The organism is Dyadobacter sp. CY261, from assembly GCF_021440085.1.
In the GTDB taxonomy this organism is placed as follows: Bacteria; Bacteroidota; Bacteroidia; order Cytophagales; family Spirosomataceae; genus Dyadobacter.
Genome location: NZ_JAKCPW010000018.1, coordinates 57,672 through 101,835 on the forward strand (window position 1 = coordinate 57,672; position 44,164 = coordinate 101,835).

The 44,164-nt window shown below is 49.0% G+C and carries 35 protein-coding genes and 1 pseudogene (1 of these 36 running past the window's edge); 16 read left to right on the forward strand and 20 right to left on the reverse strand.

Features of this window, described 5'->3' with window-relative positions; all coding sequences use genetic code 11:
• Positions 1-373, forward strand: partial view of an SGNH/GDSL hydrolase family protein gene (locus LZD49_RS31145; protein WP_234672020.1) — the 3' portion only. 335 nt of this gene lie to the left of the window's left edge; 373 of the gene's 708 nt are visible here — the last part of the coding sequence; its start codon lies off the left edge, out of view; the stop codon is at positions 371-373.
• Between the two features lie 42 nt (positions 374-415).
• On the opposite strand, the gene LZD49_RS31150 is transcribed toward LZD49_RS31145, so the two are convergent.
• The gene (locus tag LZD49_RS31150; protein WP_234672022.1) at positions 416-1,165 is read right to left on the reverse strand and encodes a GntR family transcriptional regulator; all 750 of its coding nucleotides are present in this window, start codon (positions 1,163-1,165) and stop codon (positions 416-418) included.
• 178 nt (positions 1,166-1,343) lie between these two features.
• On the opposite strand from LZD49_RS31150, the gene LZD49_RS31155 reads away from it, so the two are divergent.
• Positions 1,344-2,936, forward strand: coding sequence for a tannase/feruloyl esterase family alpha/beta hydrolase (locus tag LZD49_RS31155; RefSeq protein ID WP_234672024.1), 1,593 nt, complete (start codon positions 1,344-1,346; stop codon positions 2,934-2,936).
• A 56-nt stretch (positions 2,937-2,992) separates the two neighbouring features.
• On the opposite strand, the gene LZD49_RS31160 is transcribed toward LZD49_RS31155, so the two are convergent.
• Positions 2,993-3,661, reverse strand: coding sequence for a LytTR family DNA-binding domain-containing protein (locus LZD49_RS31160; protein WP_234672026.1), 669 nt, complete (start codon positions 3,659-3,661; stop codon positions 2,993-2,995).
• A complete protein-coding gene (locus tag LZD49_RS31165) occupies positions 3,658-4,740 on the reverse strand; it encodes a sensor histidine kinase (RefSeq protein ID WP_234672029.1) in 1,083 nt (360 codons plus the stop codon). Before LZD49_RS31165 ends, LZD49_RS31160 begins: the two co-directional genes overlap by 4 nt.
• A 195-nt stretch (positions 4,741-4,935) precedes the next feature.
• Here LZD49_RS31165 and LZD49_RS31170 point away from each other — a divergent pair, with 195 nt between their 5' ends.
• Both LZD49_RS31170 and LZD49_RS31175 read left to right on the forward strand, forming a co-directional pair.
• The gene (locus LZD49_RS31170; protein WP_234672031.1) at positions 4,936-6,060 is read left to right on the forward strand and encodes a TlpA disulfide reductase family protein; all 1,125 of its coding nucleotides are present in this window, start codon (positions 4,936-4,938) and stop codon (positions 6,058-6,060) included.
• A gap of 255 nt (positions 6,061-6,315) precedes the next feature.
• Positions 6,316-7,542: an exo-beta-N-acetylmuramidase NamZ domain-containing protein gene (locus tag LZD49_RS31175; RefSeq protein WP_234672033.1), complete on the forward strand. Its 1,227-nt coding sequence runs from the start codon at positions 6,316-6,318 to the stop codon at positions 7,540-7,542.
• 225 nt (positions 7,543-7,767) lie between these two features.
• Here the strand turns inward: LZD49_RS31175 and LZD49_RS31180 are convergent, their stop codons facing one another.
• The 4 genes from LZD49_RS31180 to LZD49_RS31195 all read right to left on the reverse strand — a co-directional run bounded on the left by LZD49_RS31180 (position 7,768) and on the right by LZD49_RS31195 (position 13,119).
• Positions 7,768-8,349, reverse strand: coding sequence for a hypothetical protein (locus tag LZD49_RS31180; RefSeq protein WP_234672034.1), 582 nt, complete (start codon positions 8,347-8,349; stop codon positions 7,768-7,770).
• Positions 8,350-8,454: 105 nt separating this feature from the next.
• Positions 8,455-10,749 carry a VWD domain-containing protein gene (locus tag LZD49_RS31185; protein WP_234672036.1) on the reverse strand — a complete coding sequence of 765 codons (2,295 nt, stop codon included), beginning with the start codon at positions 10,747-10,749 and terminating at the stop codon, positions 8,455-8,457.
• Positions 10,750-10,760: 11 nt separating this feature from the next.
• On the reverse strand, positions 10,761-12,152 hold the full coding sequence (locus LZD49_RS31190; protein WP_234672038.1) for an OmpA family protein: 1,392 nt from the start codon (positions 12,150-12,152) through the stop codon (positions 10,761-10,763).
• Positions 12,153-12,183: 31 nt separating this feature from the next.
• On the reverse strand, positions 12,184-13,119 hold the full coding sequence (locus tag LZD49_RS31195; RefSeq protein ID WP_234672040.1) for a DUF5050 domain-containing protein: 936 nt from the start codon (positions 13,117-13,119) through the stop codon (positions 12,184-12,186).
• 261 nt (positions 13,120-13,380) lie between these two features.
• Between LZD49_RS31195 and LZD49_RS31200 the strand changes: the two genes are divergently transcribed.
• On the forward strand, positions 13,381-15,234 hold the full coding sequence (locus tag LZD49_RS31200) for a 7TM diverse intracellular signaling domain-containing protein (protein ID WP_234672042.1): 1,854 nt from the start codon (positions 13,381-13,383) through the stop codon (positions 15,232-15,234).
• Here LZD49_RS31200 and LZD49_RS31205 read toward each other — a convergent pair.
• The 6 genes from LZD49_RS31205 to LZD49_RS31230 all read right to left on the reverse strand — a co-directional run bounded on the left by LZD49_RS31205 (position 15,211) and on the right by LZD49_RS31230 (position 21,297).
• Positions 15,211-15,873 (reverse strand): response regulator transcription factor, encoded by a 663-nt coding sequence (locus LZD49_RS31205; protein ID WP_234672044.1) that lies wholly within the window; start codon positions 15,871-15,873, stop codon positions 15,211-15,213. The genes LZD49_RS31200 and LZD49_RS31205 overlap by 24 nt on opposite strands.
• Before the next feature lie 83 nt (positions 15,874-15,956).
• Positions 15,957-16,643, reverse strand: a complete 687-nt coding sequence (locus tag LZD49_RS31210) for a hypothetical protein (protein WP_234672047.1) — start codon at positions 16,641-16,643, stop codon at positions 15,957-15,959.
• A gap of 65 nt (positions 16,644-16,708) precedes the next feature.
• Positions 16,709-18,151 carry a hypothetical protein gene (locus LZD49_RS31215; protein ID WP_234672049.1) on the reverse strand — a complete coding sequence of 481 codons (1,443 nt, stop codon included), beginning with the start codon at positions 18,149-18,151 and terminating at the stop codon, positions 16,709-16,711.
• 2 nt (positions 18,152-18,153) lie between these two features.
• Positions 18,154-19,803: a hypothetical protein gene (locus LZD49_RS31220; RefSeq protein WP_234672050.1), complete on the reverse strand. Its 1,650-nt coding sequence runs from the start codon at positions 19,801-19,803 to the stop codon at positions 18,154-18,156.
• Entirely contained in the window at positions 19,689-20,360 is a 672-nt protein-coding gene (locus tag LZD49_RS31225) for a hypothetical protein (RefSeq protein WP_234672052.1), read from the reverse strand. The genes LZD49_RS31220 and LZD49_RS31225 overlap by 115 nt, the downstream gene beginning before the upstream one ends.
• A complete protein-coding gene (locus LZD49_RS31230) occupies positions 20,353-21,297 on the reverse strand; it encodes an RNA polymerase sigma factor (protein WP_234672054.1) in 945 nt (314 codons plus the stop codon). The genes LZD49_RS31225 and LZD49_RS31230 overlap by 8 nt, the downstream gene beginning before the upstream one ends.
• Before the next feature lie 400 nt (positions 21,298-21,697).
• On the opposite strand from LZD49_RS31230, the gene LZD49_RS31235 reads away from it, so the two are divergent.
• The 4 genes from LZD49_RS31235 to LZD49_RS31250 all read left to right on the forward strand — a co-directional run bounded on the left by LZD49_RS31235 (position 21,698) and on the right by LZD49_RS31250 (position 26,085).
• On the forward strand, positions 21,698-22,726 hold the full coding sequence (locus LZD49_RS31235) for an AraC family transcriptional regulator (protein WP_234672056.1): 1,029 nt from the start codon (positions 21,698-21,700) through the stop codon (positions 22,724-22,726).
• 122 nt (positions 22,727-22,848) lie between these two features.
• Positions 22,849-23,316, forward strand: a complete 468-nt coding sequence (locus LZD49_RS31240) for a (2Fe-2S)-binding protein (protein ID WP_234672058.1) — start codon at positions 22,849-22,851, stop codon at positions 23,314-23,316.
• A gap of 7 nt (positions 23,317-23,323) precedes the next feature.
• Positions 23,324-25,522 (forward strand): molybdopterin cofactor-binding domain-containing protein, encoded by a 2,199-nt coding sequence (locus LZD49_RS31245; RefSeq protein WP_234672060.1) that lies wholly within the window; start codon positions 23,324-23,326, stop codon positions 25,520-25,522.
• Positions 25,523-25,587: 65 nt separating this feature from the next.
• Positions 25,588-26,085, forward strand: a complete 498-nt coding sequence (locus LZD49_RS31250; protein WP_234672062.1) for a carboxymuconolactone decarboxylase family protein — start codon at positions 25,588-25,590, stop codon at positions 26,083-26,085.
• A gap of 55 nt (positions 26,086-26,140) precedes the next feature.
• Here the strand turns inward: LZD49_RS31250 and LZD49_RS31255 are convergent, their stop codons facing one another.
• The 6 genes and pseudogenes from LZD49_RS31255 to LZD49_RS31280 form a co-directional block, all read right to left on the reverse strand.
• On the reverse strand, positions 26,141-27,577 hold the full coding sequence (locus LZD49_RS31255) for a TlpA disulfide reductase family protein (protein WP_234672064.1): 1,437 nt from the start codon (positions 27,575-27,577) through the stop codon (positions 26,141-26,143).
• Positions 27,578-27,804: 227 nt separating this feature from the next.
• Complete coding sequence (locus LZD49_RS31260; protein ID WP_234672066.1) at positions 27,805-30,228, reverse strand: ABC transporter permease; 2,424 nt, start codon at positions 30,226-30,228, stop codon at positions 27,805-27,807.
• A 275-nt stretch (positions 30,229-30,503) separates the two neighbouring features.
• On the reverse strand, positions 30,504-31,088 hold the full coding sequence (locus LZD49_RS31265; protein WP_234672068.1) for a hypothetical protein: 585 nt from the start codon (positions 31,086-31,088) through the stop codon (positions 30,504-30,506).
• A 67-nt stretch (positions 31,089-31,155) separates the two neighbouring features.
• Positions 31,156-32,385: an amidohydrolase family protein gene (locus tag LZD49_RS31270; protein WP_234672069.1), complete on the reverse strand. Its 1,230-nt coding sequence runs from the start codon at positions 32,383-32,385 to the stop codon at positions 31,156-31,158.
• 196 nt (positions 32,386-32,581) lie between these two features.
• A complete protein-coding gene (locus tag LZD49_RS31275) occupies positions 32,582-36,700 on the reverse strand; it encodes a two-component regulator propeller domain-containing protein (RefSeq protein ID WP_234672070.1) in 4,119 nt (1,372 codons plus the stop codon).
• A 215-nt stretch (positions 36,701-36,915) separates the two neighbouring features.
• Positions 36,916-37,083: pseudogene (locus LZD49_RS31280) on the reverse strand (DJ-1/PfpI family protein); the annotation flags it as partial.
• 564 nt (positions 37,084-37,647) lie between these two features.
• On the opposite strand from LZD49_RS31280, the gene LZD49_RS31285 reads away from it, so the two are divergent.
• Genes LZD49_RS31285 through LZD49_RS31315 form a run of 7 tightly spaced genes read left to right on the forward strand, consistent with a single transcriptional unit; the run spans position 37,648 to position 43,856 of the window.
• Positions 37,648-38,490, forward strand: coding sequence for a DKNYY domain-containing protein (locus tag LZD49_RS31285; RefSeq protein WP_234672072.1), 843 nt, complete (start codon positions 37,648-37,650; stop codon positions 38,488-38,490).
• Positions 38,491-38,496: 6 nt separating this feature from the next.
• A complete protein-coding gene (locus LZD49_RS31290; protein WP_234672073.1) occupies positions 38,497-40,023 on the forward strand; it encodes a YgcG family protein in 1,527 nt (508 codons plus the stop codon).
• 44 nt (positions 40,024-40,067) lie between these two features.
• Positions 40,068-41,255, forward strand: coding sequence for a hypothetical protein (locus tag LZD49_RS31295; RefSeq protein ID WP_234672074.1), 1,188 nt, complete (start codon positions 40,068-40,070; stop codon positions 41,253-41,255).
• An 11-nt stretch (positions 41,256-41,266) separates the two neighbouring features.
• A complete protein-coding gene (locus LZD49_RS31300; RefSeq protein WP_234672075.1) occupies positions 41,267-41,914 on the forward strand; it encodes a hypothetical protein in 648 nt (215 codons plus the stop codon).
• A 45-nt stretch (positions 41,915-41,959) separates the two neighbouring features.
• Positions 41,960-42,457, forward strand: a complete 498-nt coding sequence (locus tag LZD49_RS31305) for a YbjN domain-containing protein (RefSeq protein WP_234672077.1) — start codon at positions 41,960-41,962, stop codon at positions 42,455-42,457.
• A 17-nt stretch (positions 42,458-42,474) separates the two neighbouring features.
• Positions 42,475-43,239, forward strand: a complete 765-nt coding sequence (locus tag LZD49_RS31310) for a hypothetical protein (RefSeq protein WP_234672079.1) — start codon at positions 42,475-42,477, stop codon at positions 43,237-43,239.
• Positions 43,236-43,856, forward strand: a complete 621-nt coding sequence (locus tag LZD49_RS31315) for a hypothetical protein (protein WP_234672081.1) — start codon at positions 43,236-43,238, stop codon at positions 43,854-43,856. The genes LZD49_RS31310 and LZD49_RS31315 overlap by 4 nt, the downstream gene beginning before the upstream one ends.
• Here LZD49_RS31315 and LZD49_RS36200 read toward each other — a convergent pair.
• Entirely contained in the window at positions 43,795-44,028 is a 234-nt protein-coding gene (locus tag LZD49_RS36200; protein ID WP_409021367.1) for a hypothetical protein, read from the reverse strand. The genes LZD49_RS31315 and LZD49_RS36200 overlap by 62 nt on opposite strands.
• Positions 44,029-44,164: the final 136 nt, after the last annotated feature.

Consider the following 44,164-nt stretch of genomic DNA (forward strand, 5'->3'; position numbering starts at 1 on the left):
TGTGTTGCCGCACAAGCCCGACCTGCTTTTCATCGATTACGCATTGAACGACCGCTTTTCGCCTTTGGATAAAGTGAAAGATTCATGGGCCAAAATGATCGAAACCGCCCAGGCCAAAGACATTCCCGTGATCCTGCTCACCCCCTCCCCCGACCAGCGCATCAACATCGCCGACCCGGCCAACCCGCTCGACCCCTACGTGGTACAGATCCGCGAGCTGGCAAGACAGTATAAAACCGGCCTGGCCGATCCCTATGTGGTGTTTCAGCAATTGGTCAAAGACGGGAAATTGAAAGAAGTGATGGCCTCCGTGAACCATCCGAACGAAATGGGTCATAGGGTGATTGTGAATCGCATTCTACCCTATTTCTGAAAGTTTGAATGCAAACGCCGATGATATGAGGAAAGCGAACTTTCAGTCGTCCTGGTAATCGGGGTTGGCGCTGATGGCGAACTTGTATTTATCACCCCGGTAAAACGACCGTTCGATCTCCACCACCTGGCCGTCCTTACAGATCACGGCGCTGTCGAGGATAAACATCGCGGTGGCGCTGTCGAGCTCGAAATTGTCCATTTCCGATCCGGGCTGGACGATTTCGGTGCTTAATGTCTGCTTCACTTCGTCGATGCGCAGGTGATAGGTGGTTTCGTAAATTTTGAAATAGGAAATTTCCGTGGGCATACGGTTAATCTTCGGGCAAAGCGGGAGAGAAATGTACTTGATCTCGTCCTTGATGATCTCGTTGTCGGCGTAGCGCAGCTGGTGCACTTTCAGCACGGGGCCGCCGATGATAAAATGCTTACCGCCTATTTCTGACGAAACGCCGTCATCGAGCACCGTTTTTTCCAGCACCACATTATGCGGCTCGAAACCTTCGGCAAGAAGGCTTTCGTGGAACCCCCGGCGGGTGGCATTGATGGAACCCAGCGTGCGGATGAGGTGGTGGCCTACCGTGCGGTTCAACACAAATGTGCCCTTGCCTTTGATGCGCCTGGCCCAGCCCTGGTTTTCGATTTCCAGCAGACTTTTGCGGGCCGTCGTGTTGCTGATCCGGTAGGTTTTGATCAAGTCGTTTTCCGACGGGACCTTGTCGCCGGGCTGTAATTCCCCGGTTTTGATCCTTTCGATAATCTCTTCACTGATACTGACAAACTTCGGTTTCATCGGCGCACGGACAATAGGTAAAGAGCAAATTTACCGGAAGTAAATTCCTGTGCAATAGGAAAGCGCCACATTCCGGTCGTTGCCCACACTGAGAGCCCAATTTCGATGAGTATGGTTAGTGCGTTAAGAGACTTTTTATACTGTCGGCTGCCGCGTCGGGCCGTTTATTTTTTCAAAAATGACCAAAATCGCTGCATTATCTCTCGCGGCTGCATTGAGCCTGCTGTCTGTTGTGGCCGTAGCCCAGTCCGAAACGAAGGACACATGCCCGTGCGCACAGCTCGCAAAGGCGCGCATTCCGCAGGCGACCATTACTGCCGCCGAATGCATCCCCGCAGGCACTTTTACCCCGTCCGGCAGCGCACAGCCGATTGCAGACCTGCCGGCATTCTGCCGCGTCACTGCCGTACTGCAACCTTCACCCGATTCGCATATCCGCATTGAATTGTGGCTGCCCGAAACGGGCTGGAACGAGCGGTTCCTCGGCACAGGAACCGGCGGCGGGGCTGGGTACATCAATTACGCCTCGCTGGCTACGGGACTGCGGAAAGGATTCGCCACAGCGAACACCGACATGGGCACATCCCCCGGCGCAAACGAGCTCACGGGGCACCCTGAAAAATGGACCGATTTCGGGCACCGCGCAACGCACGAAATGACCGTTGCCGGCAAGGCCCTCACCAAAATTTACTATCAGAAAGCCGCACGAATGGCCTATTTCTCGGGGTGCTCCACGGGCGGCCAGCAGGCGCTGATGGAGTCGCAGCGCTACCCCAACGATTACGACGGCATCCTCGCAGGAGCCCCTGCCAACAACCGCACGCATTTGCATACCGGCTTCGTATGGATACTCCGCGCCACCAACGACCTCCCCAGCAGCACATTGCCCAAACAAAAGCTCGACCTGATCACCCGCGCCGTGCTCAGCGCCTGTGCCGGCAAGGATGGCGGTGCCCCCGGCGACCATTTCCTGACTAACCCTGCGGCCTGCCATTTCAATCCCGAAACATTACCGCTGTGCCCTGACGGCACCGACGACAGCACTTGCCTGACCAAATCGCAGATAACTGCATTGAAAAAGATTTGGGCAGGCCCCGTGAACCCGCGCACCGGAGAAAGGATTTACACACCCATCCCATTGGGGAGCGAAAATGTAGCTGCGGGCATCGACATGCAGCAAAACCCCACCCAGGCACCCAATGCACTGTTTTACCAGTACAAATGGGCCTTCGGCAAAGATTTCGACTTCAAAACATTTGATTTCGACCACGATCAGGACCGGCTCGACTCGCTGCTCGGCCCTGTCCTGAACGCCAACAGCACCGATCTTTCCGCGTTCAGAAACCACGGTTCCAAACTCCTCATGTACAGCGGTACAGCAGACCCGCTCGTGCCTTACCAGGACGCATTGAGCTACTACGAGCGCGTGGTAGGCATACAAGGCGGCCTGCAGCATACCCTGGATTTCTTCCGCTTCTACCTGATACCCGGCATGGGCCATTGCAGCGGCGGGCCCGGCCTGAACGACGGCGGCGATATGCTCGGGGCATTGATCAAATGGAAAGAAGAGGGCATTGTGCCCCAGCAACTGACTGGTACTGCCTATGAAAGCGGTGATGTCAAAAAAGGCGTGCGGTTCCGGAGGCCGGTGTACCCTTATCCATTGCTGCCTGCTTACAAGGCAGGCAACGAAAGTATCCCTGAAAGTTACGAGGGTGTCGCGCGCCCGACACCCAGGGTAAAGGAGCCGGCCGTGCGGTATCTGAAATAGCTATTCATCATTTTGCTCACCATCGCTTTGAGAAATTTGATTGTTTTAGTCGGTGTCTATACTATGCCTAAAAGACCCTGTTTGTAACTTTCCCCGACAGGAATGCATTCTTTTCCTACGTATACTTCATTTTTACTAATCATTGTTAAATGCGAAATCCCCACTACATACGAACGATGAATACGGCGAAACAACGTATTGGGCAACAGTTCTGATACCGACTTCATCGTCATGTGCGTAATGTAGTTGCCGTGAGTGGTTTTAAGGATGACATAATCCTTTATGGACTGAACCAATAGAATATTCTGATGCTCCAATTTGAGCAATTTTCCATTCACCTTGAAGTATGAATAAGTGATTTCAGGGGCGCTTGGCTGCAACTTTCGGAATCGGGAAATGCTTTTGACAAACCTTTCATAAGTGATTGGTTTAAGCAAGTAATCCACTGTATCCAATTCGTAACTGGACGCAGCATATTCCGGAAATGCCGTTGTAAAGATTACAGCCGGGGGATTTTTGAGGCTTCCAATAAAATCGATACCACTCAAAACAGGCATGTTGATATCCAAAAAAATGATGTCGATAGCAGTCTTCACGACAATCTCGAACGCATCAACCGCATTCGCATATTGACCTAAAAGTTGCAGTTCATCTATTTTGGAAATGTGATTTTCCAGCACCTGTCTGGCCAAAGGTTCATCGTCGACCACAATACATCTAATCATTCCGACTTCAATTTTAGGTTCAGCCGGACCTCATAGCAATCACGGGCTTCCGTCACTTCGATCCGATGGGTGCCAGGGTATAGCAAGGCCAACCGCTTCATCACATTGGCAAGTCCAACGCCCTGTTCGGTCGAGGTCCTCGTAGCTATTGATCGGCTGTTTTTTACTTCCATAATCAAGTCATTATCAAAACAACAGATCAGAATACATACATATCCACCCGCGATTTCATCTCTGACACCATGCTTGAACGCATTTTCAACAAAAGGTAGCAGCAACAGCGGCTCAATGACCAGCGCGTCCGTTATACCCTGGGTTTCAAATTTAACGGAAATGTGTTGTGAAAGTCGAATGCACTCTACTTCTGTGACGCTTCGGAGAAATGCAACCTCTTTGGAAAGCGCTACTGTGGCCAACGCGGAGTCGTAAAGAATATAACGCATGATTTCAGCATGACCGGCTACCAGCGGAGCTGTCTTCACCGAACCCTGTAATGCAAGGGAGTAAATGTTATTGAGTGTATTAAAGAAAAAATGCGGTTGAAGCTGGAATTTCAACGAATTGAGCTCCACCTCCAACTGCTGGCTTCGCAGCGCGTCCACCTGGCGGGTCAGACGGCCGGCCCTCAGGTAATAGGCAAGAGCCGTAATCACCAGCAAATCGCGAAAGATATAGACGACGCTGAAATGCAGCACTACATCCGCCTTAGACCAGGTTGCCGCGTCCTTGACCATGTCCGCCGGCAGAAAACTCATACGGGCAACCAACCAGTAATTGAGCACATAACTGAAGTTCAGCGCAATCAGGAAAACAACCAGTGATGCCGCGAAAGCCATCAGGCGCTCACGGAACAACAGCCTCTTAATCAATAACTCATAATAGAGCCCATACGAAATAATACTGAAGCTGCCATAAACGACGCGTTCCGGTATATCCTGAATAAACAACGTTGCCGAACCTCGCTCATTGAAATTGTATTCAAAACTCGAAATAACTGGAAACAAAATGAAGTAAATCAAAAAGAACACGATCTCAGCCCTTTTCTCTTCATGCCGCGGGTTACTTCTATTCAGAATCATGACAGTAAATTATCCAAAATTTCCCGGGTCAACGATTCAGATCACTTTCGGTCTTCCCCTTTTCGACGAAAGGCCCGGAACTTTCGACGGAGGGTTTTAATGAATGGAGCCGACGAAATATCTGGCAGTCCAGTCTAAATTAAATAAACGGCCTCCTTACCTGTACTAACTTGGTGGGAAAAAACTGCATTTGGTATGAAGTTAGTCACTGTTTTCTCCCTTGGTCTGCTGTTTCTGGCCTGCCAGACCGTCTGCGCGCAAGATGCCCACAGCATCATCGCCGCAGTAAAACACAGGCAGCAATCATTAACATCAGTGTCATACACGCTGCAAAGAACCGATACACTGGTGACGGGCGACACGAGGTCAATGACGGGAAAAGCCATTATTGAGTTTGAACAAGGTGAAGGTGTCTTAGGCTTTCGCTTCTGGGCCCAAAGGGACGGTTTTAACCAGCAAACGATTGTCGATGATCGGATGGGTTACGTGGTCGACACGCTACTTAAGACCTACAAAACAGTGTTGAATCCTACGGACAATATTTTTTACAGCACCACAGGTGGGCAGATGATCGTCCACGACCTATTTAAACTTGACACAACCGCCGCAACAAACATTGTTGTAAGCCAGGATCAACAACATTATTACCTTACGTTAAGCTACGCGGACCTGACGGAACACGATGTTACCAAACGCTACAAACTGCTTGCCATCGATAAGAAGCGGATGTTGCCCGTATATGTGAGAAAGCACCAGGAGACGCTGGACAAAGTCCAGGACCTGCAATTTCAAATATCAGATCTTGATACGACGCCAAAGTCCCACTATGATTTTTTGAACCTGAGCTTTCTTCGCTTTTATAAACAGGAAATAGTTCCAATCATTTCGGATAGTCCACTAGCTGCGCTACTAGGCAAACAGGTGCCAAACATGACGCTTCCATCATTTGAAGGCATTCAAAGCCCAATTTCGCCTTCCAATGATACGGTAATCTTACTGGACTTCTGGGAAGTCTGGTGCGGGCCATGTATCGCATCGATGCCCAAAATTCAACAACTATATGAGAAGTTCAAAGAGCGTGGGTTAAAGGTTTATGGCATTATTCACGAAGCAGACCAGCTGAACGTGTCCAAAAAGAGAGTAGAAAAATCAGGATTGACATTCCCTATGCTGGTCGGCAATGGAGAAACGAAAAAATGCTTTCATGTTTCAGCCATCCCGCTCTATGTGCTAATCGGCAGAGATGGTAGAATTTGCTATCTCAGCGAGGGCTTTTCCGATCAACTGGAGGATGAAATTCAACGCGCATTGGCTCGTTAATGTGACTATGCCGATAATTATCAATATAATTGGCACCCGTACCATGCGTTTTGGTCAGTTAGACGCCATAGTACCGCACATTTCAAGGAAAGTACTAAATGGGGTAAGTAATGCCGGATCCTGTGTAAGTCTTTGGGTCCTCAAAGTCTATTATTTCAGGATTCCAATACGCGGCCTCCCAAATTGTCTCTAGTTGGGCCTGCACTTCCTGCCTTCTCAATCAAAAATGATGAAATAATTAACCTGTAAAAAATCATGAGATTTATTTCTACACTTATTTTAACGTTTCTGGCAATCAGTAACATTGAATGTACTGCACAAATTGCACTGTCAAACCAGCGTATTTCCGATAGCTCGAGAATAGTCACCGGCGCCGACCAGACTGAAAAATATTTGCCTTATCTAAAAGGAAAACGAATTGGCCTGGTTGCAAATCAAAGTTCTTTGATCGGCAAGAAAAGCATCGTAGATAGTTTAGTGAGCCTTGGAATTAACATTGTAAAAGTGTTTGGCCCCGAGCATGGTTTTAGAGGCAATGCCAGCAACGGAGCTGTGGTAGGCAATGAGGTAGATGCTAAAACTGGCATACCGATCATCTCTCTGTATGGTAAAAACCAGAAACCAAGTAAAGAACAGCTGGCGGATATCGACCTAATGGTCTTTGATATTCAGGATGTGGGTTGTCGCTACTATACGAATATTAATACGCTTGAATATGTGATGGAAGCCTGTGCAGAAAACAACAAAGAACTGCTGATTCTCGACAGACCTAATCCTAACGCCTATGTTGTAGACGGGCCGGTAATGACCGATGACAAATTTAAATCTGCCATAGGGGTCCATTATATTCCCATGACGCATGGCATGACGATTGGTGAATTTGCACAATACCTTAATGGAGAAGGATATCTAAAAGAACAATGCAAAATAAAAATTATCAAGGTTGCCGACTATGACCATGATATGACTTATGTGCTGCCGATCAACCCCTCTCCCAATTTAAATACAAAGCAAGCTGTAATGCTTTTTCCGAGCTTATGTATGTTTGAAGGAACAGCCATTAATGAAGGCCGGGGGACGCGTATGCCTTTTACAATTTTAGGAGCACCCGCATTGAAAGGCAAATATACATTTTCATACAAACCGGTCAGTATTCCAGGAATGAGTGAACGGCCGAATCACAAAGATTCTGTTTGTTACGGCCTCGACCTTCGCAAGTATGATATTAATAAGCTCCGCGAGAGCCGCCAAATTAATTTATCGTGGCTGATTGAATTATATAATGCCTATCCGGACAAAGCAAATTTTTTTACCCCCGGAAGGGTTAACCAGGATATATCAGCATTTGATCTGCGCATAGGTACTGATCAATTAAGAAAACAGATCATAGCGGGAGTGCCAGAAGCGGACATCAGAAAAAGCTGGGAACCTGAACTGCAAAAGTTTAAGGCTATAAGGATGAAGTATCTCTTATATCCATAATGAATACGGTTGTTATCTTCTACACAGCGCAGATCCGAACTGGTCTCGTGGTATAAAAGCGTCATCATCTGCGATGGTAACCAATGGCACGCCCGTTATACTTTAAGCCGCCTCCAGGACGCTGCGACGACTGGCGCACCAACCAGGTATATCAATCGTATACTGTATACCATGACTGCCCAAGTGATGGTGTGGTAGCTACTTTGCCAGTAATATTATTTAAAATCATTTATTTATCACATACTTAACTCTGAATGTGCCATTTTCAATCAGCGTCTTCTTACCATTAGTGTCGTAGTCGGCAAACACCTCTCCGCTAAATGTTCCTTCGGCATACTCATCTGACAAAGCTGTGATCGTAGCTTTTGAATTGGTGACAATATTCGGATCGTCCGGCGAGCCCCCATATCCAACAGCCAAAAAAGTGACTTCAATAGGATTACTGCTGTTGGATTGATAAGAAGCGGTCGTGATTTTCGGTATGCTTTCAATCATAAGATAGAAACCATCTAACCTTGACCCGGACACTTTGGTTGCTTCGATCAAAAATACATTGGGATTATTAGCCGTACCTACCTCTTTATAATTGATTTGAGCCTTGATCTCATTGTCAAAATCAATAACCTGACCATCAATTGTTGCCCTAAAAAATTCACCATCGGGATTTACAGCTACCATTCCAGATTTTGAACATGACATATTCAACATTAAAAGTGCAGCTAGGGAAGCTGTTCCCACTTGCTTCGCAGATTTGTACAATAAGGAGAAAAGTCCGTTGTACAGGCGGTTAATCAGAAAATAGATCATTGTTTTGAAAAAGGAAAGTTTAGCACAATATGAATTATTGGTAGTATTGGTTACGAAGAAAAACAATCCATTGCTGGCCGACCAAAGTTGAGTACTGAAGCTACATCAATAACTTTTGAAAGACCAGCGGTAAAGCCTGACATTGTTTTTAAACGTTAGCGAAACATCCGGATGAAGCGCCACGAGTTCCTTTTGCGGGCGGTATCTACGTATCGCAAAATTGCCGTTCTCCGACACCAGCACATCGTCAAAAAAGATTTTGTAAGTGCCCGTGTTTTTTGTCAGATCAATGCTGGATTGAATCACCAGTTTATGGACCTTACCATCGAAAATCAAAATCTTGGAATTGAATTCTTTGATAAGGTATAGCAGCGGATCATAAAAACTATAATCCCCGGGAGTGTTCGCGGACGACACGGACCAATTCCATTCATAGGGTCCGAGATTGAAATAGACTCCGGCCGGATTGGGATTCGGGCTCTCCGAGGCAAAGTAAACGACCGTCTCAAAGCCATTGACCACAGAAATGGAACCGTTGATCTCCGGATAGTCGTTGGCATTACAAACCACATAGTCGCTGCCGTACTGGCCAGCGGCAAATGTCCTCTTCAACAGCCGCTTATCGTCATCGGGCCCGAACTTGATATCAAAACTCCGGAGCGTGTTCTCGTCCTGTAAATCTTTGGCCCTGGCCGCCAGGGAGGCATCACCGGTGGCGACAACGTCGTTGATGCAACCCTCGAGAAACGGGGCCAGCACACCGGCGTTTCTGCATGCCTCCCCGGCGCTGGCCCGCTGGCTCTCGGTGATGACGAATGGAGCGCGTGGAAAATTCGGGTCGGTGTATGATTGGGTATTTTTCCCCGCATCGTAGACAAACAGGGACTGCGCCTGACTGATTCGCCAGCTATCGGTAAAAGCCGGGTAAAGGGTGTTGTTGGTGCCATCAATAACGGCACCGTTCCTGATCCGAAGATCATTGCCTTCGCTGCCGTTGAAATCCCCGAAAATACCGATCATCTTCCCCTGCCGTTTGCTGCCCGGCAACACCGAGTAGTCGATCGCATCGCTTCGGATAAAAATTTTCACCACATCGCCATTGACGGCCACAGACAGCGAGGCGAGGTCACCGGTAATGCTGCCGCCGTTTTGCAGCATGTTGTAAATGGAGGGATTGTAAGCGTATTCCTGGCCATTGATATAGTATTTGTCAGGGTAAAAGCAAAGTCGATCGCTCCCTGTGTTGATCGCCAGACCGGTGTTCCAGGAGACATTCCCCGAAGCGCTGCGGTTCCTCAGTTCCTCCTGCCTCACCTGTATCTCGAAATTGTCCACCGTCGATTTTACGGCAACGAATTCGCCCACCCCATTGAAACCATACGACTTGCCGTCGAATGTGACAATATTCGGATCCCCGTAGCTCCTGCCGCCATTCATGTAGCTAGTTGTAGTAGCCGGATCTCCTGGTAGTATTGGCCCGACAGATCCATTGTACCACTGCACGAGGTTCTCGAGGAGCTCTTTACCGCATTTTTTCGCGTCCTTCACCGCTTCGCGTAGCCTCAAAGCACCGGATACGCTGGTCAGGCGGCGGACAAACTTGAACAAGTCGGCTGCACAGGTGCCCCCTTCTAATATATCGTCGACCCAGTTATCTTCCTGAAGGCATTCGCCTTTGAAAATCGACGTGAGCCCCTGGACAGCGTTGCTGCACGTATTGGCGGCCAAAAGCATGTCCGCGGCCAGGAACACCAACCCGACGCCCGTCAGGGAGCCGGCTGCCGCAAACGGCAATGCCACCAGGCTGGCAAAGCAGCCAATACCATCGGCAGCCGTGATCATGGAATTTAAAAACGGGCTGCACTCTCCATCAAGATCCGCCGTAGCCGATGTTCGCAAACCCTTTTTTTGATCAAATTGCTTTTTCGCATCCCCGAACTTCAAAAGGGCTTCTCCGCACCAGATTTTCGCCCGGCTTTGAATCAGTTGGCTTTGGGCGTCAAAAATGTCGACATCGACGGTGTTGGCTTTCAAATCGTAGTTCTTGAAAACCATCGTCGTGGTAGTGTCACCCAGTGAGGCCGTGAGCTTCTTGGGCAGGAGGCTATCGTCGAACTCAAAGCTGAGGATAAAATCGCTTTCAGGCAGGTATGTCACAACCTCGCGAAGATTGATCAGACTCCCCTCGGAGTTCTTATCGCCATAAAACAAATTCAGCTCGCGTGTGTTGGTATCCGTCACCATTACGCCCAGGTTGTCGTCCAGGTTTTTGTTGATGAAAAAAAGGTGATAGGGATCCTTTTCACTGACTGGCCGGGAAACGTCGACCTCGTAAACCTGCTTACAGCCGTGCCCGACAAAAAATAGGATCAAAAAAGAAAGGATTGCTCTCAGTTTCATGATAGAGGTGTTTACTTGTCAGTAGCGCCGTGCGTCACTAATCCAAATGCCAGCCGACCGCCGATCAGATGCAAGGACTTGTTGGGCGGATAGGCATAGTCGAGCCAGCGAAACGGCTTCGCCGAATAGTGATAGCTGATGCTCGCATCAACCAAAAACCTGTCCGCGATTGGAAATTCATAGCCAATGGCGGCCGAGGCGCCCCAATAAATGACACGTTGCAACCGGTCCGGCACATCGGGAGTGCCATTCCAATCCTGGTTCCGGCGGAGCAGCAGGGCGCTCAACTCTCCCTGTGGCGACGCATAGACCGACTTGCCGAGATAGAATTTGGGCCCGACGCCGGCGGAAATCCTAGACAAATGCACCGAATACCGGTAAAGCTGTTCGGTGTCGGTATTCACGCGGTATTCCGACTTCCATTTATCAAATCCAATATGCGCTACAATCCCGCTCGCGCCGTTGAACCGAACGGAATAGTTTGCCGAAATCCCGAGCGTCCGTTTCAGCCCGACACCCTTCCGTTCGTCGGCCCATTCCCTTCCTCCGATCGAAAGCATTTGAAACGCATCAAAGCCTACCGTCACTATCGAATGCGGCCGATTGCGACTGCGAGTACGCGAATCACTTTTCGAACTGGCCGGCTTCTTCGAAACTGCCTCCTGCACCACCGGTGGCGGTGTGGTGACCGGCGCAGCAACCGGCTCGATTTTCTCCGCGTAGAGCACCTTCACTCCCGCTACCGATATAACGCGCATCTCTACACGTCGGTTGTAATCCTGCGTGGCCTTGCTGAAATGAATCGGCTCGACTTCCCCTCTGCCTTCGGCGAGGATGTTCGAAGACTTCATTCCCTGCGTGATGAGAAACTGGCGCAAGTTCGCGGCGCGCCGGTTTGAAATCGTTTGATTGGCAGCGGCCTTTCCGCTGGTGTCTGTATGTACAAAGAAACCGTATCTGACCGATTCGTCCGCCTTCAACAGCTTCACCAGTGCGATCAGCCTCGTTCTTGAAGCCGGTGCAATCGTAACTTTGCCTTTTTCAAAAACAGCTTCCTGCACAATCACTCTGGAATGCAGCAGCTTTGCATAGTCCTTGGTCCGCAAGGCTTCCTTGAAATCCTCCATGCGCGTCATCCGGGCGTCCTTGCCGAGACGGGCGGGGTAAACCACAAACGTGGTATCCCCTACCCTTACCGACCTCAACTCCCCGGTTTCGACAGACAACATTGTGGAATCCACGCCCGCGCGATACCTGATCAGCTTGCTCCCTATTTCGGTGTCCCGGCATTCGAGCCGTGAACTGTCTTTCCTGATGATCAGGTCTTGCGCGATGCATGCGGCACACCTTGACAGGCAAGCCAGGATAAGCAGCACAGCCAGCCTGATTGTGCAATGGCTCATAAGGTTCAGGATCAAATTTAATTCGCCGGTACTATTTCAATTTTACATTAGTCCGCCAGATATTGTAATTTTTCTCCGCATTGGAACTGAAAAATAGCTGGTTGCCGATGCCCCATGTCGGGTCGCTTTCGTCGGTTTCCCCCTGCGTGATCTGGACAAGGTCCGTACCGTCGGCTTTCATTACGTAAATATGTTTATTGGGTTTTTTGGGGTTCTCTCTGTTACTGGCAAATGCGATGTATTTCCCATCCCGTGAAAACGCCCCGTCCCTATTATTGTAGTCCCCTGTAGTCAATTGGGTTCGTTCTCCTGTTTTAAGATCCATTGTAAAAACCTGGATGAAGTTTCCGGTTTTCATATTAAAAATAATTTTGTTGGGATCGGCATTACTGAGACTTAAATGACTGCCTTCGCCGATTACCGAATAGTTTCCTCCTTTTACATCCATCGAACAAATCATCCGCTTTTTGGTCATCAGCGTTGTAAACAGGATTTTGTTATCCCGCATTACAATCGGTTCCGCATCATCCTCTCCCATGGCGCCCGGCGACACATAGTTTAAGCCGATACCATTGATGGACGATCGGACTATTACAGGCCTTTCCGGCTGAATGTAGCTGAAAATGATACCCGAATTATCAGGCATCCACGTGGGATAAGCCGCGTTGTTGACCAATGGATTAGTGATTGGCTTTCCGATTTCTTTTTTTACAATCCGGTAATTCTTGTTTGTTTTCACCGCAAGCGCGCCGTTTGTCAAATCAATCGAATATTTGGTTTCAAGGGCATTGTAAAGCAGGTATTTTCCATCCGGACTAACTCTTGCAAAAAATTCCTGGGTAGGATCCGAGGTCTCCCGTGCGAGATTCTCCGCATTTCCGGTTACCCCGGGAACGGCAGGAATCTGCGCCATGGCAGAGAAGCAAACAACGGACATCATGGAAGCGATGAATAAAAACTTTTTCATTTGAATGACGGATAAAAGGTATTTGAATTGAAGCAGTGCATTTTTGAATTCCTCTCAAAAGTACACGTTCAGGCAGTCAGGCGAAATGTTAATAATTCTCTTTCGGGGGTTAATAATTACACCATCATTTTACAAAAATTCCCCTGGTTCCGTATTGCATTTAAGTTCTATCTTGCACACGCTTTTTTGACTATGATGGGCACTTTATATCTACTGTTTTCAGGTAATTTCGGTCAGTATCGCAGGGCATACCCGGCCATTTTGTCCATCCTGTTTTTATGCCTCTCAGCGCAGGCAGGCGCCCAGGTTGTATTGACGGACAGCAGCGAACATATTTACATTGGCGAGCAGGCTGCCTTCTTTCAGGATTCTTCCCGTGTGCGCAGCTTTGAGGATATCCGGATGCTCGACCGGCGAGGTGCATTTGTAAAATCCCGGCAACGCGTTCCCAACTTCGGTTTTACCACTTCGAAGCCGGTGTACTGGATCCGATTTGATATAGAGCGAAAGTCGGATAAGGACTTCATCCTGGATTTGGCCTTTGGCAACATGGCATTCGTGGACTTCTACTTCTTCGGCCCGCAAGGCCTGGTGGAGCGGTACAAGCTCGGCGACTTCCGCGGCAAGGCGGGGCGGGCGGTGGGGCACCACGGCTATGCGGTCAAACTTCCGCCCTGGGCCAGGCAAACGGTATACCTGTGCATACAGCCCTATTCGGGCCAGGCGCTTTTCCCGCTCGCGGTTTGGGAGAGCCAGCTTTTTTTCAACGCCAACCAGGAACTTGCGCTGGTGTGGGGATTATACCTCGGTGTTTTGCTGGCCGTGCTGATCTACCATCTGGTCATCTACTGGCGCACCGGCGAAGCAGGTTTCGGGCGACTATCCCTCTACCTATTGTTCTATCTCGGTTTTGAATGCTCCCGTGGCCTGGGATTGGGCCCGCGGTATCTTTGGTATTACAGCATTCCTGTTATCAACTATGCGGCCTACTTTTTCAGTACCGCTTCCTTGCTGGCGTTCCTGGAGTTCTACACCTACGTGACGAGTACGAAGCATTCGCGGCCGCTACTGCTCACTGTGCGCGCTACCCAGGTCGTTTGCGTAGGCCTTGGGCTAGTGGCCTACTTTTCAGGATCGATCGGACAAAATCAGCTGATGCATTACGCTGCCATTCTGGGCGGGATTTGCGTGATGATCATTTCGGCCAGTGCGATCCGGAGAGGCGACCGGGTAGGCTGGTACTATCTGCTGGCGGCCGCCTCCATTTACCTTGGCACCGCTGTCCAGAGCGCACAGCGGGCAGGAGTCTTCGAAGGTGCCGACGGTCTGTTGCTGCGATACGCGATCAATATCGGATCCTTGATAGAAATCGTCCTGCTCTCGTTGGGGGTCGCGGAAACAGTGCGGCAGGAAAAACGGAAGCGGAGAGAGGCCGAGGCCCAGACGGAGCTGGAAGTAAGAGCGCGCACCAAAATCGTGAAGGAAGCCGAAGCCGAAGCCAAACAGCAGGAAGTGAAAAGAATGGCGATCGAGCTTCACAACACCGTCGGAAATTTGCTGCTACTCCTGCGCGACGGCATTGCGAAAGTGGCTCGTTCGGTCACAGACAACCAGCAATCGCAGCAGGTGAAAGACATTTCCGAACTATCCAAACAAATCTACGAACGCATCCGCACCCTGTCACACGCATACACACTCAACACCTACAACATCCTCCAAGCCAGAGGCCTGGACGTGGCGCTGCGGGAACTGGTAACCAATCAGAACCGCTTCGGCAAAGCCCCACATTTCCTGTACCGCATGCAGGGATCCGACCTGGTGCTTTCGGAGACATTGCAATTCGAGCTTTACAATACCTGCACGGAGCTCATCAACAATATCCTGAAACACTCACAGGCCACCACGGCAAGCATCATGATCCAGATCAAAAACCATGAACTGATCCTGGTGGTCACCGACAATGGTGTCGGAATGCCAGCCGATATCGTGGAGGGCTATGGCATGAAACAGCTCAGGCAGCGCGCCCAGGAGCTCAATGGCACCCTGCATATCCATTCCCGGGCCGGTGAGAGGTGCGAGATCTCGATGATCCTACCGATTTGGATGACGTTCTAGATCGAACAGGCCCAAAGCAAAGGCGCGGTGTTCGAGTTCAAGCGCATTTTTAGCCTGCAATTTTTCACGTAAGCTCTGGTTGTACTTGGCCACCGTGTTATATGCAACCTTCATAATCACCGCTATTTCCTTCATCTCTTTCCGTTCATTCACTAGCATATGCAGTACCTTCGTTTCCTGCACGGTGAGCAGAGGCTTGTTTTCATGCTTTTTCCCCCCCATGCTCTTGACAAGCATCAGCACCAGCTCGCTGCTGAAAAACGGGATTCCGTTCACCAGGGCTGCCGCCGCATCCACCACCACATCCGCCTTGTAGTCTTTGACCACGTAACCCATCGCTCCCGCCTCCACTACATCGCATACCGTAACGGCATCGGCATGTTGGCTGTACACCAGCACTTTCTGATCCGGGTTTTGTTCTAAAAACAGCCTGATGAGTTCGATACCGTCGTCGTTCCCGATGCGAAGATCCGTGACAAGCACGTCGGGGATCGATACCTTCATCCGTTGAACGGCCGTGCGTACATTGGGCTCCGCATAAAGCACCCGCCAGTTACGGCGTTCGAATGCTGATGCCAGGGCGTCGGTAATGGCGGGATGGTCGTCTACGAAAGCTACTGAATAAGAAAAAGAATCCATAAAGAGGAGAACAAAGGGGTTAACTGTGGCAAGCTAACCCTTTTGATTCATTTCGACAACAAGTGAATTATTAACAAAATAGCCTAAACAAGCGGCTTGACAGACCCCTTCATGGCCCCCACCGTCGATCTGCTCTTCCGCGGTACGTATTTTCTTGGCGTTCCGACGTACTCGTCGAACAGCCAGGAGACCGCATTGATCACCACCTTCCATCGGCTCTGGAAGCACAAAAATGACGAAAAGGAATGCCCAGAAAGATCAGTGACCTGCCCCGCGAAAAGATCGATGGTCATCACCTCGCGATATAGGCTCACAATGGATTCTGTTTTAGCCCCTCCCAGCAGGAATTGCTTGCCTGAAAGAATTGCAAACCATATCGATGCGCAGTAAACCTGGATCCTTGTCGCATGCGTCTTCGATCGGGCATCGAGCCAGATGCCGGTGATTTCGGCGGTCTGGTCAAATTGAATGCCGAACTGCTCCGTAAACGCAGCCAGTTGCGACTGGTTGAACGGCTCAAGATACCTTAGCTGCCCGGTAGTATTGATGATAAATCCTCCGAGTACGTTCCCGCGATGAAAGGCTATATACACACGGGCGCTTCTAAGATAATCCAGGCTGACGACACTGCCACCGACGGTCTGGTAGCGTTGCTGATACCATAGCAGATCATCTTCACTGCGCAGGCGGACAAACTGAACAAGTTTTTGGTGAAACGGGCGACGGGCCGGTTTGGCCGTCAGGGCGGGGATTGGATGTTGTGCTTGCATGGAACAAATCGGGTTTGATTTGTTCGTCTATGCAGCGGCTCAAAAACGTTACACGCCGGGGAGAATCAGGGGTTGTATTTGTAAAGCGTTTCGGTATTCCAGCACATGTATACACGACGCGCGATGGCAAACGAGAAGTAAGGCGAGCCGAGGTTCTCGGTAAAGGGTTTGCACAATGTCCACTCGCGTCCATTTGAGAAACGCCATAGTTGCGCGGAGAATGGCCTGTAAATAAACCCGCTTCCCCTCGAAGAAAATGTATGGAGGATGCCATTGATCCCGAGTGGCGGCACCTTTTCCCACGGACCGGCAGACGTACCGGGCATGAAACGCCAGTAATAGTTGTTGGTCAGCAAATAGGCTGAGGGCTCCACCGAAAACGTGGGGATGTTGGATAGTTTTGTGAAAGTCCCGGATCCGGGCAAATCAAACGCGGGATCGTGGATCCATTTATCCAGTGCGGGATCGTAGGCTATCACCTGCCAATTTCCGTTCCTAGACGCGCTCGATACCATATATCCTTTTCCCTCAAGCCCAAAACTCTGGGCATCAGAAACCATTAGGGGACAATCGGCGACAGCCCGCCAGCTATCCTGCATGGTTCCCGCGGCAGCTACGTATTCCCAGAACTTCCCTGGTTTTGTCGTGTACAGGTTGCCCGCATACATGCGCTCGCCTATGCTGAATGTGATAATGGTCTGCACGTTGTTTTTCACCACTTCGCCCGGAAAAGACTTTCGCACAATCCAGTTGGCAGTGGTCGACGAAGGGTCAAACTCCATCACTTTATTGGTCCCGCTCAGCATATCGATGATCAGAAAACCCTTGTTCTGGTTACTAAAAGTAGCCCTCAGCCTCGGCAAGTCAGAGTTTGTCAGCAGCACCTGCGTATTCACCCTCGCCCACTCGTCGCAAGGCTGGTCGTACACCGCGCTGATCGCATTGCTGTCGGACCTGGTCAATGCCAATATCCCGTAGGCATAGTCGGGATTCATTGCCGCTTCACCATCGCTGCTGTCCCGGAGCCCAAGGGCCACTCCCATATGGTACAGTAAAACCCGTTGCAGTATGGGGAGTGTCCAGCTGTACGATTGACGAAGCAGGATTGCGCAAGTGCCGTCGTTGTTCCGTCTCAAGGCACCGAGCGCCAGGAGCGACTGACTGAACAGCCCCTCGTCCGTGGGCCGTTTTTTAAAAGCCGCCGAATCGGTAAAGGTCACGGTGATCGCGGGTACCCGCCCGTCGGCGTCCGACACGTCCAGGTACCCGTGTGCGCCGCCCCAAATATTGGCCACATTTTGCAGCGCCGCTTGTTGCGATGCCTGATCTATTCCCGCGACATAGTTGGTCAGCCTGAATAAAATGGTACACGATCCGAACCGACGTTCGGACGTGACGTTGTCATTGGCGCCCAGCAACAGCTCGGGGCTCATTTCAGGGTATCGGGATTGGCAGCCCAATGCCGCGGCCAGCATGGTCAAGAGCAGGTAATGCAGGGTACTTCGCATGGTTACCACAGGCGGTATGCCAGATCGAGGGTGAATGTATGTTGAAATGCCCGGACTTGCTGGGCGGCACGTTCGCGGTAGCGCACCGGTTGCGGACTGTAATTCAGCCACACCCGGAAATGCCCCCTTGTACTGAACCATTTCGACGAGCCCCAGCCCAGGCCCAGGACGGGGGCCACAGAGGGGGTTAACTGGGGCTTCTCGGGAATGCCGCTGCTGAAATTCGCATTGGTATAATGCAGGGAAAGCGGAAACTGGCCCGAAAACCCCGCGCTTGCCAGGAAACCGGACGAGGACGACTGGTACCTATGCTTCCGCTTAAGCCGGCTGAACACATAGCGCGGCTGTATCTGCAACTGCGTGATCTGAAAATCCTCCACTTTCTGGACTGGCCCGCCCGCTTCCGTCAGCGTCCCGAATTGATGGTAATTAAGGCGAAAATCCGTTTCAACATGATGGCTTCTGTACCATTTACCCATACCTATCCGCAAACCCGCCGAGCCTCCCAGGCCCGTGGTAGTCGGCACCGGCTTCCCCTCCCTTCTGAAATGCTGCTGCTGCACCTGCATTCCGCCCACCACTTCCAGGTACACGCCCCGCTTCCTGTTCGCCTCCTCCCATTCCAACCGCTCCTCTTTGGAAAACGCACGCGAGGCCTCCTCGTCCGCCGTGACAATGAGGTAGTCATAAAAACTCAATACATCCCTCTCGAAACCGATTCTTACGGTCGAATCAATGGTGACGGAAGTCAGCAGGTTTCCTCTCAAACGGCTTCCAATGCCTTTTGCCATTTGCTTTCGCATGAAGAAACTGGGGTGGTCGTAGCTGTTTTCGTTATGCTCGTCGATAGTGGTTGGGGACGATTCGTTGTAGGCCGCAATGAGATCGTCGAAAAGCCTGTCGGTGTCCATGAGGCCGCGTATCCTGGAAACCATCCACAAAGCCAGAATATCCGCTTCCAGTTCCTGCACCTTTCCCCTGGGCGATTCCCTGACGACCCCGGGCTTCTTCTTATTCCTTTGCTTTGCGGATGCCGGTTTCGGCTCCTTAGTGTCATTATTTTGATAGGGTGTTTCCGTTAAGCCGAGGGCTGTTTTGTCCCTGACTGTATATTTGAAATAGGTGTGGCCGAGCATATGATGGGCGATTTCGTGGGCGATCAGGAATGCTTCGCTTCCGCTCTGGTTCCTTTTTGCCACCCGGTCCATGAAATCCGTGTTGTAAAAAATGTAACGCCTGTCTTCCTGGCGCTTTTGTACCAAACCGTTCGATAACCGTTCCGTAATCTCAATCTGGCACATTCCCGCTGAAATCAGGTCGCCGGCACAGGCAAAGGGCAGCAGCGTGATCACCGGAGGCGATCGAAAAAGCTTTCGAAAACTATCAATGGCCGTAAGGGCGTTCTTAGAATCATAGAAATGCCGTTGATTGCCCGTCACCGCATTGCAGCCGCAGGCCTCCGTCTTGCCAGGCGATTGCGCCATGCTGCCCGATACACAGGCAATCAGAACGAAAAACAACGCGGCCAGTCCCCAATTTAACGCACCTCCGTTAGCGCCGTAACGCTCTTTTGGCCCTTTCTGATCTCGTACACACGGGTCCCGGAATTCAACAGATAAATGCCGTGCTGCGAGGAAGGAAGGATGTACCATGACTTTTGAGGGCTTATTTTATACAATTTGAGGGTGTCTCCCGGCCATTCGTACGCCGGACCAAAATGCCAGAAAACCTTGTTTTCATCGCTGAACGCCACCGTCACTGAGTCGCCCGTGATCGCTTCGGCGTCATCTTCGCTGAACGACGAGTTGGGATCCTTGCTGTATTCCACATTCATATAATCGGGAGGACCGGGTTGCAGTAGCAGCCAATAAAACCCAATCAAGACAACGAGCATGGCCAAACCTAGTACCGCCCGCAATTCCGTTCTCGTCCTTTCGTAGAACAACGCACCGAAAAGCGTCGGGAATTGCCGCTGGCGGGTGTTCAATTTTTGCTGCCGATCGGCTTTTTGCAAAAGCGCATTCACCTCGCTTTCGACCGCATCGGAATGCCCCAATGCCACAAGCCCTTCGCTCAGAAGCATGAAGGCCAGCAGTTGATCTTTGTACCGGGGGTCCGAAGCAAGTCTGCTTTCGATTTGCTCGCGTTCCTCCTCGGAAATAGTCCCTTTCAGATAATTTTCCCAGCCATCAATGTCACGTTCATCCATTGGCTCCGAGTTTTTTGAGCCTGTCTTCCAGCATGGCCTTTACCTGGGTTCCGGCCTCATGGCTGTTAAGTATCTCGATGATCTGGGGGATACTGCTATTCGAGAGCTCCGCCAGGCACCGGTTCTTGGTCTGACGAAGCGTACCTTCTTTATCCGTGCCGCTTTCAAAAGCCATTTGGGCCATGGTTTTGGGAGCGGCTCCTTTATGCCTGATATCTAATAGTGAGTCAGGATAGGTGTCTAACTCCAGCGTTTTCGGATCGACATTTAGAAGAGCCGCCATTTTTGCCTCGTCCCATCCATAATATGTGAGGAGCAATTCCCTGCAACGGGGCTTCAATGCATAAAACTCGGCCGCGACTATCAGGTTGATTTCCACAATCATTTGAATCTGATCTTCGCCGGGCTTTCCAGCCTCCTGATGGGCTACAAACGGATTAACCGCTTTTCCTTTCGTGTCCTTTCGGTAGGATTCCAGATAGAGATTGGTACAAACCGAAGCCAGATAATTTGTGAGCGAACTGTAAAGCTCGAAAGACTTCTGGGTTTTCGCCCTGATTGTAAAAATTTCGATTGCCCTTCCTACGATATCCTCCACTTCTTCTTTGGGCTGCCTCTGGTCAATCTTGAAAACAATGGATTTCAGGCGGTTCCAGAGATCAGTGTAGCCGTCGTAAACCATTCTAGGCGACTCACCCCGCACAAGCAACAGAAAGCATTGATCTTTGTAAAGTGACTCGATCAAATGATCGGCATTTTCGGGCGTGCGAGTGCGCGCGATCCATACGAAAGACGTTGCGGTACTGCGAGCGAGCTTCGATTTGTGCTCTTTGTTCGGTGGCTTGTCAAAGCGCAGGCATTGGGTTTCGACCTGCTTCCGAATAGATGATTCGGCCCTGTAACCTTCCCAAATTTTACGCAAATCTGAACTTTTCATTAATGAGCAGGGAGCATTTAAGATCCTCTCTTCATTCAGCTGCAATTTTATCACACATAGGACCGATACCAAATTTAGAAGATTTACAATAACCCAAGCTCTCTGTTTTTAAATATTTTTTGTAAAATTTTCGTCCCCCCGACAGCCCGCCCGGTTTGCATTCATTGAAGCGCGACACGACCACAGTACTTTAACCATCCAGCTATGAACCCTAACGGCACGGGAAGCCAGTGTCATCCGCAACACATCGAAGTCTTTAAACACCTGAATTACTTTTGTACTATATTGTCACCAAATGCTAAAACATAAGCTAATCCTTTGTCTTTAAACACTTAAAGCCAAAGCTTTTGTAGATCAACTTCCAACCGCTTTCACCCTATTCTAATCGCAGTTTAGCCGAATGAGCGTTCCCTTCGAAATTTTACTCTTGATGAGCGGGGCCGGTGCCCTGCAAAGTGCCTTGTTTAGCCTGTATCTTTTTACCCTGAGAAAGAGCAGAAACCTGGCTACTATTCTACTCGGGCTTCTGCTGCTGGCATTTGCAATCAAAATGCTCAAATCCGTGGTTTACTACTTTTCCGAGCATCATCAAGTGTCGACCATACTGATGAATTGGGGCTTCGGGGCTAATCTGGCTATTTATCCCTTACTTTATTTATACCTCAATTCGTTCTTTGACAAGGCGTACCGGATCAATGGGTGGAAGCATTTTCTTCACTTTATTCCAACCATTATCGTCATTGTTCTCAGCCCATTTATCTCCGATTATTTCTGGATGAAACAGCAGGGATATGCCATTTCACTCTGGACAGCTGCTTTTTACATCCCGGTTTGCTTGCGGGTCATCTACAAGCATTATCACAAAATAAACCGTGCACAAAAAATTTGGGTGCTAAGCCTCACACTCGGAATTACAGTAGTTTGGGTAGGCTATTTTACAAACTACATGCTTGGGCTGGTAAACTACATTACGGGCCCGGTGTCATTCTCCTTTCTGATGTACTTTCTAACATACCTGAGTCTTAAAAGAACTGAAGTAGTCATTCCCTGCGAGCGATACAAAAACTCAGCTTATACTAACCCGCAGATTGATGATTGTTATACAAAATTACAGGCTTTGCTAATCCACCAGCAACCCCATAGAGATGCCGCTATGACACTGCCTAAAATGGCCAGTCTACTGAATGTTACACCTCATCTGCTATCTGAAACCATTAATTCACGAGCTCAGCAAACCTTTCCGGATTATATCAACAGCTTTCGGATTGAGCAGGCCCAACGGCTGCTACAAGACCCTGCTTATGACAACAAAAAAATAACCGAGATCGCCTATGAAACAGGCTACAATAGCATATCGGCTTTTAATGCAGCGTTTAAAAAAAACACCCACATGACCCCGTCGGCCTTTCGCAAGGCAAACAGTAAGTGAGCCGGCAGCTTACTGATTTATAAACTCGTCAGACTAAACTATACATTTTGTAGCCTCATACCCAATTCGTTTCCCTATTTGCGGCCATCCAGGGCACACCTGCTAACCAACTGCGCAGTACAATGGGAAAATACACTATTACTGTCAACCACACTAAATATGAGGTTGAAGCCGAACCGAATGTCCCGCTTCTATGGGTGCTTCGTGACTACCTGGGACTAAAGGGGACCAAGTTTGGGTGCGGAATCGCGGCGTGTGGCGCCTGCACCGTTCATTTGGATGGCTCACCAGTCAGATCGTGTCAAATGCAACTTGCTGCGATTCCCACAAACTCGAAAATTACGACGATTGAAGGCATTGCTGGGGACGGGCTTCATCCGGTTCAACAAGCATGGATCGCCCTTCAGGTACCGCAGTGCGGCTATTGCCAGTCCGGACAAATCATGACGACGGTGGCATTGTTAGCACAAAACCCTAAACCCTCGGACCAGGATATTGATGCTGCATTGACAGGTAATCTCTGTCGATGCGGAACCTATGACCGGATCCGGCAAGCAATCCACCTGGCGGCTCAGCATATTAATCACTAAGGCAACTATGGCTATGAAAAATATGATCCGTTACAAAACTGACCGCCGGGACTTTCTCAAACAAGCCGGCCTTACCACGATTGGCTTGATAATCGGAATCGATGCATCCGCCAGGCCCTATAATCTTTCCAGGGCGGATGCGCTTGCGAACGGTCTTGAAATTAACCCATTCATCTTAATTGATCCGGACAATTCGATTACGATCATCAATCCGCGCAATGACATGGGGCAAGGCACAATTCACGCCGTGCCAGCCATGATCGCCGAGGAGTTGGAGGTGTCACTGGACCAGATTAAGATTATACAAAGTGATGGAAAGAGTAAATACGGGAGCCAAACGTCGGGAGGAAGCAGTTCAATCAGCCGGTTATGGCTACCCATGCGCAAGGCAGGAGCTGCTACAAAAGAAATGCTCATCAAAGCTGCCGCTAATCGATGGGCTGTTTCGGAAGATCAGTGCTATGCTGCCGGGGCCAGGGTTTTTAAAAAGGATAGCGACATCAGTTTCACGTATGGGCAGCTGGCAGCAGAAGCTTCCAGACTTGTCGTGCCCACAGATCCGGTGTTAAAGAAGCAGGCGGATTTCAAAATCCTGGGCAAAAACCTTCAACGGCGCGAGATCCCGGACCGTACGACGGGAAAAGCGGTATATGGTATCGACATCGAAGTACCTGGCATGGTGTATGCTTCAATATTACATAGTCCCATGCTGTTTGGGAAAATTGTTAGCATAGACGACCGTCGGACTTTAAAAGTGCCTGGTGTGCTACGAGTTATTAAATGTGAGCGGAAGATGATTCATCGGGATACCGAGTCAGTGGCCGTGATTGGCTCCACCTGGTGGGCCGCCCTTAGCGGCAGAAAGGCCCTGGAAATAGAGTGGAACAATTCAGGCCTTGCCGAAAAACTGCACACAGACAAGTACTTTCAAGATTGTTACCGTCAACTGGAAACAAAGGGTGCCAATCATCAGGAACGCGGCGATTTTAGTCAGAAATTCCAGGCGGCCAAATCCAGGCTGGAATTAACCTATGAGACACCTTTTCTGGCACATGTGCCACTTGAACCCGAAACCGCCACGGCGTACGTAAAGGAAGACGGTACCGTAGAAATTTGGGCGCCTATTCAGGGTCCCGGTGAAACATTGCCCGACGTTGCCGGTTACCTCAACATTCCGGTTGACAAAATCAAAATACACCCTCTTCTAATGGGCGGATCTTACGGCCGGAAAGCATATATCGATTTTGTAAAAGAGGCCTGCTTTTTGTCGAATCAATTAAAACGGCCTGTGAAGGTGTTATGGACCCGCGAGGATGACGTCACGCAAGGCCCGTATAGACCGGGTATGGTTAGCCATATGCAAGGATTTGTAGAGGATGGACAAATCACCGGTTTTCATCATCACGTCATCGGGGAGTCTATCCTTCGGCAGGTTTTTAAAGGACTTGCAGACAATGAGGCGGATCCCTGGATAGGCGAGGCGCTGGATGAAAACATATACCAGTTCAAGACGGCTAGTAAGGTAAGTTTTTCAAACGTAAAAACGGAACTACCCATTATGTGGTGGCGATCGGTAAATGCATCCAATTTAGCGTGGGGACAGGAATGCTTTATCGACGAATTATCTCACCTGGCGGGGAAAGATCCGCTGGCCGTCCGGTTGGGCCTCTATAAAGATGAGCGGTTTATAAAAGTTCTGAAAACGCTGGCGGAAAAATCAGATTATTACGCAGAGGCACAGCCCGGTTCAGGAAAAGGCATCGCTATCTTCAAATGCTTTGGTTCGATTTGTGCCTGCTGCATCACAGTATCCCGCTTGAATAACGGCAGTATCAAAATCGACAAGGTGGTGTCCGTCATTGACTGTGGTATGTACGTAAGCCCGGATACCGTGAGGGCGCAAACCGAAGGGAACATTGTAATGGGTTTATCGGCGGCCATTAAGAAAGGGATCATTTTCAAAAACGGAATGTGCCAGCAATCCAACTACCATGACTATCCAGTCCTACGAATGAATGAAATGCCGAAAGTCGAAGTTTTCATTGTGGAAAACGGCGAAGCGCCCGGCGGTGTTGGCGAGCCTGGGTTACCGCCTGTTGCCCCGGCACTGGGTAACGCCATTTTTATGGCCACCGGGATTCGGTTAAGAAATCTTCCAATAGATATCACTTCGATCGTAGACAGCAAAAATGGTAAGACAAAATAAATCGACATAAGATGTAATCCGAAATGAAGTAGTTACGACACCATCCTAAAACAACCTTTAATTCAATGGAGCAATATCAAAACCCGGGCGATCGCGCCTACACGGAAACATTGATCAATGCAGCCAAAAAGGAAGCGGCTGCTTTCTTGAACCTGAAACACACCGCAGAACGCGGGGATGGCGTCATTCGTGTGAAATACCGGGAGTTGATCTCTGTCGCCGTGGCACTGACTACACAGTGCTCATTCTGCATCGAATCACATGTTGAAAATGCGGTGCGTGCCGGGGCCAGCCGCGAGGAGATCGCAGAGACAGTCTTCATTGCGGCCGCCAGCCAGGAATCCTCAGCGGTGCTCACATGGGCTACGACCGAGGAAACCAACAGCGATCACTTTGAAATTCAGCGCCGCGCAAACAGTAAAGTCTGGCAGCGGATCGGTGTGCTAGCCTCAAGCGGAGAAAGCACCATGCCCAAGAATTATCATTTTGAAGATCCCGCACCGTTCGCGAACGTAAGTGTCAAAAATACCCACCGTTTTTGTGCACATATAACCTCTGTTTAAATCAGCGTTTCGTGCAATTGCTTGACGCATGGGAATTGAATACTTCGTCTCCTGACTAGTATGCGTTGGCAGTGGGTAGCATCTTATTTATTTTGGCAGCAGCTCCACTACTAGGACGACTGGTAAAATTCTCAGCTATGGTACCGTCAGGCCCAATAAGCACATAGTGAGGATATACATTAACTCCGAATTTCTCTTCTAACTTTCGCCCCCAAGCTGAATTGGCGTAAAGATTGAGCGTTCTTAAACCATAGCCATTAATCATTTCAAGCCACTTTTCCTTTGGACTTCGTGTGCAAATGCTGATGATTTGAACACGTTCATCTTTAAAGTTATCTACTAGCTCATTTTCAAAAGGAAACTCTTTAATGCATCCTTTACAACCTACAAACCAAAAGCTCAGATATACTACTTTTCCTTTGAATTGGTCGAGCGAAATAAGTGAGTCCTCGCTATCTACCAATAAGAATTTTGGGCTGCTTTTTCCGACATTTAACAAATTAAGCCTTTGTGAAGCTTGCTCCTTTAAATAAATGGCTAGGTGAACGTTAGCTTCAGAAATCGGCAGACTTGCCAATTGTTTGTCAATATCCTGGGGCTTAACATTCAACGCTTCGCTTGTCAAGAAGATCGTAAAAAACTCTCCGATTCGCTTTCCAAGCAGCTCCACATTCTTCTGATAGTTAGGCAAATTATTGCTTTTTGGCTGTTTGACAGCAACTATTTGATCCGATTTGTATCTAACATACTCTCGCAGGAAATTCAGGTATTCATAGTCATTTTGCGCACCAGCGTTTCTAATCGGAACTCCTGCCAGAAAACTAAAATAGCCTTCGGGAGCTTTTTCCCGTTGCTGCCAAACATCTTGTTTATAATAATATGCATAAAATCGAAGCCAGGCATTTGAATATCTTATTGCATCCAATTCAAATCTTACAAACCAGGACGGAAGCATTTTCGAGTGCTCTTCAAAGAAATCACGTTCGAGGGCGTGCAGGCTGTCTGCCACAACTTTAAACTGAGAAAGCTTGCCCTCACTTACACCTGCATTCATGATTTGTTGGCCAATTGATATCGGGAATTTTGCAGACTTGGCCCGATAGTAATTTTGCACGGCTTCACTCCGTCCTTCTATCAAATAGCTCACCTTCTCATTTGAACCAAGAATACTGAGATAGATGGTATCCGCAGGCACCATGAATAGATGGATCTTTGTGTCGTTTATGGTAATAAAGCCTTCCTGAGGCGTGTAAACGGGGCAAGACATCCAAAGTTTATTCCTTTTAGCTGATAGCGTATCGACTACCTGGGAATAGCTGTATGCAGGAAATGAATGAAATATTTCGGCTGAAACCGGCAAATCCGCAGTCAGGTTATTGCAAGACAGCCTAATTATAACCGAACCTTTCATATCCAGCTTCTGGGCAGACGAATAGCCGCCTACAAGCAAAAACAAAAAGTTGAAACAAATAAGACGTCGCAACGCTAGCATAGCCGTAATGTTGAGAATTAAATATGTATACCTAAGTTAGTAGTTAATTTATTAACTACTAAATACTTGTGGTCCTAAGCTTAAATTCACATCAAGCACAGTCTCATAAAAGTCTGATAGGCAAGAATTCACTGTAAGTGCAGGTGCTAATCAAAGTCTCAGTGTTACACCTTTTTTGTGATGGACTTAGCCATCTAAACGAGGGTAACATAAGGAAAACTGCAAACTTATTCGCCACCTAAGCTCTTGACGGGGTTCATCAACGCTGCTTTGACACTTTGAAAACTTACGGTTACCAAGGCAATTCCTATTGCCAGCACACCGGCTGCCAAAAATGTCCACAACTTGATGTCAGTTCTATACGCGAAGTCCTGTAACCACCAGGTCATAGCGCACCAAGCAAGAGGAGAAGCTAATAGAATAGCCAGACCGACTGGCTTAAGAAAATCCCTGGATAATAGGATGACAACACTGCCAACGCTGGCTCCGAGCACCTTTCGAATACCAATTTCCTGTGTGCGATTTTTAGCCGTGAACATCGCCAGACCCAAAAGACCTAAACAGGCAATACTAATTGCTACTAGCGCGAACCAGCTGAACAGAGCGGCTACCCGTTCATCGGATTCGTACTGTTGCTGAAAATGATCATCCAAGAAAAAGAACTCAAATGCATTGCCGGGAAATGCTTCCTGATAGATTTTTTGAAGCATTGCTAATGATTGCCCTACATGCTTGCTTCGTAATGCAATCGTCAAAAAGCTACTATTCCAGGGGATATGCTGAAAAATAATAGGACGATTTGTCGTTTTCAGGGATTGCTGATGGAAGTCATTGACGACACCTACAATCTTTTTAGGTATCACGTTGCCAATTTCCTGATTGATTGCCTGTTCGGCGGTTACGAAGCCAAAAGCCTTTAAGGCGCTTTTATTGATAATAACCGCTTCATTATCAAGCACTAATTCTTTATTGAAATTTCGTCCCGCTAAGAACTTAATGTTGTACGTCGGTATAAAATCTTCGTCAACAGCCAACATACTACAAAGTTTGTAATCGGCGTCAGCCTGATGGAACCGTTGCCATTCGTCTGTCCAGAAAATTTCCTGCCCCGGAACTTCGGAGGAAGCAGTTACCTGGCGGACACCCGTATGCGCTAACATACGGTCCTTAAAAAAGCGAATATCATTGGTAAAGCTGTCCGTTCGCAATACTTTGGGGGCTTTAATGATGAGCTGCTGGTCGATGCTCATCCCTAAATCCTGCTGCTGCATGAAAGTAAGCTGCTGATTAATGACCAGTGTGGCAATAATTAGGAAAATCGAAGCTGTAAACTGAAACACCACTAAGGCTTTACGAAACGATTCGCCACCGGTTCGTTTAGGCAAATACCCTTTTAAAATTGCAATGGGTCTAAACGAGGAAAGGACAAAAGCAGGGTAGAATGCGGAAAGAAAGAACCCGAGACAAATCACAGTTAAGGATACTAGCCAAAACAAGGGATTCAGAAGCATGGAAAGGCCATTGGTAGTCTGAATCCAATCAGAAAAGATCACCAGCGCCAGTAAAAAAAGACCAACTCCGATGAACACAGATAACAGGTTAAGGCCCAGAGACTCAATAAAGAATTGCTGAATCAATTGTCGTTTTTCGGAACCCAGTGCTTTGCGGAGTCCTACCTCCCTAGCTCGTTCAATACCTCTGGCCGTGGATAGGTTTATATAATTTAGCCAGCCAATGGCTAGAATCAGGAAAGCAACCAGGATAAGCACATAAACAATACCAATTTTTCCGTTTGATTCGACTTCTGAGGCTGTTTGAGAATGAAGGTGAATGGAGCGAAGGGGTTGCAAAACGAACGTTTGCCTGACCTTATATTTCTTTAGTTGTTTACCAATATGCTTTTCGATTACACTAGACAGCCGATTCTCTAATGCTTTGGCTGAGGTACCTGGTTTAAGGAGCAGATACGTATAGAAATTGGTCCAGTACCAGCCTCCTGTGGCAAACTGCTGATTTTTGAGCAGATTCTGGATGGAAAAAACAAAATCGAAATGGATATGACTGTTCATTGGAATATCAGCAAATACCCCTTCCACTACGTACTCACCTCCCTGCCAATCTGAACTTAACCGCAGCGTTTTGCCAATCGGATCTTGCTGACCAAAATACTTCCGGGCCATCGTTTCTGAAATCACAACTGACTCAGGCCGACGCAGCACCTGATTGGCAGTACCTTTTAGCAACGGGAATGAAAATACATCTAATAAGGAAGAATCGGCATAAAATGCCCTTTTCTCGTGATAGCTGACTAATTCACCCGTTGGTTTCCGGTAACTGATCATACCATCTGCCCGGTGCAGCCGAACAAAATTCTCAACCTCAGGAAAGGTTTCTTTTATGGCCGGGGCTTCGGCGTGGTAGCTGATTACACTGCTGTTCGTCAGAACGCCCTGTTTATAATCATCGAGTCGAATACGGTAGATGTTATCAGCACCGGTATGGAATTCATCATAGCTAAACTCAGAGAATACATACTGAGTGATCAAGAGAAAAGCAGCTATACTAGCAGCCAACCCAAAAACCATAATGAACGATATCGCCTTATTCTTCAACAGATTACGCCAGGCAACTGTGATGTAATTTTGTATCATAGCCAACGTGAATTTAAATCAGACAATGAGTTTGTGTCCTGTCTTAACCACTGCAAGCTAAATGTATAACTTATTTATTAGTTTAAAAACTAATTTATTAGTTAATTTAATGAAGTCATTCTATCGTTTTATAAATCAGCCAGATTACAAGAAAAAAGACCGCTTGACGGTTCGATCTTCCCCGAAAATTTGTTGTTTGATGGAAACACAATTCCAGCGGCTTGATCCAAACACGAACACTTAGGATAAAGCCACCCTTGCCGACGGGCAGTGGCTCAGTCGGGAATAAACGTAAATTCGGGGAAGCCATAAATTGTGCTGAGCTCGTTATTAGAGGAGGTTGGAAAAGCAACAATATTACCATTGCCGGAGCGACTGGCGTGCATCGTGATGCTGCCTTTGGTGGCCGGCAAAACATTTCCCCCGCTGGCTTTAAAGGCCTGATTGAAAGAGCCTTGGCTACGGCTGCCCGATCTGTTGTTGATGCTGATTACGTATTTCTTGTCGATCGTCAGCGGCACTGCGTCCGTGCTGGCGAGCGATAGACTGTCGGGTATCTCTTGCTCCACCGTTTTTTGCAACAATAACTGTCCGCTATCGAAGTCCCAGAGTGTTACAACATAAATGCCCGCGTCAGGCAGTTTGCTACCCAACTGGGTGATTTTACCGGCGAGCGAACTGCTAAATACAATGCCTGACTCCTGAAAACTATTGGTTCGATATCCCACTACTTTCAGCGTTTGCGCCTCCTCACTTAGCAGGGTCGTTATCGGGTTCTCGGCTGGCTTGGCTCCTTCGTTCTTATGACAACCCGACAGACATGCCGCAAGTGACAGAATATACATCCATAGATTTTTCATGATAACAAAAGTTTTGTTGGTTTGGTAATCGTCAGGCACCCACTACCCGACCGGTGCTCCGCTGCCATCATATTGCAATCCCAAAAATTCGTTCGGCATTTCCATGCGCCACTTTTTCACGTTCCGCATCGGTGAGCGGGGCGGTATCCATGAACGCGACGGCCGGAGCGGTGGGCTGAAAAGGATAATCAATAGCCCACATTACCGAGTCAATGCCCAGCTTATCGATGCAGAACCTGAGGACGAGCGGGTCTTCCACCCCGCTTGTCGTTACGTAGAAATTACGCTTGAAGTATTCGCTGGGTTTGAGCTGGTTGCCCCTGCCAGCTCGCGCACCAGGCGCGCCCATGAAGTCGAGGCGCCAGAGCCAGAATGGAAGGGCCTCCCCCATATGCCCGAGCACAATGCGCAACTTCGGAAACCGGTCGAGCACTCCGCTAAGCATTAAACGCAGCGCATGTGTACCCGCCTCGATGCCATACCCCCAGATTGCCCCTTCCAACCGGTAGTCCCGAAATGGGGCGGCCATACCATCCGACGGGGCCCGGGGATGAATGTACAGGGGGGCACCCAAAGCCTCAGCGGCTTCCAGGATCGGCCAGAACCGCTGTTCATCCAGGTATCCGTTCGCAGTATGCGAATTGACCAGAAAGCCATTTAATTTGAGCGTTTGGATAGAGCGCTCCATCTCTATGACGGCTCGCCTGGAATCCTGGGGTGCAAAGCTGGCCAGGCCCGCAAAACGGGTCGGATGCCGGCGAATAGCTTCACTTAAACGGTCGTTGGCAAGGCGGGCAAGGCCTACCGCCTGGTCGGCTTCGAAAAGCTGCACACCGGGCAATCCCAGTGAGAGCACATGCATATCCACGCCCGACGCGTCCATATTGGCCAGGCGGCCAGCGCCCAGGTCGAGCAGATTGGGCAGCAGCAACCGGGCGCCTGCATCACGATTGGCTACCGGAGGCTGTGCTTTTGATGGGTCCTGGGAAACGGCCGGACTGTCAAACACCGTGGTGAGCAGTTTGATGTCCAGGTTCAAACCTCCCTTTCGCACTATCTCGCGCACCGCAGCAGCCACTTCCGGTATCATGAAGGCTTCCTCGGTCGCAATTTTCTTCACCAGCTTTTGGACTAGCGGCGGCATGTTACCGCTCTGTTCGTCCTGCGCGGCATCGATCTGACCGGGGCGGGCCGCAATGCCTGCTAATGCGGAAAGTTGAGCTAATGCGGTCCGGCGGTTGAGAGGCTTATGATCCTGGGAAACCTCGTTAAACTGGTAAAGCTTGCTTGCACACATGGCATGTAGGATTGATTTGGCTATGAAAATGAATCAATGCCCAAACCTAGTTTATCCCCCAGGCAAAGGCTAGCCGAGATCCGCCGCGATGCAGCAAAAATCAGTCATGGTCAAAATTTGTAGAAAAAAGGGATTATTCTGCTAACCAATACGAGGCGCCTAGCGTGACTCCCCGGCCAGACATTAAGCAGATGGATTACTTTGAAAACCGGCTTGCTGCGTTGATACGGGCATATTCGGTGGGTGTCTGACCAAATTGGTCGCGGAAGCATTTGGCGAAATAATTGGGATTGGCGAAGCCTACCATAAATGCAATTTCGCTGACATTACCATGCTGCTGGCCCAGCAAACTGGCGGCTCGCTTCAACCGGAATGAGCGGATCAGCTCATTGGCCGACTGGCCCAACAGCGCCGTTAGCTTGCGATGCATATGTGTTTGGCTTACCCCAATTTCCCGGCAAAAGGTATTGACGTCGAAATCAGTATTCGACAGGTTTTTTTCCAGCGATGCAAAAACATTTTGCAGGAATTTCTCGTCCGTCGAAGTCACCGTCACCTCGCCCGGCTGCACAATGAGTTGCCGGCCAAAGCGTTCCCTCAGTTTCTTGCGGCCTTCTAAAAGATTTTTAACCCGCATTACCAGTTCCTGCCGGTCGAATGGCTTTGTAAGGTATTCGTCCGCCCCATTTCCCAGCCCTGCCAGTTTGCTTTCGGAGCCGGTTTTTGCGGTTAATAATACGACCGGGATGTGGCTCGTAAGCTCGTGTGTTTTCAGGCGTCGGCATAGCTCTATCCCATTCAGCCCCGGCATCATCACGTCACTGATAATCAGATCGGGCAGGTGTGCGATGGCCCGATCAAAGCCTTCATTGCCATTGTCCACAGCCAGCGTCCGGTACGCCGGGGTAAAGCAATCAACGAGGAAATTTCTTAAATCGGCATTATCTTCAACAATGAGAAGTTGCGCTTTCTGGCCCGCTTGTTCGGGTTTGATTTCACGGGCGACCAAGTTGTTTGGAAACGTCGGCAGATCAGCGGCCCTTTGTTGGGCATGCTGTTCCTGGTCTACAACCGGTAGTGGTAATGATATTCTAAAAGTGGTGCCGCTTCCCTCAGTGCTATCTACTTCAATCACTCCTTTATGCAATTCTACCAATTCTTTCACCAGTGCCAGACCGATGCCGGTGCCTTCATAACTACGGTTTATAGAACTATCGGCCTGAAAAAAGCGGTCGAAAATATGGGGCAATTGCTGGGTGGGAATACCGATGCCCGTGTCCTGTACCAACACCCGTAAATCGAGCAAACCGGCCCGAATAGACTCTGCCAACACCGAAAACTGCACCTGTCCCCCTGCCGGTGTAAACTTGGCCGCATTGCTCAATAGGTTCGACAGGATACGGGCAAGCTTATCCTGGTCTGCTTTTACCCAAACCGGTTGCAATGGTACGGTGTAACGATAAGTGATTTGCCGGCTTTCAAAAAGGGAGACAAACGATCCGCCGAGCTGCCTCAGAAAATCACTCAGATCGACAGGCTGTGGATTAAGTGCTAATTTGCCCGCTTCCAGCCTGGAAAGATCCAGGAGTTGATTGATCATATCCAGCAGCTGCCCCGCTTGCCGATCGATAAGCTGATAATCAGCATAATGAACGTCAATCTTCGCGGATTGCAATTTGTCGATCGTCCCCTTGATCAACGCAAGGGGTGTACGGAATTCGTGGGATAGATTGGCGAAGAAATCCGACTTCAATGCGTCCACTTCCTGCAACTTTTCGGCGGTCAGCCGTTCCAGTCTAAGCTCACTCCGCAGCCGCTCCCGATTGATCAAATGCTGCCGTGCCAGCCAGAAAAAGATAACGATGAGCAACGCATAAAGCGCATAGGCCCACCCGGTTTCCCACCATGGAGGACGGATAATCACTCGAAGCGAAGTGCCTGCCTGGTTCCACACGCCGTCGTTGTTCGAGCCCTTCACACGGAAGGTGTAAGTGCCGGGTCTGAGGTCGGTATAGCGCGCAAAACGCCGGTTCCCCGAATAAATCCAGTCCTTGTCCATCCCTACCAATTGAAAGGCATACTGGTTCTTTTCCGGTGCATTGAAATCCAGGGATACGAATTCAAAGGAAAGAAAATTCTCCTCATAGGGTAATTCCAGCACACCAGCCGGAACGGGCCTTCTCTGCTCCTGCACCATCAGGCTTGTCAGCTGCACGGGAGGAATGACCGTGTTTTGCTTGATTTGTGCAGCGTCAAACTCAACCGCACCATTGATCGTACCAAACAGCAAGCGCCCATCCCGGCTATGTACGCTGCCCAGGTTGCACTCATTATCGGGCAGCCCGTCTTGTATATCAAAATTCTGGAATTGGCGTGACGCATGGTTGAAACGGCTGATCCCGTGGCCCGTGCCCAGCCAAAGGTTCCCTGAGTTGTCCGGGGCGATGCTTACTACCTGGTTCGAAGGCAGGCCATCTTTCATGTTATAATAGGAAAATCGCCCCGTTGTCGGATCAAAGCGGTTTAGCCCGCCGTGGTTGGTACCAAGCCAGAGAATGCCTTTTTCATCCTCATACAATGCGCGCACCCAGTTGTCGGTCAGCAGGCCCTCCGAATAGGCGCGACCGGCCTCGTAGTAGGTAAACTTTCCCGTGTCCGGATCAAGCCGGTTAAGTCCCTGGGCAGTGGCAATCCAGACCTCCCCTTTTCTGCCCACCAGCAAATCAAGAATAAGGAAGTGGCTCAACGTGCGGTTTGGGAGCAACGTTGCTTCACTTTTGGGTTGCAAAACATCCCGCGTGTAATACCGGCATTGCCCGGTGGCAGGGTCGAGCCGCCCGACTGCCCCTTTCAGCCCTACTGAACCACCTATCCAAAGTTTACCGTCCCGGTCTTCATCCATGCACATGGTAGGCACCTGCGTGGGGTAGCGCCTGAATGTGCCACTGGATCGGTCGAGCCTATGCAATGCCTCCTTGGTGCTGACCCACACCTGGCCCGCATGGTCTTCAAAAAGGGTCGAAACTCCTTCACTTGACAAAGCATTCGGATCGGCGGGATTAGCCGGAATGTGTTCCAGCTTCCCGGCGTCTGCCTGCAAGCGGTAAAGTCCCTTTTGCAAACTGCCCAGCCAGATGGTGCCGGTGCGGTCCCGCAGGACGGCCTGAAAGTTGTATTCCGGCAGTCTGACAGGCGCATGCGGCAAATGAGCGGGATAGGTATGAAATGCCTTTGGATTGGAAGGAAGCTGGTTAATGCCGTTATCGGTACCGATCCATAGGGTGCCGGTGCGATCGCGAAAAACGGTGCGCACATCATTGCTGCTCAAACTGCCCGGCTGTGTCGGTTCAGCCCGGTAGGTTGTCAGCTCATCGGTTTTTGGATCTATGCGTTGCAGTCCTTCCGGTGACGAAATCCACACAAACCCGGCAGTGTCTTCGAAAATACCGCTTTCATAGATCGTTTGAAATACCAGTCCTTTCGGATTGTAAGCGACAGGCCTCAGCGAATCGCCGGTGATTTTAACCCGAAACAATCCGTTACCCTCCGTTCCGATCCACAGTTCACCGGATTTGTCGAGCATAAAGGCATAGGGGCTCACAGGCTTGACCGCCTGGTAAGGCAAAGCGAACTGTCGCCCGCTGGCAGCCCTGCGCCACACATCCGGATTATGGGTAAGTTTTGGTAATTGAAACCAAATGGGCGTAAAATGGCCCGTCTTTGGGTTGAACCTGAAAAGCTGGCCCCGGGACTTTACTTCTATGAACAGATCGCCGCGGGTATCCTGCCCGATGATGTGATTGACCCGCTCCATCGGAAATTGGGTAATTTTATTAGTTGCGGGGTCAAAACGAAGCAGGCCAAGAGGAGTACCCAGCCATATGTATCCCTGCCTGCCTTCAAACATATTGAACTGAACATTCCAGTAATAGGAAAGCCCCGGAAGCTGGTTATAGGCCGTTACTTTGCCGGTGCGTTTGTCGACCTGATGCAAACCGCCGCCCATTGTCGCCACCCACATCCTACCCTTTCGGTCTTCGTGAACGTCGGTGACGATGGTATGCTGCATGGTGTTGCTGCCCGCTTTTGGATCAAACCGGAAAGCCGTAAACTGGTAGCCATCAAACTTATTGAGTCCGTCGGCGGTGCCAAACCAAAGAAAACCCTCCCGGTCCTGGCAAATGGCGCTGATAAAATTATTCGAAAGCCCTTGCCTGGTAGATAGTTGCCTGAAACTAACAGAATGAGGCTGGGCCACATTCTTGCCCGCAGACAACAGCAGCAGCATTAACCCTAAATGCATTAACATTCTCATAAAAGCCAATATTAATGCTTTGAATGATCCGAACTCCGGGTGGAAACGTAGCGATCCCCACCAGGTTTACGGTGTTGTTGCTTAAATGAATACAATGGCAAAAGCGTGACTATTTCAGAGGCTGGGAGGTGGCCTAGGCTATTGGAGCCAAAGCAAGTACAATTAGCATATGCCCATGAAAGATGTCATTCTGCAAACCACTGTCGTTTACTCAATTAATCTTCCATCACTTCCACTTCTTTGAAACAGGTAAAGATTTCGCGATAGAAGTCAGGGTGTGATTGCCAAGTCTGTCCAGTCACAATATTGCTGTCGCGGACGGCCTGTTCGGTTGAATAGGTGCCACCACCCATCTCAATTTCAGTACGCACATGTTCATAGGCGGTTAAGACGCGGTTTTAGGCTAGTCCGGCTGTAACGAGCATGAAGTTCAAAAATAGAGCTCTTTTTATAGAACATATTTAGAATCGACAAGGCGTTTTATGAAGGATCTACTCTTGGACCTCTTGCAAAAGTTTGGAAATTTATTTGGCTGTGTACCTTTTATTGCTTCAAGATACTGTTGTTTCTACGGATGAATTGCCCATAGACAAATGCCGCACAGCTCTCTATGCTGCTCCCAGTACCGATCCGTTTGCATACAAGAAAAATCACGAACGTCAGTCATCAAGCAAAGAAGGGAAACATCCCAGGATTCCAAAACCTGTCTATTCCGTACGGTTCTTCTAACATAATCTGGAATTGAGGGCATCACGTGACCAGTGCTGTCTTACTTTACTAATAGATTCTTCATCTTCACTTTATATAAAGTCAATTCCACCAGTTTCCATTCGATTCTCCCCGTTTATCAAGCATGCAAAATAAGCCTGGCTTTTTATGCCAGTTTTGATCCGGAAAACACAGAAGATCCATGATGTGGGGTCGGAACAGAAAATAGAAATGGTATCATGAAAAAGATGGCCCCAATTATTTATATTTTATTAATCATCATCGGTGTGTATCTGCTGAGCTGCGGGCCAGGCAGCCGGAAAGGCTATCGGATTGAAAAAGGCGAAGTGGTCATTTACAGGGGTTTTCCGGCATCCCGCACCGTTATTGGCGAAGCGGATGCAAAGTCGTTCATAGCCATAAACGACGATTTTGGAAAAGATAAAAATCACGCTTTTTACCTTACAAGCATCATCCCCGAAGCCGATCCTGCCACCTTCGTGTACCTGTCGGGAGGATACTCAAAAGATAAAACGCATGGGTATTCCAGAGATCAGCTGATCAGCCGCGACGGCGCAAATTTCAAAATTGTTCCTGATCCAAGTGAAACCAGGCCGGAAGTAACCATGCAGGGCAGTCCCTATGCACATGACAGCAAAAGCGTTTTCAAAGATGTATACGTCCTGGAAGGTGCAGATCCCGCTACATTCTCTTTTGTACCGATGTTTAATGGCCAATATCTGACTTATGACCGGCACTATGTGTATTTTCAGGATCAGCCGATTAGCGGTGCAGATGGCGGCACGTTCAGGAAGGTGTCGGATTTCAATTTTGCTGACAAAAATGCAGCCTGGGGCCTGGTATTGGGCCAGTATACGAATTGGAGCAAGATGGAAAATGTTGATCTTGCTACATTTAAAGGCATTGACAAAAATTATGCGAAAGATAAGGACCACGTCTATTACAGTAATTTCATTGTAGAAGGCGCTGACGTCGCTACTTTCAAGGAAACCGGATACGTGCAAGCCAGTGATAAAAATGGAATTTATTCATCGGGCCGCCCCTCGACTGCAAAAAAATAATCTGCCATGAATCAAACTACTGCACTAAACCGGATCTGTTTGTTGTTTCTACTTTTGCTGTCGGGATTTTACGGCTATGCACAGACCTACACGATTGAGACAGTTCCCAATCCCAAGAAAAACAGCAGCCCGGATTACGTCAGCAACCCTGACCAGATCCTGAGTGCCGATGCTGTGACGCAGATCAACGCGATACTCAGAACCCTGGAAGATTCCACCACCGCACAAGTGGCCGTTGTATGTGTCAATTCGATCGGCGAGGCAGTTCCTAAGGACTTTGCTACGGCATTATTCAAAAAATGGGGACTGGGGTATCAGCAGAAAAACAACGGCCTGCTGGTATTGCTCGTCAAAGATCAGCACCGGATAGAGATGGAAACCGGTTATGGCCTGGAAGGTATTCTTCCTGACGCGGTTTGCAAAAGGATTCAGGTTGAAAAAATGGTCCCGCAGGCTAAAACCGGCAATTTCGATGGTGCGGTAATCGATGGGTCCAGAGAGATCGCACGGTTAATCAGCGAACCTGAGGCCAAAGCAGAGGTATACGACAGCTCCAAATACCATGCAGGTCAGCCACTCGAAGATTCGGGCGTATTTGTGGTTTTCCTGCTGTTGGTTCCGTGCCTGTTTGTGTTCAGAGGAATTGCGTTTTTAGCGAAAAAAAGAAATCCGGTTGCGGATCAGATCGAAAAGGCTGTGTCACAAGCCAAAGGGCGATGGGCCTGGGGTTTTGCGCTGCGTATGGTGTTTCCGTTAATTCTCGGCTGGATTGTCATCGAATTGCGCGCGCCATTGTCTTTGCAGGGCTGGCAAATATTGACGATCATGTACGTGTACGCCGGTGCGGTTGCGTGGGATGGTCGCAGGAGGAGAAAAAATGCTTTCGAGAAGCTTTTTTCGGCCTCGACTGAACCGGAAAGATACTCCCGCGAAAAAGCATCCGGCCTAAACAACTGGCTGAACATGGTGGTTTTTCCAATCCCTTTTATCTGGCTGAAAATCCGGGATAACAAGGTACTCGATCACCTGCGGAACCATCCTCGCCAAACATCAGACGGCTTTGTGCTTACCAAAACAGAAAAGAAGGGACGGGAAGCCTTTCTATCAGACTATCAAAAAGTAGAACAGGAGCTGGAAACCGTCGACTATGATGTATGGCGAAATGAAGACCATTATGTTATGCAGATAGTTGGGTATGAAGACATGGCTGTAACGAAGTACGAACACTGCGACAGATGTAATTCGAAAGCCATGCACTTCACAGGTGACCGGATTGTGAAGGAAGCAACGAAAGATCAGGAAGGAAGCGGCATGAAAGACTACACCTGTAAAGCGTGCGGCCATCACCGCGAAACAGCATACAGCATTGCAATGATCGTTGCAGCTACTCCTTCAAGCACCAATTCGTCCCACACCTATTCGTCGTCCGGCAGCACTTCGTGGAGCGGATCGTCGGGCAGCTCGTCGTCAAGCAGCAGCAGTAGCTGGGGAGGCGGAAGCTCCGGCGGCGGTGGTGCCGGAAGCAGTTGGTAGCATCATATGCCCATGTGAACAATACATTTTGACAAAAAATAAAAATGATGATTAAAGTGATCGCCGCGCTTGTGGTGCTCTCCGCTCTTTTGATGGCAGGAATAGGCTTTTTTCGCGAATACATTCCCGATTCTGCTCCTAAACCGTATTTCGGCGCCAACGCAGAAGTCGAACCGATGGCCACCCCGGTGCCGTTCCCTGACGGACCGATCTATGAGGCATCTCCGGATCCATCCATCATCACCGGGTTGTGGAGAAAGGCGTCGGGAAGGTCCGAGGTTACCGGATATGACCGCAAGACGGCGAAAATGTTGTGGAGTATCAACTTCTCGGGTGAGCTGATCGGCCAAACAGACAATGAGTTGCTGATGTATGAACCGGGAGAATCGACAGTATATTTTATCAACCCGGTTAACGGCAGGACCACCCGGAAAGTCTCCCCGCAGCCAGATGCCCTAACCCACCCGTCGAGCCTGTATACGGGCATGGCATTCACCGATCAGCTTTACATTACCACCAAACCGCTTTATGGTAGTGTTATCAGGAATAAAGAGGGCGCTACTGACACGACCCTACAAATTGGCATCACAGCAAAAAACTGGCTCACGAATGAAACAGTTTGGTTCTTGCCACCTGTCAAACAGATTACTATCATTGAACACAGACCCGTCGTTTCCGGTGATAAGGTAATGGTAGTCAACCCGGAACAAAAAATTGGAGAGGGCCATTCGTTTCAGATTGTTTCTCTCGAAACCGGGAAGGAACTATATCGCGGCGTTACAGAAGGCACCTATTTTCCTCTCGGCAAAGACCGGTTTTTTGAAAGAACCAACTCATTTGTAAGACGGATCGATCCATTTACGCAAAAAGAGCTATGGCGCATCGATGGTCATTTCCCGCTCGGCCAGCTTTCAGAGACTGCTGACCAACTGACTATTATTTCACGGCACGCAGATGGCTCTCAAAATAGCGTACGTATTGTCAATAGCGTTACTGGTAAGTCAATCAGGGAATTCGACCTGCCCTTCTTTAAGGAAACCATTATCCATAGTGTTTTTATTTCCGCCGATAACAGGGTATTCCTTCATTTTAAAGAAAGTGATCCGAAGAAACCGGGGAAGCAGCTTTATGACTATTGGGTACATTATGACCCGCAGACCAGGACCGCCTTGTCGCGCACGCATTTCCACAGCGAATCATTGAGCAGCCTAATTCCATTCATAAACCTATAATTACTCTACTGATGACAACTTTAATGTTTACACTAAGTACCCTACTCGGCCTTTTTGGAAACCCGGAAGTAGTACCCAATTCAGCCCTGGATCTTAAAAACTACCTCACAACCAGAGATCAGGTTAAGGCCCTTGATTTTAATGCAGTACAAAAAATCACAGCGTCGCCGGCTGAAAAAAATGTCAGGAAAGGCCTCGCTTCCTATTATAGTTTTCTCAAAGTACCACTTCCTGAAAATAATCCCGCAGCTGGAAAGAAGGCGGTTGACGCACTTGAAGCGTCACTCAATCTGTACATGGATCCGTTGGCTTACGTAAAACTGGCAGTGATTTACGCGCAGGATAACCCTGCATTTAACATCAAGCAGGATCGGATAAAATCATTGAAATACTTGTCGATCGCCTGGGAGATTGCTGATTTGTCGGATCGGGCCACGAAGGATAACGGACTGCTGACGCTCATCGTTAACAGTAGCCTGGGCCTGGGGGACGGCTTCTGGACCGACAATGTGAACGGAAAATTCGCGATGAAGAAAGCCCTGGATACCATCCGCCCCGATGTGCTGGCCGCACGCAGCACGTTCAAAAAGCTTTACAATCTGTCGGTAAAAGAAGAATTCGCGGGTTCCACCAACTTGGAGCGCCACTATGGAGGTTGATACCTTTCATTAAACTCAATTATTCCACATTAACCATCACTTTCCATGGAACCTATCAAAAACCCGACGCCTGCCAAACCCGAAGATGCTCAGGCAGCGTTGCAGAACGAACAATACAACCGCGTCACTTTTATGATTCAAAACTATGTTGAGTCGATAGGATTGACCAAAGAAAAAACCTACAACCCCAAAAACAACAACTGGATCTGGAAAAACGGCTCGGCGACGATAGAGGTGTATATTCAAACCATCAATTTTGACAATGGCGGTCGCCGGGATTACCTGCGGATTTTTTCTCCGCTTCTTGAAATCCCGGCCAACAATCTGCTGAATTTCTACCGTCATCTACTCGAACTGAACGACAAGAGGCTTGGTGTCAAATTATGTATAGCACCCAATACGCAAACAGTTTATGCAACTTACGAGCGCGACATCAGAGGAATGGATTACCAGGAACTTACGACCTGCATCATCGATCTCGAGCTGTGGGCCGACGAACTGGACGATCAGCTTAAAGCACAATTTCCAAATTGGTCAAACTAAATTAAAATCCGTTGACTATGGCCATTCGTAGTTTATTGATCGTATTGCTTGTTACCGCTTTTTTAGGATATTCTTTTACAATAGGACTGACCGAACCTAACTCATTAATCAAAAAAATACCCGACTTCCTGGCGATCCCTCTGCTTTTGGCTTGTGCACTGCTATACGTACTGGCAGCATGGTGGGCGGTGAAGGGATTTGGCGAACATAAATTCATAGCCATTGTATCGCTGGGTTTTTGCGCATTTGGTCTGAGTATTTTCGCGGTGGGTTTCTCCATAGAAATGAACAGAGGCAAGGCGCGAACGGGGCAGTATGACTACAACTTCAACCGGCTCGATGCCAGCGAAAAGGTGGCTCTCACCAAAATCATCGGCGGAGCCGGGCTTCATTTAAGCAACGCGACTTTCACAGAACACTGGCATGTCGCCGATACGACTTCCACCTTTCGGATCTGTGTTCAGAAAGGCCATGTCACAGCGCTCAATATTTCCAATCATCCGATCCGGGAATTGGATTTATTTTCCCAACTTCCGGAGCTTGGAGATCTTTACCTGAGAAACTGCGGATTGTCGGACATGAGCGGGCTGAAATCTACAAAAATTGACAGACTTGATATTTCGGACAATCAGATTACAACTCTGGAAACACTAAGCGGCGTTCCGAATGTACGTTGGCTGTTTGCATCTAACAATAAGTTGACTTCGACTGAGGGCATCGAACGGTTCAAGCAACTGATTGACAAAGATCTCTCCGAAAACCCCCTCGATACCATACCATGAGCACTCTTCAGACCATTTGCGTTGGAATCTTCTTGATGGCCTATTATTTTTTCGTACTACGAAAATATAATACCCTGGGGTTCCGCCTGTTCTCGCTGTTTTTCTTCACCAGTATCGCTGTATGCTATTGGTGGTACATCGATTATGCCGACCTGAAAGATGTTGAAAAGAATGGTGTAGCCGCAGAGGCTGTCGTTCTTAAAAAATCGGCCGACAACCTCGAATTCCGTTTTACAGACCAAACCGGGAATACGATTGTGCGAACACAAACAGGCGGCATTTCGGTTGAAGAGTTCGCTTCCGTATCGCAGGGTAAACCTGCGCCAGTCTTATATAGTCGGCATTCCGATGTTATTTATTTAAAAAGTAGCTACCAACGTCAGTTAAGCGACAACATATACATTCTTTTTTTTCCGGGACTGTTGTTTCTCATCGGATGTTTATGTTGGATTTTCCTTCGGAAGTACCGCGTTCATGCACATGGGGACGGCTCAATCTACGAATACGTCACCGACGAAAACGGGAAAGTTGTGCTCGATGATGCCCAAAGCAGCACTACAAAGTCACTGAGAAACTATACCACTTTCTCGAAGCTGTTTGATATTTTTGGGAAATAGTCATAGATATGAGGAAGGTAGGTTTTATATAAGCACGGGTTTGCCGAAGGTGTGGCCAAGCCTGGATCGAAAGCCTTCTGGCACTATGGAATTTTACCTGCATGCTATCATCCCATTGCTTGTCAGTCATTTCAAACAAATTGACCTGCGGTACGGCGCCCGCGATATTCACCAAAGCATTGATCTGCCCAAACTTGTTGATAGCCTGCCGGATTTGTAATACTCCCCAAAATTGAGGCCATCGGTTAAGTTTAGTAACTTGACATTAAACCGATGAGAAAATGAAACAAAGCCGGAGGAAATTCACA

Bases quoted from the DNA above. Each gene is read 5' to 3' on its own strand.
- LZD49_RS31155 (WP_234672024.1), top strand. From the start codon at position 1,344: ATGACCAAAATCGCTGCATTATCTCTCGCGGCTGCATTGAGCCTGCTG.
- LZD49_RS31285 (WP_234672072.1), top strand. From the start codon at position 37,648: ATGAAAAAGATGGCCCCAATTATTTATATTTTATTAATCATCATCGGT.
- LZD49_RS31240 (WP_234672058.1), top strand. From the start codon at position 22,849: ATGGGAAAATACACTATTACTGTCAACCACACTAAATATGAGGTTGAA.
- LZD49_RS31270 (WP_234672069.1), bottom strand. From the start codon at position 32,385: ATGTGTGCAAGCAAGCTTTACCAGTTTAACGAGGTTTCCCAGGATCAT.
- LZD49_RS31150 (WP_234672022.1), bottom strand. From the start codon at position 1,165: ATGAAACCGAAGTTTGTCAGTATCAGTGAAGAGATTATCGAAAGGATC.
- LZD49_RS31305 (WP_234672077.1), top strand. From the start codon at position 41,960: ATGGAACCTATCAAAAACCCGACGCCTGCCAAACCCGAAGATGCTCAG.
- LZD49_RS31275 (WP_234672070.1), bottom strand. From the start codon at position 36,700: ATGAGAATGTTAATGCATTTAGGGTTAATGCTGCTGCTGTTGTCTGCG.
- LZD49_RS31245 (WP_234672060.1), top strand. From the start codon at position 23,324: ATGGCTATGAAAAATATGATCCGTTACAAAACTGACCGCCGGGACTTT.
- LZD49_RS31250 (WP_234672062.1), top strand. From the start codon at position 25,588: ATGGAGCAATATCAAAACCCGGGCGATCGCGCCTACACGGAAACATTG.
- LZD49_RS31185 (WP_234672036.1), bottom strand. From the start codon at position 10,749: ATGAAACTGAGAGCAATCCTTTCTTTTTTGATCCTATTTTTTGTCGGG.
- LZD49_RS31260 (WP_234672066.1), bottom strand. From the start codon at position 30,228: ATGATACAAAATTACATCACAGTTGCCTGGCGTAATCTGTTGAAGAAT.
- LZD49_RS31225 (WP_234672052.1), bottom strand. From the start codon at position 20,360: ATGGATGAACGTGACATTGATGGCTGGGAAAATTATCTGAAAGGGACT.
- LZD49_RS31255 (WP_234672064.1), bottom strand. From the start codon at position 27,577: ATGCTAGCGTTGCGACGTCTTATTTGTTTCAACTTTTTGTTTTTGCTT.
- LZD49_RS31295 (WP_234672074.1), top strand. From the start codon at position 40,068: ATGATGATTAAAGTGATCGCCGCGCTTGTGGTGCTCTCCGCTCTTTTG.
- LZD49_RS31220 (WP_234672050.1), bottom strand. From the start codon at position 19,803: ATGGTACATCCTTCCTTCCTCGCAGCACGGCATTTATCTGTTGAATTC.
- LZD49_RS31205 (WP_234672044.1), bottom strand. From the start codon at position 15,873: ATGGATTCTTTTTCTTATTCAGTAGCTTTCGTAGACGACCATCCCGCC.
- LZD49_RS31165 (WP_234672029.1), bottom strand. From the start codon at position 4,740: ATGATTCTGAATAGAAGTAACCCGCGGCATGAAGAGAAAAGGGCTGAG.
- LZD49_RS31190 (WP_234672038.1), bottom strand. From the start codon at position 12,152: ATGAGCCATTGCACAATCAGGCTGGCTGTGCTGCTTATCCTGGCTTGC.
- LZD49_RS31315 (WP_234672081.1), top strand. From the start codon at position 43,236: ATGAGCACTCTTCAGACCATTTGCGTTGGAATCTTCTTGATGGCCTAT.
- LZD49_RS31235 (WP_234672056.1), top strand. From the start codon at position 21,698: ATGAGCGTTCCCTTCGAAATTTTACTCTTGATGAGCGGGGCCGGTGCC.
- LZD49_RS31175 (WP_234672033.1), top strand. From the start codon at position 6,316: ATGAGATTTATTTCTACACTTATTTTAACGTTTCTGGCAATCAGTAAC.
- LZD49_RS31215 (WP_234672049.1), bottom strand. From the start codon at position 18,151: ATGCGAAGTACCCTGCATTACCTGCTCTTGACCATGCTGGCCGCGGCA.
- LZD49_RS31310 (WP_234672079.1), top strand. From the start codon at position 42,475: ATGGCCATTCGTAGTTTATTGATCGTATTGCTTGTTACCGCTTTTTTA.
- LZD49_RS31170 (WP_234672031.1), top strand. From the start codon at position 4,936: ATGAAGTTAGTCACTGTTTTCTCCCTTGGTCTGCTGTTTCTGGCCTGC.
- LZD49_RS31290 (WP_234672073.1), top strand. From the start codon at position 38,497: ATGAATCAAACTACTGCACTAAACCGGATCTGTTTGTTGTTTCTACTT.
- LZD49_RS31180 (WP_234672034.1), bottom strand. From the start codon at position 8,349: ATGATCTATTTTCTGATTAACCGCCTGTACAACGGACTTTTCTCCTTA.
- LZD49_RS31195 (WP_234672040.1), bottom strand. From the start codon at position 13,119: ATGAAAAAGTTTTTATTCATCGCTTCCATGATGTCCGTTGTTTGCTTC.
- LZD49_RS31160 (WP_234672026.1), bottom strand. From the start codon at position 3,661: ATGATTAGATGTATTGTGGTCGACGATGAACCTTTGGCCAGACAGGTG.
- LZD49_RS31210 (WP_234672047.1), bottom strand. From the start codon at position 16,643: ATGCAAGCACAACATCCAATCCCCGCCCTGACGGCCAAACCGGCCCGT.
- LZD49_RS31230 (WP_234672054.1), bottom strand. From the start codon at position 21,297: ATGAAAAGTTCAGATTTGCGTAAAATTTGGGAAGGTTACAGGGCCGAA.
- LZD49_RS31265 (WP_234672068.1), bottom strand. From the start codon at position 31,088: ATGAAAAATCTATGGATGTATATTCTGTCACTTGCGGCATGTCTGTCG.
- LZD49_RS31300 (WP_234672075.1), top strand. From the start codon at position 41,267: ATGACAACTTTAATGTTTACACTAAGTACCCTACTCGGCCTTTTTGGA.